The sequence below is a fragment of the Klebsiella sp. 18074 genome (assembly GCF_902705905.1).
GTDB lineage: Bacteria > Pseudomonadota > Gammaproteobacteria > Enterobacterales > Enterobacteriaceae > Klebsiella > Klebsiella terrigena.
Genome location: NZ_CACSIS010000015.1, coordinates 1 through 57,671 on the forward strand (window position 1 = coordinate 1; position 57,671 = coordinate 57,671).

The following is a 57,671-nucleotide window of genomic DNA, read 5'->3' on the forward strand; positions in this document are numbered from 1 at the left end:
GAATCTACTCATGGTTAAATCCTTATCAGTTATGGGGATAACAGATTCGGATTTTCCCATGAGTAGCATTACTGGCAGAGCCAACTTTTTGCTGACCACCTCCATAGGAGGTGGTGTTCATTCAGGTATAAAAAAAGCCTGCTCAGGAAGCTGAGCAGGCTTTTGCTTTCTTAACGCTTAGGCGTGCTAGCCGCCGAACGTGGACTGTACCGCGGAATAGCCAATATTTACCGGCATTCCGGAACGACGTAGCATGGCCTCGCTGGCCCGGTTCGTCTCAACGCCCTCGCCCTGCACAAAGGCCTGGATCCCCGTCGTCATGGGCAGCGGTACCTTTCTGTCCGATTCGTATTCCGCGCGGTTGCGCGAGAGCGGCTCGTGAACCTCCAGCCAGCGGCTGCCGTCCGGCTCAAGGCTATATTTCACCGGCCGATCGATAATCTGCACCCGCGTTCCCACCGGAACGCTGTCGAAGAGATACTTGATGTCATCGTTACGCAAACGGATGCATCCCTGGCTTACGCGCAGCCCGATACCAAAGTTCGCATTAGTGCCATGAATAGCGTACAGCCTGCCGATATAGATAGCATACAGCCCCATCGGGTTTTCCGGGCCGGCAGGCACGAATGCCGGCAGACTTTCCCCTCTTTTGGCATATTCGCGGCGGGTGTTGGCCGTCGGCGTCCAGGTTGGCGCCTCCTGCTTACGCTCCACCGCGGTCACCCAGTTGCGCGGCGTTTCACGGCCCGCCTCGCCGATGCCTATCGGCAGAACCTCAACCGAGGTCCCCTCCGGCGGATAGTAGTAAAGGCGCATTTCTGCGACGTTAACCACAATCCCCTCGCGCACCGTATCGGGCAGAATAAGCTGCTGCGGGACGATCAGCGTCGAACCCGACTTCGGTAAGTAGACATCCACCCCGGGGTTGGCTTCGAGCATATTGCTCAGCCCTTGCCCGTACTGCGCGGCAAACGCCTCCAGCGGGAGCGTATTACCGTCCGGGACGATGATGGTTTGCGCACTACCCACAAGGCGGCTTCCTTCCGGCGGCAACGGGTAGCTAACGGCCAGAACGCTCTGGCTTGACAGGATAAATAACAGAGAACAAAGCAGTTTCACACGCCGCACCATTTCCCTTCCTCAGTCGCGACAATCGTGAATGAATTATAGCTTTATTATTGAAATCTTATATACCAGCTCACGGCGGTGGGCCGCGTTCCCCTGTCCACTGCCGGTACGCCGTTAGATTTGGTAATCGATCGCCGTCTCTTCCGGCTCCATCGCCTGGCGTTTAATTTCATCCAGCGACAGCCCGGCGTTACACAGCTCGATAAAGCGCCAGACGTAGTTACGCTGCAGCTGCCCGCGCTTTAGGCCTAGCCAGACGGTATTGGCATCGAACAGGTGCCGGGTTTCGAGACGCGTGAAGGTGTCGGACTCTCTGGCGTCACCCGACTGCTCGGCGACCAGCCCAACCCCCAGGCCCAGTTCAACGTAGGTTTTAATGACGTCGGAATCCTGGGCGCTGAGCACGATATCCGGCATCAGCCCTTTGCGATTGAAGGCCTCGTCGATACGCGAACGTCCGGTAATACCCTGACGATAGGTGATAAGCGGCCAGCGAGAAATGGCCTCCAGGGTGAGCGGATTCACCTGGACCAAGGGATGATCTTTTGGTACCAGCAGGCTGTGGTGCCAGCGGAACCAGGGGAAGGCGACCAGCGTCGGATCGTTACTCAACCGCTCGCTGGCGATGCCGATATCGGCGCCGCCGTTATGCAGCAGGGCTTCGATTTCCTGCGGCGTCCCCTGCACCAGCTCCAGGCGAACGTCGGCAAACAGCTCGCGAAACGCTTTAATCACCGGCGGCAGGCTATAGCGCGCCTGGGTATGCGTCGTGGCGATGGTCAATACGCCCGAGGCGTCGTTGGTAAACAGGTCCGCAAGACGGCGGACGTTGCTGGCTTCATTAAGAATGCGTTCGGCAATCGAGAGCAGCGCTTTACCCGGTTCCGTCATCCCCAGCAGACGCTTGCCGCGTCGAATAAAGATTTCGATCCCCAGCTCTTCTTCGAGTTCACGAATATGACGGCTGACGCCCGATTGCGATGTGTAGAGCATATTGGCGACTTCCGTCAGGTTGTAGTCCTGACGGGCCGCTTCACGAATTATTTTTAGCTGCTGGAAATTCACCCTTTCCTCCGGGCTATCAGACATAACATATGCTCTATTGTTAAAGTCTGTTGTCCCTGCTAACAAATAATAAAAACCAGCAACTTATACCATTCTGGAATATACGTTAACTTACCAGCAGCAGCTCACGGTTCTCCAGCGAAGGGCGGCTCACCAGCGACAGTAAAATTTCCTTCACCGCCTGCGCCTGCGGCGACAGGCTGCCCTTGGCAGACATATTCAGCGATAGCGAGAGGCTCATTGACGGCGTGCTGATACGCGCCATCCAGCCGTTGGCGGCGCTACACAGCGAGCGAGCTGCGGATTCCGGCAGCACGGTGGCCCCCATTCCGCTGGCGATTGCCGCGGTTAAGGTGGTAATCGACTCGATCTCGCCGATGATTTTTGCCGACAGACGACGCAGCGTGAAGGCCTCGGTCACCCTCGCCCGCACCGCGCTGTAATCGCGGGGCAGGAACAGATTCATCTCGGCGACCGCCGTCAGGTCAACGCTTTGCCCCGGACAGTCTCGGGTACCGACCAGGTACAGGTCCTCTTTCAGCAGCGGCTGGCTGATGATGCCGGCAACCGGCGACCGCTCGTACAGTACCGCCATATCCAGCTGACCGCTGAGCAGCTTATCGTTAAGGATAGTCCCGCTGCTCTCCTGCAGATACACCATCACTTCAGGAAGCTCGTTACGGACCGTTTGCAGCAGCGGCATCGTAATGGCGGACGCCGCCGTTCCCGGCGCAAGCCCGATAGAAACCTGGCCGCTGAGGATATGGCCCACGTTATTGACCGCCAGCTGCGCCTGCTCGCACTGGCGCAGAATGGTCCGGGCGTGGGTATAAAGGATTTTCCCTGCTTCCGTCGGCGTGACGCCTCGCTTAGTGCGAATCAGCAGCTGCTGGTCCAGTTCACCTTCCAGGGTCGCAACCTGCTGACTCAGCGCGGGCTGTGCGATATGCAGGACTTCGGCTGCCTGAGTCAGACTGCCAATATCGACGATTTTCACAAAATACTTCAGTCGTCTTAAGTTCATTTTGCCTCCTGTAAGGAACGCCAGTACCAACGCTGGCAGTTGAGATACAGTAGGTTTTGCAATTTACTTGCCAGTTTTATTATCCCCGGCGCAAAAGCCGCTGGACGCCGCGTAATAAGCGATTCCGATTGCTGCAGGGGATTTTTTTGCCCGGTAAGCGGATTACGATATGCCCCATAAGGGGTACATTTGCACCATCGCGGTGCGCAGCGGCGCAAAAGTGGGTGACCCTCGGCAGACTGCTGAAATTGTCAGCAGTCAAACCCATTACGATGATTCAGCCTTTGACAAGGGGGAGCGCCGCCGTTAATATGCGCCCCGTTCACACGATTCCTCTGTAGTTCAGTCGGTAGAACGGCGGACTGTTAATCCGTATGTCACTGGTTCGAGTCCAGTCAGAGGAGCCAAATTAAAGAAGCCCGCTTAAGGAAACTTAAGCGGGCTTTTTGCTTTTGTGAATGTTGGAAGGTCTGCGCAGAGCGAACTGCGTAGCGTGCCAATTATTCCTGATTCCATAATGGAAAAGCACATTAGGGTAAGATCCTTGAGATTGCTGACAAAGAAGGAAAAAACGTGGTTTTTCCTTCTTTGGAGATGAACAGCCGAAAATCAATGAATTGATTTTCCTTATTATTTTTTTACGAAATAGTGTGGTATCTGATTCGCTTTAGGTTTGTCATCAGTCAGAAAGCACCTTAGGGTAAGGTGCTTTCTGAGACATCCCATGAATCTTTAAATCCTTAATTATAATTCCTGAGGTTGGCACAGTACCGGACTCAGGGCTGATTCCTATACTTCCATAATGGGCGTCGAACGCAGATTTTTGTGCATGTACCACTTAACACACAGAATCATTATCAGTGACAATGCAGCAATGGCTGCTCCCGCTAAGACAACCGCCACGTATCCCCAGCCCGCAGCTATGACGCCGCCGCCCACGGCAGCCCCAGCTGCATTGCCTAGATTAAAAGCCCCAATGTTGACAGATGAAGCCAGATTCGGCGCATCAGCAGCGGCGGACATGACCTTCACCTGTAAGGCCGGGATCATCGCGAAACTGGTACATCCGCACAGGAAAATCAGTATCGCGGCGGGAATACTGTATGGCAACGCAAACGCGAGGAGCACCAGTACGCATGACAGCGAAGCTAAGGAGACTATCAGCGTTCCTTCGACGGACCGGTCGGAGAACTTACCACCAATCCAGTTTCCGGCACACATCCCTACACCATAGGTTGTCAGCATTACAGTGATGAATTGTGCGGACGCGCCATTTTCTGTCCGCAAAATGGGTGAGATGTAAGTTAATACCGTGAATTGCGCACTGGAAATCAGCGCCGTCAGCCCCATTGCTGCAAGCACCGGTCCGCGTTTGAGTACCGACAATTCTGCCAATGCGTTTCCCGTTTTTGATGGCGCAATGGCAGGCAATGTTGAGCGCAGTGCAACAATCGAGACGAGACCGACCACGACCATACTCCAGAATGTCGCCCGCCAGCTGAGGGTTTCACCCAACCAGGTCGCGGCCGGTACGCCCAACACATTCGCGATCGTAAGCCCCATAAACATCGCGGCCACCGCACCGGCTTGTCGTCCTGGCGGCATCAGACTCCCCGCCACAACGGCACCGACCCCGAAATATGTTCCCTGACACAACGAAGCAATCAGTCTTGCCATCAGCAACATGCCATAACCGGTCGCCAGCGCGGCAAGAAGGTTACCCAGAATATAAATGGTGATTAGGCCAATCAGTAAGCCGCGTCGCGGGAAGCGATTACTGGCTAACGTCACCAACGGAGCTCCCAGCGTGACACCCAGCGCATAGGCGGTAATTAACAGGCCGGCTGCCGGTATCGATACGCCCACTCCGTCGGCCATCAGTGGCAAAATACCCATGGGTGAAAATTCCGTCAAACCAATGGCAAACGATCCCATTGCTAACGCAAGAAGAGGAAGTGTAGATTTCATTTTTTTCTCAGGTAAATACTGTGCAATGCAGTAAAAGGCAGGCCCGGTTCTCCGAAAAACCCGCCAGATGAATGGAGTGATTGCAAAGATATCAAAGGTGAAGAAGGACGGTTCCCGTAGCCTGACGCGAAGTCAATCGCTGATACGCATCTTCAAACTGCTCAAGCGGATAAACACTGTCGATGGACGGCCGTAATAATCCCTGTTTGATAAACTCCTGTAAAACGTCAAGCACGCTGGCGACATCCTCATCCGTCTCAAGCCAGGCGTCATATCCCAATATCCGCTTTTCCTGAATGACGATATCGGCCACATCGACACTGGCTGTCGAACCGCCGACAAAACCAATCGAAACTACTGCACCACGCAAACGGACGGCGTGTAGCAGTTGTCCAAGCAGTTCGCCACCCACCGGATCAAAAGCACAATCTGCTCCCTGACCTTCTGTCATTGTCAGAACAGCGTCATAAAGGTCCTCAGATGACAAGTCGATCACCCGCTGCGCACCTGAATGTTTTGCCCGTTCCGCTTTAGCGGCGGTTGAAACGACCGCAATCGGGATCGCCCCCAGCGCAACCGACATCTGAATGAGAGCATGTCCGACGGAACCGGAAGCCCCTGAAATCAGGATTTTTTGCCCGCTCCGTACGTTACCAATCCGGGCCATAGCCTGATAGGCCGTCACATAGTTAATCGGCAACGCCGCGCCTTCATCTAAGTCAAAATCATCAGGCAATACGATGATGCGTTTATCTTCGACCAGCACCCACTGCTGTTGCATTCCATCCTCGGTGATACCCAGCTGCGCGCCACCATAGATGGCAACCCGGGTGCCGGGGGAAAAACGCTCACTTTGTTCAACAATGCCCGAACCATCATTGCTCAACACCAGAGGAGCTTTTGCCATGGCGACAATCCCTGAACGAACCTGATGCGATAATGGATTAACGGTGGCGGCATGCATTTTAACCAGCGTAAAACCTTTTTTTTCAACGGGTTTAGCCCTTTCTTCAAGGTGCATTTCCGGCAGCGGGCCGAAGTGAGTTGATACCAGTGCTTTCATTAAAGCCTCCAGAAAATGAGTGTAGAAATATTTTATTTGTTTAACATAGTGAGATAAATAGGGGTACGATTGACGCTTTGTTGCATGAGACGAACATATGGATCGCTTAACTGCTGCATCGGTATTACTGGAAACTGTTGCCAGAGGAAGTATCTCGGCTGCCGCCTCGCACCTTGAAATGTCGCGGGCAATGGCGACACGTTACATTCGTCTGATGGAGGAATGGGCCGGAGCCAGGTTGTTACACCGTACCACCCGCAGGTTGAGCCTTACGGCAGCAGGAGAAGAAATTTTGCCGGTGTGCAAACAGATACTGGCTCTGTCGGGCGATGTGAGCGCCTTTGGAAATCAGGCTGAGGATGTACCGAGGGGATTGCTAAGGTTGACGTCTTCGTCAATCTTCGCCGAGTACTGTTTGACGGATGTGCTGATGTCATTTCTCAGGCAATATCCTGCGGTTTCTGTCGATCTGCAAATTGCAGACCGCACATCGAATCTGGCGGAGGACGGAATAGACCTGGCCATTCGGGTGACCAAGCTCATCGATCCCGGTGTGATAGCACGCAAGCTAGGGGAGGTGCGATCGGTCGTATGTGCCAGCCCAGAGTACCTTGCAGCCCACGGTACACCAGGCGATGTGCGTGATCTCTGTGCGCACAACTGCCTGTCTTATGCCCATTATGGGCGCAGTACCTGGAGTTTCCGCACGCAGGAAGAAACTATCATTGTTCCGATATCCGGCAATTTCAGCTCTAATGAAGCTTCCGTTCTGGTTCGTGCAGCGCTGAGTGGGACGGGTATCGCCCTGCTCCCGCGATTTGCGGCTTCCCAGCTTATCTCTGCTGGAAAACTCATTCATCTTCTCCCTGAATATGAAGTAGAAACGCTGTGCGTATTTGCCGTGTATTTATCCCGCCGGCATATGCCAAGCGCTTTACGCGTACTCATTGAATTCCTTACCGACAATATGTCTTCCCTCCCGGCCATTGCCCCCACAAACAGGTGAATAATTTCAAGCCTGATGTGCGTTAAAAAGGGGCCTCAGCCCTGAGGGATCCCCATAAACTGGAGCTAATAAACCAGCACCATATTGCGGTAGATCCGTGTTAAATGGATAAGAACATCACTCAGTGATATTCGTCTTAAAATTAGCGGGGAGTGTCGCAGGACATTCTCCGCTAACGTCAGGAATGAGATTACCCTTCTCGATTTAATGCTGTTGGCCTGATACCTCAGGTGCAATCCTTTACTTTCTGCGTAGTAACCCAACAACCACAGAACTATCGTGCTCAGTGTCGCAAGCAGACTCAGGACCAAAATCCTCCCTTCAGTACAACTGTAGCTGGCCCAAAGACCAAATCCAAAGCGTTCACTTTTCTCATCACGAAAGTTTTGCTCTATCTGCATACGGCGACTGTATAACTTCATAATTTCACGAGGCTTAAACTCGGCGGTACTGCTGAACAGCAACCAGGGCTCTTTCGCTGCTGAGCGACCACAGTGAACCTGCTTGCTCCTGCGTATACGGCAGCGGGCTCGTTTATGCTTCCGTCCTTTCGGTTTTGTCTTCTGAAGATAAAAATGGCCGTCATATCAAGCATAAGCGGCCTGTGAAAGTGTTCCGGGTCTTAACCAGGCATCGCCTTTACATGCCAGTCTGAGCTGGGTGTTACCGCGAATGCGATCAACGAAATCCCATCCCAGTGATTTTATATGCCTGAACCAGGCATTTTTGAATCCGGCGTCAGTAATGATAATGACTTTTTTATCCGGGCTTATTGTTCTGGCGAGTGCGTTCAGGAACGCCTTTTGAACGTCACTGTTATTCTGTTTGCTCGACGGAGCAATATGGCTCAGCAAAGGAATAGAACGACCATCACAAATCAGACTTGCGCGGAGCACATGGTATTCCTGGGAAGGATAGCCGCTCCAGTCAACGGCAATAACGCACAATGACAACCTGTTGGTCAGCATTGAAATAATTTTGTTGAAAATCATGGGAACATCTTGCTGAAGAGATTCGTTGCCCAGCAGACGGTCAACGCGTTTAATTTTGTTTTTAACCTGGGCCGCACCGGGGAGAAAGCGGCCAATGCTGGTTAAGGTGAGGGATGCGCCGGTAACCAGGGCTGTCGTTGCATCTATCAGGGCATTCTGGCGGTATTTGTGAAATGACCCCAGAGCATCTCTGAAAAAGTCCTGGCATAAGCGGCGGACAGGCATAGCAATGATCCTGTTGAATTTGTTGAAAAATCAGTAGATCACATTAGGCTATGCCTGTCGCATTTATCCTTCTTTTTTTTGGGGATTCCTCAGGGCCGAAGCCCCTTATGGTTCAATAAATAGCGGCATAAATACGCGCGGGGAAGCTGGCCATCGGGGCTCTTGGTGGCACCGCCGTCAGGTAGGCATCTTTTCCGGCAACGGCCTCTAAATTGGTCATGTCTTCTGCGATAACAATCCCGTGCTTCAGCAAAATATCATGGACCGGGATCGTATCGTTTTTATTAAAATTGTCGACCAGCAAGGCATCAATGCCAACCAGTGCAGCCTGATTGCTGACTAACCAATTTGCCGCTTCTGTGGTCATATAAGGCGGGTTTTTACTGTATTCCGCTGTACCAAAGACTTTGCTTTTGCCCGTGTTCAGCAACACCGCTTTACCTTTTACATTCAGGTTGCGGAATGCGGACACGTCAAAAACATCACTGCCGGGCGCCAGTTTCACGACGATCACCGGGAGATTGACCAGCTTTTCAAGCGGATAATCAGAAATCTTCATGCCTTTCTCATCTGCATGATACGGCGAGTCAATATAGGTTGCAGAGATGCCCAGAAATTTAATCCCGTCAATCAATGCGCCATTTGCATAGCGCGGCGCCGTTTTATAGATCTCCACATCACTTAACCCCGGATAAGTTTGCATTCCTGTTTCAAGAGGATGATTAAGATCAACATACTTTTCCGGTGTAGGAAGCGTTACAGCCATTGCTGACTGGCAAAATAGCAATGCTGATAAAGCGATAATGACCTTATTAGAAAAGTGTATTTTCATGGATAACTTCCTTAAATTTCACGTGGCAGACGTGTAGCAGTCTTCTTTTTGAAAAATTTGAGTAAATCAACTTCTGAGAAAATAACGGAGAAAATAATTATCACTGTCGCAATCAGATCGGTGGGTTTAACCGCATCACCAAAAAACAATGCAGAACAGGCCATCGAGGCGACAGGCGTTAATGCAACACACATGCCCGCAGACGCGGCAGAAATATGACCAATACCTTTAAAAAATAACATATACGCCAGCGCCCAGACGAACACGCCGTAATACAGCAAGACCCCCGCCTGACCACGCGTAATGCTGAGCAAAGAAAATGACTGACTTTCATGAACAGCCATCGGCAAGCTAAATACCGCACCTGCGAGGCAGACACCCGCCGCCATCGTTAAAGGCTTAAGTGAGGTACTGACTTTGTTCGCCAAAATAATATTGACAGCATTGGAAAGCGTAGATAAGGACAGAAACACTAATCCGGTTAATGTATTATTACTGCTTCCCTGACTGCCAGGCAGTGTCATCACTACCACGCTGATAATGGCGAGAATGACGGAAATACTGGCGTTTAATTTCAATTTTTCTTTAAAGAAAAGCACCGAAATCACCAGGACAACCGCAGGCGTTGCACTGGTTATCACTGAGGCTGAAATCGCCGTTGTTGTCGGTAGCCCGTATAACAAAAACACGGTGTAAAGGACGGCGCCAAGCAGCGCTAACACGCTGATAATCAGGCTATCTTTCAGGCCGACATTGAACCAGTTAGTCTTTTCTCTGAACAGGGTAAATGGCAGAAGAAATATAAATCCTATGGCGAAACTGATGCAGGTGAACGTCCAGGTGGGAATAGAATCCATTGCTTCTTTCGCAACAGGATAGCTTGAACCAACAAGTATAAAGCACATTATGACCGACAGCAGTCCGGATATTTTTGTGTACATGTCAAAGCCTTTTAGCAATAAGTGTCACTGAGATTTTTATAAAGCCCAGCGAACTGACTTATAATTAAAGAAGTATCAGGTGAATGCGATAAATATGCATTTAATACAATGCAACAATTGTGCCACATTAATAACCACTGAAATCAAGACCTGACTTAAAATAATTAAAAAGAATTCACCGCCATAGTGCATGGGTACATTTATTTTGGTGCAATTGAAATTATTAAATATGAATAAAATTTAACAAAAGATAACACCACGCACTTCGAGCGGGAATAAATAAGCGTATTTGAAGGGGTTTTTAGAGGATGTTTATAATTTCAAAAGGAGGCTTGCACCTCCTCTTGAAATATTAACTTATTCAGATCTTAATAAAGGAAGTGATGCCAGCATGGCTTTCATATTAATGGCATCCCAGGGTAAGTGCTCCGCTATTCCGAGACCTACAATTTTTGTTAATTTATCCACCTGGTTAATCAATGCCAAAACTTCGAATATTTCAAGCTGGCCGGTGCCAATACCATCAAAATCATGCTCACCCGCTGCCGGATTAGCAAAAAGCACCGAACGGAAATTTTTATAATTCAACACATCCAGATCAAAATGAATGGCGAGACAGGTGATCCCTTCACGCTTAATCCACTCGCTCACAGCATTAGCCTCGTTTTTCACATCTTGTGGGGAGCAGGTATTAATTCCCTTTTCAGCGATAAACTGTTTTTCATAATCATTTGGCTGATTAAGGCCAGCGATCATGATTTTGTTTGCCGCTACAGGGTGAGTCACCGGCGCCGTCAAATCTGCATCGCCGTATCCCATCAGGGCACCAAGCACATGTGCGTGCGAATGGCTGAATTGCGCAGGCGTCATGACATCTGGATGGGCATCGATCCACAACACGCCAAGGCTGTCATTGTACTTCTGTGCCAGATAAGCAAAGGGCGCCAGATCGACTAAGCAATCTCCACCAAGAACAACAACTTTCTCTGGTGAATACGCCTGCAACGCCGCCTGAGCCGCTTTCAGCTGGCTCACCACCTGCGTGCGGCCCATGATGCCGTTTTCATTAACCAGCGGCGTTTCCGACGGAGTGACAGGGATCCTGACAACCGGACATTGGCTCGCGGGTGCCAGCCATTCCAGCAGCTCAGCACCGAACTGATAGGCCGGGTTATTCCCACCCTGCCACTGTGGCATCACCAGACGTATCATTTTTGTTGTGCTCATCAGAATCTTCCCTCCTCTCCGTCAATATTTTGAAATCTGCCTGCAATCATCACAGCATAGAAATACAGTGAATGAACGATCATTCAGTAACGCTACAGGAGTTCATTTCGCTTGTCCAGCCATGTTCGGCAGATGGCCCGTTGAAAATAGACAATTCAGGTTTTTTACGATACTTTGCTTTATTGGCGTTTATCTGGTTGATATTGATATGAATGATGATAAGAACTCTACCTACCACCGTTTAATTGTTGCAGCGTCAGAGTGTTTCTCAGAGAAAGGATTCAATGCGACAAGTATTGGAGAAATTGCGCGCAAGGCAAAAGTCAGCCAGGGTGCGATGTATACCTATTTCAAAGGGAAGTCAGAGCTTATTTCTGCCATTGTTTTAGAAGAAAAGAATACGGCGTTGAATAACTACACGTTCTCCGTTATTACGCCCCCCTTTGACCATCTTTTAGATTTAGTCACCTCTTGTATTAATGAAGTGGGATATCCTGCCGATCACCGGTTATGGGTTGAAATCATTGCTGAAGCTGCCCGTAACCCGATGGTAAAAGAAACCTTTATTGCCACCGATTGCATCATGCGTGATGGGATTAAAACGATTATTACCCGGGGTATCCAGGCAGGCGATTTCTCTGCAGAGCTGAATCTGGAGGCTACATCTATTGCTATATTTGCGCTTATTGACGGTCTGATATCCCGCAGAGCCATTAATCCCGAATTTAATCTGGGGAATGACTTACCTGCTTTCCCTTCACTTCTGAAGCACATTATTGGTTATCAGAAATAAAAATTTAATGAAATTTTTGGTGTTTATTTCCCCACCCCGCCATCCACATTTGGTATAATTATTTCCTATGCAAATGATATCACCTTGTTTAATATATTTATGAAAATCTCCAGTAAACGCTTATTCCTTCTTGTCCTGAATGCCTCAGTAAATGTCATATTTCAGGATGAGTATATTTAATTGTCATGTTGTTCCCTTGATAGCAAGTAACGAACCTATTGGGCCTATTTATGCAACAAAGTGAAACCATTGCAGTATTTTTCGGTCAAGTGTTCAACGTGTTGATTATGTTGTAAGATCTGCCTTTTGACAGAGTGTATCGAATGGCAAAAGTTGATGTGAAGTGCCCATTTTGTGAACAGACTGAATCCGTTAAAAAACACGGACTGGGAAAAGCCGGCCATCAGCGTTATCGGTGCCAAATGTGCTGTCGAACTTTCCAGCTCAATTACGCTTATCGCGCCTGTCACCCGGGTATGAAAGAGCAAATCGTTGACCTTGCTATGAACAATTCAGGTATCCGCGATACCGCACGGGCGTTGCATATCAGTATCAATGCTGTTGTGCGCACCTTAAAAAACTCTCGCCACGATGTGTAACTACGCTGCCACTGGACAACCTGCCAATCCAGCTCATCTACGAAGTTAATGAAATGTGGTCATTTGTAGGCAACAAGAAGCAGCAGCGCTGATTGTGGTATACATGGGAACCTCGTCTCAAACGTATTGTCGCCCATGTTTTTGGCCGCCGAAGCAAAAAGATTTTGCGTAAGTTATTGAAGCTGTTAGTGGGTTTTAACGTTGCCTTCTGGTGCACAGATAACTTCAGCGCTTATGACATGCTGCCGAATGAAAAGCACATCACAGGTAAGCTTTATACACAACGGATTGAGCGTGAAAACTTGAATCTTCGCAACCGATTAAAACGGCTAAATCGTAAGACTCCTGGATACTCAAAATCAATAGAAATGCATGACAAAATTATCGGTAGATTCATCGAGCGTGAGTATTACCTGCAATGACCAAATCTACAGCGCTTCCAGCTGGATTCCAGCGCACCGGTTATTATCAACTCGATACAGACAAAGTCATTACCGTTATTTACTAACCATGTCATTATTATCGTCTCAACCGATTTAATACCGATGAGAGATGTTGATAATAAAATTCTTATTTCAGCAATAAAACTGAGGACTATGACAAAAGATCGCTAAAAATGAATGGTTCGTTTTAGCGGGCTGCTAACAGTCTCCCTGCCTGACGTCAGGCGGCTCAAACCCGCCTCATGGCTTCATCACGATGCGGCCCAGCGGTTTTGCAGTCTCGGCGAATTCGTGAGCCTCGGCAGCGTTGACCAGGGGGAATACGCGGTCGATGACAACCCTGATGCGCCCTGCAGCGACGGCCTGCAGCATGTCGTCCACGCTTGAGCGAACTGCGGGCCTTGCAAAAAGAGGTCCCATAAATACCCCCATGAGCGTCTGGTTAGACTGCATTGGCGGCCACAGGTCGACGGTCAGGCTGCCGCCACCCGCATTACCGACGAAGACCAGACGTCCTTCCGCAGCAAGTGCAGAAAGTGAAGCAGACAGCGTCGTCCCCACGGGATCGATGACGAGGTCAACACCGGTGCCGCGGGTGAACTGTCGGACGCTGTCCGCCACGTTATTCCTGGTGCGATCCACGACATGGTCGGCACCCAGTTCAAGCAGCCGGCTCCTGCGCTGCGTTCCGCTTGCCACGGCGATGACCGTCGCGCCTGCCTGTGAGGCAAGCTGAACGGCGGCGAGACCCACGCCGCCGGCTGCCGCCTGAATAAGGACGGTTTCTCCGTGGCGAAGCATGCCCCGCGTGAAAAGGCAGTGATGCGCGGTGCCAAAAGAGATCGGTAGCACCGCCGCTTCTGCCGTCTCCACTCCATCGGGTATCCGCCACGTTCGTTCCGTGGGCACGGCCCAAAGCTCCGCATGCGACCCCTGCATGTTAAAAGCGGCGACCCGGTCCCCAACCGTACTGCTACGGACGTTCGATCCGACAGCGACAATCGTGCCCGCGGCCGCGTAGCCAACGACCCATGAAGGATGAGGCGGCGGCGTTGAACGGCGGTTGATCAGATCCCCTCCTTCAATCGAGATAGCCTCGACAGAAATCAGGACCTCGTCAGGTCCTGCGACCGGATCGGGGATATCGACATATTTCAGGACGCCGGGAGCGCCTTCCGCATCATAAACCGCTGCTTTCACAAGTATACCTCCGTCTCTCTGACCGCTCGGCAGTCACCACCGCCGCTCGCTGCCGCACGGCTCCGTAACGCTTACGGCAGCCTGGCAATCACTTTAATCTCAAACTGGAATCCATAAAGCCACGTCACGCCGATCCCGGTCAACGTCGGGTAAGGCGCCTCCCCCCAATATTCTGGCAGGACGCTCCAGATAGCGTCGAGGTTCGACTCGGGATTGACGACGAAGAGGGTGACGTCAACCACGTCATCAAACGTGCAGCCCGCCGCCGCGAGTACGGCATTAAGATTATCAAATGCCAGCCTGACCTGCGCTTGTAGATCGTGCTCAGGCGACCCATCCTCGCGGCTACCTACCTGCCCCGAAACGAACAGGAAACCGTTGGATTTGATGGCTGGCGAATAGCGATTGCGCTCATAGAGCGCCTGCCGACCGATGGGAAAAACTGCTTCGCGTGCCGTCATGTTTGTACCTTTGCAATGGGGCGAAATCTGCCCGCTGAACATAAAGACACTTTACAGGAGCCAGATCGGGCGGATAAACAGGCGACTTTGTCCATCATTGTTTGTAAAATCCAAACAATCGCTGAAAAGAGAGGATAAGGAATGGATCGTTTCGATGCGATGCGCGCCTTTGCTCGCGTGGTGGAGGCAGGTAGCTTCACAAAGGCTGCCCAAACGCTGCATATGAGTAAAACCACGGTGACGCAGCTCATTCAGCAGCTGGAAGCGCGCCTGCGCGTCAGGTTGCTCCATCGCACCACCCGCAGGCTCGGGGTCACTCCCGATGGCGCGGTTTACTACCAACGCGTCATCCGCCTGCTGGCGGACATGGAAGATGCTGAAAACAGCCTATCCAGCGCGGCGATTACGCCCAGGGGACGGCTACGGGTCGATGTGCCCAGTCCGCTGGCCCGCCTCGTCCTGGTGCCGGCGCTACCGGCTTTCCACGCCCGCTACCCCGATATCCAGTTCGACATGGGCGTGAGCGACCGGGTGGTGGATCTGATCGGCGACAACGTGGATTGCGTCCTGCGCGGGGGCGAAATCAACGACCAGTCCCTGATCGCACGCCACGTCGGCGATTTGCCAATCGGCGTGTACGTTGCGCCGAGCTACGTGGAACGCCTTGGCGCCCCTGCGCACCCGCGAGAGCTGGAAAACAGCGACCATCGCATAGTGGGATTTCTGTCTTCGCGCACCGGTAAGATTGACCCTTTGGTACTGCGCAGTGAGAGTGAACGTATTGAAATTACGGGCAGCTATGTACTTGCCGTGGATGATGGTAATGCTTACCTCGAGGCCGGGTTATCCGGCCTGGGCGTGATTGCGCTGCCAATCTATATGGCGGCAGCACATCAGGCTGTTGGCGCTTTAATTCCGTTATTTGAACAATGGCGTATCAGCCCTATGCCCCTGCACCTGGCGTTTCCGCCGAACCGCCATGTCAACGCCAAACTGCGAGTTTTTATTGACTGGATCGTTGAATTGATGCCGCAGCATGCCCCGTATTCCAGCGATAAGTAGCGACATCCGCCAGCGAGGGATAAGGCGACGCAACAAATACTTTTATTCATTGCGACCGTCTGTCACCCCACGGGATAACGCCCTCAGCGATGCCGAGATCAATAGCAGGATGGATCGGGCGTCCGCGTTCATACCGGGATGACATAATCCGCTGACGCCTCAAGGTTCTCGAGAATCAACGCTACGCTGGAAGGGGGCGACCGGACGGCCTGCCCCCTTAAGCTGAAAGGTGCGTTTTAACCCTGCTTTCCGCCCGTCAGGACGTACGCCATTTCCGGGTTAACGGTTTTTCGATTTCGACAATCAGGAACATCACAAATCCGATGATAAAGGTGATCACCCAGTAGCGGAACGGCAGCGCGGCGGTACCAAACAGCATCTGCATAAACGGCGCGTAGATGATCAGCAGCTGCAGCACCAGCAGAACGCCGCTGACGATCCAGATGCCTCTGTTGGCCAGTAATCCTTTGCTCAGAGAGAAACCGTCGGCGACGCGGCAGTTGAGCATATAGAACCACTGGGCGGTGACCAGCGTTTGCAGCAGGACGGTACGTATGAATTCCGGCGAGTAGCCGCGCGGCTGGAGCCAGGCTTCCAGTACGAAGGCGCTCACGGCGATCATCGAGCCGACGAAAATAACCCTCCAGATAGCGAAACCGTCCATAACGTGCAGCTTAGGATCGCGCGGCGGACGCTTCATGATGTTCTTTTCGCCGGCCTCAAACGCCAGGCCAAACGACAGCGTGGCCGAGGTCGCCATGTTCATCCACAAGATCAGCACCGGGGTCAGCGGAATTAAATTCCCCGCCAGCAGGGCAATAATAATGAGCAGCCCCTGCGCCAGGTTAGTCGGCATAATAAAGAGGATGGTTTTCTTCAGGTTATCGTACACCCGCCGCCCTTCCCTGACTGCGCTGGCGATGGTGGCGAAGTTATCATCGGTAAGCACCATATCGGCCGCTTCCTTGGTCACTTCGGTTCCCTTGATGCCCATGGCGATGCCAACGTCGGCCTGCTTCAGCGCCGGGGCATCATTCACCCCGTCGCCGGTCATCCCGACCACCTCTTTTTTACTCTGCAGCGCCTGCACCAGGCGGAATTTATCCTCCGGGCTGGTACGGGCGAAAATATCAAACTTCTGCGCGGCTTCGCTGAGCTGCTGGTCGTCCATCACCTCCAGTTCGCGCCCGGTAATGGCGGTGCCGGCGTTGCCGATGCCCAGCATTTGCCCGATGCTCATCGCCGTTTGCGGGTGATCGCCGGTGATCATCTTCACGCGGATCCCCGCCTGCAAGCAGTCGCCGATCGCCGTAATGGCTTCCGGACGCGGCGGATCCATCATTCCGGCAATACCGAGGAGAATCACCCCCTGCTGCAAATCCTGGTGGGTCAGCTCGGTCTGACCGCTGGCCGCAGGCTTCCACGCCGCCGCCACCATGCGCAGCCCTTCCCGCGCGTACTCTTCAATTTTTGCCTCCCAGTACGGCTGATCGAGCGGCTGCAGGCCGCTATCGGTCTGCTGCTGCTGGCAGAGCCGGAACAGCACGTCCGGGGCGCCGGTAATTAAGATCATCTCCTCGTCGCCGATGCGGTAGAGCGTCGACATATATTTATACTGCGAGTCGAAAGGAATTTTGCTCCGCAGCTCGGTCGCCACCGCCGGTAGCGCGACCTTCGCCGCCAGCACCTTCAGCGCCCCTTCCGTCGGGCCGCCGGTAATTTTCCATAATCCGCTTTCATCCTTGATGAGCTGGCTGTCGTTACATAAATCAATGGTCCGCAGATAGCGCTCGAGCAGCGTGCCCGGCGCCACCACCACCGGCCCGGAATCATCTACCGGATGGATATTACCGACCGGCTCATAGCTATCCCCTTCGACCCGGTAAATGGTGTCCGCGGTAATGACGGCTTTGACCGTCATCTCGTTCATGGTCAGCGTCCCGGTTTTATCCGAGCAAATCACGGTCATCGCACCCAGGGTCTCAACGGTGGGCAGCTTGCGGATAATCGCCTTCTGCCGGGCCATGGTCTGCACGCCCAGAGAGAGAATAATCGAGATAATCGCCGGCAGCCCTTCCGGTACCGACGCCACCGCGAGGCTGATCAGCGAGAGCATCAGCTCCGAAACCGGCATATCGCGGAACAGCAAGCTGAAGACAAACAGCGCGGCCATCATTACCAGAATGATGATAAAAATGGCTTTCCCGAGCTTGTCCATCTGCACCAGCAGCGGCGTGCGGTGCTTTTCAATATCCGCCATCATCTGGTTAATATGGCCCAGCTCGGTATCACCGCCGGTCGCCACCACCAGGCCTTTACCGCCGCCGGAGCTCACCGTGGTACCCGAGAACAGCAGGTTCGTGCGGTCGCCGAGAGGAAGCTCGCCGCTCAGCGCCTCGGTGCTTTTCTCAACCACCGTTGATTCACCGGTGAGAATCGCCTCCTCCACGCGCAGGTTGTGGGCTTCGATAACCCGCAGGTCGGCAGGAATACGATCGCCCGCGCGGATCACCACAATATCGCCCGGCACCAGCCCGGTGGTCGGAATCGTTTCATGGTTCCCCTGGCGGATCACCACCGCTTCGCTGGACAGCATATTGCGAATGCTCTGCAGCGATTTTTCGGCGTTACTTTCCTGAATATGGCCAATCAGGGCGTTGATCACCGCGACGCCCAGAATCACCAGGGTATCGACCCAGTGGCCCATGACCGCGGTCAGCAGCGCCGCCGCCAGCAGGACGTAAATCAGAACATCGTTGAAGTGGGCCAGGAAGCGCAGCCAGGCGGGTTTGCCCGGCTTTTGCGGTAACGCGTTCTCGCCGAACTGCTGGAGCCGCGATGCCGCTTCCGCGCTGCTAATCCCCTCGGGGGAGCTGTTGGTGCTGGACAGGGTTTCATCGACGGAGAGCTTGTAGAACGGGCCGCCCGGTTTGTCTGTACTCATAGTTATCTCCTCACTCCTGTAACGGAAATCAGAACAGCATCAGGCCGCCCTTAACGCACAACAAAAACCGGAACGTGAGCATAACGAACGATACTGGCCGCCTCGGAACCCAGCAGATGGGTCTGAATATTGGGGTTGCGCGAGCCAATGATCACCACATCCACCTGCAGCTCGTCGGCCAGCTTCGTCACTTCGTCACGAACATTGCCGCTGCGAACGTGAATATCAACGTCGCCTTCCGCCAGACCCGATTTTTTGACGAGCTCAGCAAGTTTTTCCTGAGAATTTTTAACAAGATAGTCCTCCATTTTTCGCGCATCGGAAATAAATCCCCGCGTCAATGCCGGGGAAAATAGAGGATTTACGTGCACCAGGTGAATTTTCCCGGCAGAGCTTTGTGCGAGGAATTGAGCATGGGATAGCGCCTTGTCGGCAAGGCCAATTTCAAAGACATCAACCGGGACCAGAATATTTTTATACATACACACAATCCTTTTATTACCAATAGAATAGATCGCGAATAGCTCCCAACGAGAGGCGTTGAGGGAAAAATCTCAGGAACAAAGCTGGCACAGAAGTCGGTATAATTAAACGTAGCACAGGACGGTTAACATGATTAAACCACCAATTAATATATTGAAAAATATCACGGAGATAGCCCCCCTCAGATAATTCGGCTAAAAACGCCGCCAAATCGTCGACATAAGGGCAATTTTTACTCTTTTTAACATTTCCGCTTTTCTACGACTATGCTCATAGTTAGGAGCCTTCGCGCTCCTGAAAACCACTCAGTAATTAGGTAGATAAGAATCTACTTACAATATAACCAGTACTAAAGGAGGAACGATGTTTGGCTATAGTCTGTTTCGCCTGAGCCTGTTTATCGCCCTGGCAATAATTGCCTGCACGGCTACAGGATTATTCACCTATGTCGTCGTTTCTGCCCTGGCTGAATAAGTCCGGCGCTTGTCACTAATATGTAAAATAAATCTTTTAGCTCTGAGGGGAATACAGTGAACCGTTATTTTTCTCTCATTCCTGTTGTTATTTTAATAACAACAGCTTGCGACCAGAAAGCGCCGCAGGTTACGCCGCTGCCGCGGATGGTGAAAGCCGCTGAGGTGACCGCGGTGGGTGATTCACAGCAGCGTATTTTCCCCGCGCGCATCGAGTCCGGGGACTCTACGGACCTCTCTTTTAAACGCGGCGGCCAGGTTGAATCGCTCGACGTTCGCCAGGGCGCGAATATTACGCAAGGGCAGGTCCTCGCCCGGCTCAACGCGCGCGAAGCCCAGCAGCGCGTCAATGAACGACAAACCGCCGCCACGCTTGCGCAGCGGCAGTTCGATCGCTTCCAGACCCTCGCCGGCCGCCAGGCTATTTCGCAGGCGGAAATGGACGTTCAGCGCGCCAGCCGCGACTCGGCTAACGCCGCGCTGAAAATTGCCCGCGAAGAGCTCGGCCAGATGACGCTCAGCGCGCCCTTTAGCGGGGTAGCGGCCAGCGTGCCGGTGCGCAATCATCAGGTCGTCACCGCCGGGCAAACCGTGGTGACCCTGACGCGCACCGATCTGCTCGACGTGGTCTTCAGCATCCCGGAAAACCTCTTTAGCGCCTTTGATATTCGCAACGCCCAGTATCGCCCGATCGTCAGAATCAACTCTCTGCCGGACCGCCAGTTCACCGCGCAGTACAAAGAGCATTCCGGCAGCAGCGACAATAGCAGCCTCACCTGGCAGGTGATCCTGACCATGCCGCGCCCGGCCGATTTCCCAACGGTCGGCGGCGTCAGCGGAACCGTGACGGTAAACCTGGCAAACCTCCCGGCCAACGCCGGCCGCGAAGCGCTGGTGGTGCCGGTTGAGGCGGTCTTCAATCCCGATAATCATCAGCGCAACGAGCCGCACGTGTGGGTGATTAAAGGCGATGGTGAGCAGCTGCATCTTGAGGATCGCAAAGTGAGCGTCGGGCAGGTGACAACCCAGGGGGTAGTCATTACCGACGGGCTCAGCGCCGGCGAGCGCGTAGTGGCCGCTGGCGTAAGCGAACTGCATGCGCAGCAGCCGGTTCGAATCTGGACGCGTGAACGAGGCCTTTAATGGATATATCCCGCCAGTTTATCAATAATCCCGTCCGCGTCTGGCTGACCATTCTGCTGCTGGGCGTGGGCGGTATTTTCGCCCTGCTCAATATCGGCCGTCTGGAAGATCCGGCGTTTACGATTAAAACCGCCGTGGTCATTACCCACTATCCAGGCGCGTCGGCTCAGCAGGTCGAGGAGGAGGTCACCCTGCCGCTGGAAAATGCCCTGCAGCAGTTGCCCTACCTGGATAACGTCAGCTCCATCTCCTCCAATGGGCTGTCGCAGATTACCGTAAATATCGCCTCGAACTATCACTCCAGCGAGCTGCCGCAGATATGGGACGAGCTGCGTCGCCGGGTGGGAGACGCGGCCCGGCTCTTCCCGCCCGGCGTGGTCGCCCCCTTCGTCAACGATGATTTCGGCGACGTGTTTGGCTTTTTCTTTGCCATTTCCGGCGACAGTTTTACCAATCCGGAGCTGGTTCGCTATGCCGAACAGCTGCGCCGGGAGCTGGTGCTGGTGCCCGGCGTCGGCAAGGTCGCCATCGGCGGCGCGATCCCGCAGCAAATTAATATTGATATCTCGCTGCCCAAAATGGCGGCCCGCGGCATTACGCTGAACCAGCTTTCCGCCATTCTCAGCCGCCTGAACGTCGTTTCCAGCGCCGGGGAGATCAAATCCGGCAGCGAGTCCATTCGCCTGCATCCGACCGGGGAATTTGAGAATCTCGACGAGCTGGGCGATCTGCCCATCAACCCCCACGGCACCGGGGCGACGACCCGGCTGCGGGATATTGCCACCCTCTCGCGCGGGCTAAGCGAATCGCCGTCCAGCATCTACCACGCCAACGGTCGCCAGGCGGTGACGATGGGGGTTTCGTTCATCCCCGGCGTCAACGTCATCGACGTTGGCCACGCGCTGGAGGCGCGGCTTGAGCAAATGTCGGCGGAAAAACCTGCCGGGATTAAAATCGATCTGTTCTACGATCAGGCGGCCGAAGTCGGCCAGTCGGTTAGCGGCTTTATCACCAACTTCCTAATGGCGCTGGCCATTGTCGTCGGCGTACTGCTGATCTTTATGGGCGTGCGCAGCGGCATTATTATCGCGTTCTCGCTGGCGCTTAACGTGCTGGGTACGCTGCTGATTATGTATCTATGGGGCATTGAGCTGCAGCGGATTTCGCTGGGCGCGCTGATTATCGCCCTCAGCATGCTGGTCGATAACGCCATCGTCATCGTCGAAGGGGTGCTGATTGCCCGCCAGCAGGGATCGACGCTGCTGACCGCCGTCAACTACGTTATCCGCCGATCCGCCCTGCCCCTGCTGGGGGCGACCGTGATCGCGATCCTCGCCTTCGCGCCTATCGGCCTGTCGCAGGACTCGACGGGGGAATACTGTAAATCGCTGTTCCAGGTGCTGTTAATTTCCCTGATGCTCAGCTGGTTCTCGGCGCTCACCATCACCCCGGTGCTAATCAAATGGTGGCTGTTTAAAGGCGCGGCATCCCCGGCGCCGGCCGCCGAGGCCGATCCCTACCGCGGGCGCTTTTACCGCAGCTATCAGCAGATCCTTAACGCCCTGCTGATGCGCAAAACCATCACCCTCGTGCTGATGGCGGCGCTGCTGAGCGGCGCTATCTGGGGATTCGGTTCGGTGCGGCAGAACTTTTTCCCTTCATCAAACACGCCGATCTTCTTCGTTGACCTGTGGCTGCCCTACGGTACCGATATTGCGGCAACCGAAAAAATGGCCAGCGATATCGAAACGACGATTAACGGCCAGCCCGGGGTCGTCACCACCATCGCTACCGTCGGCCAGGGCAGCATGCGCTTTATCCTCACCTACAGCGGCCAGCGGCAGTACAGCAACTACGCGCAGATTATGGTTCGCATGGACGATCGGCGCAGCATCGACGCCCTCACGCGCCACGTTGACGCCTATATTGCGCGCAACTATCCGCAGGTCAACGCCAGCAGCAAGCGGGTGATGTTCGGTCCGTCCGGCGACAGCGCGATCGAGGTGCGGATCAAAGGCCCCGATCCCGACAGATTACGGCTGATAGCCAGCCAGGTGAGCACCATCCTCACCGCGGATCCGGCCGTCGGCAGCGTGCGTAATGACTGGCAGAACCGCAGTAAAACGATCCGACCGCAGTACTCGACCACCCTCGGGCGCGAACTGGGGGTGGATAAACAGGATATCGACAGCGCGCTGCAGATGAACTTCACCGGCAGCCGCGTCGGGCTGTACCGCGAAGGCGCCGATCTGCTGCCGGTGGTGGTCCGCCCGCCAGCTGCCGAGCGTCAGGATGCTAACCATCTCAATAACGTGCTGGTGTGGAGCCAGAGCCGGCAGCAGTACATCCCGCTGAGCAACGTGGTCAACGGCTTTAACCTTGAATGGGAAGATCCGTTGATTCTGCGCCGCGACCGCAGCCGCGTACTGACGGTGATGACCGACCCCGACCCTCTGAGCAACCAAACCTCGGGGGATATTCTGGCGCGGGTGCAGCCGCAGATTAACGCGCTCAGCCTGCCGCACGGCTACAGCATTGAGTGGGGAGGCGATGCCGAGAACTCCAGCGAAGCGCAGCAGGGGCTCTTCACCACCCTGCCGCTAGGCTATCTGGTGATGTTTGTCATCACTGTGCTGATGTTCAGCTCGCTGAAAAATGCGGTTGCCATCTGGCTGACCGTGCCGCTGGCGCTTATCGGCGTGACGCCGGGCTTTTTAATTACCGGCATACCTTTCGGCTTTATGGCGCTGATCGGTTTACTCAGCCTGAGCGGAATGCTTATCCGCAACGGCATCGTGCTAGTGGAAGAGATTGAACAGCAGAAACAGGAAAAACCGCAGCACCAGGCAATTATCTATGCCGCAACCTCGCGCTTACGCCCTATACTGCTCACGGCCTTCACCACCGTGCTCGGGCTGGCGCCGCTGCTGCTGGACGTATTCTTCCAGAGCATGGCGGTTGTTATCATGTTTGGGCTGGGTTTTGCGACCATCCTGACGCTACTGGTTCTTCCGGTTATTTACGCCTGTTTCCACCCTAAGGATATGCAGCAAGCGCAATGAATACCACCGGGTTAAATATTATTAAAACGCTGGGATGCATGACGGCGGTAACGTTCTTTACCATCTATAACACCTGGGATCTGTATGATTATGATTATCACTGGATCCTCGGCTTTCTGACGTTTGTCTCGACCATCGCCACCCCGCTATTCTTTGTGGTGGCGGGCTATCTCGACGCCCAGTCCCGGCACAGCGCGCGCTGGCAGATGGGTAAAATTAAAAGCGTGGTGATCGTCTTCCTTTTCTGGATGACGATTTACTACCTCTTTGAGCCCTACCAGCGCGGCTATCTGATTCAGCCGTGGTTTGTCTTCACCTTTATTGTGATCTATACCTTCCACCCGCTGGTCGAGTGGCTAAGCCTGCGCAGAAGGATCTTTTTTAGCGCGGTGTTTGCCCTGCTGCTGTTCTCCTACGGCTACGATCTGCTGGCGGCACTCTATCCCGACGTTCATGCGCTAAGCCTGGCGCCGCAGTACCGCCTGTGGACCTGGCTGTTGTTCTATTTAACCGGCCAGCTGTTTAACGATCCCATGGTCGCGAACTGGCTGACTCGCGATAAACTGGTAAAAGCCGCGATGTGTGCCATACCGTTTATTTATCTTTTCACCTGGTTTTACGAGCGCCATTTCTTTTTCGCCCTGTTTAAGGCCGACAGAAATGCGTTCCTGCTCACCGGTTCGCAAATTTATATTCTGGTGGTGGCGCTGGTTATTGCGGCCAACGGCGTTCGTTTTCGTAAAAACAGCGAGTTTAAAGAAAGTATTCTGGCGGCAATCAGCAAAACGATGACCGGGGTCTATATCCTCCACTACTCAGTTTTTCATCTCCTGAGCTCCCTTATCCCGATCGGTTCGCTGAGCACAAAATTAATGCTGATTGCTCTGACGTTTGTCGCCTCGGTATTGATTTCAATGCTGGTGCTCTCAAACCCGGTCGCCAAAAAGGTGATCACCCTTTAAGCCTTGCGGCCCGGCCTGGCGCCGGGTTTAAAAACCGTAGCGCAGCCAGGCAAAGAGGACGTTACCGTTATTATAGGTGCCGGGAATATAGGTAAACTGCACGCTAAGCTGCTGATAGCTTGCGGAAAACAGCGGCAGGATAATCGGTAGCGGCACGTAATTAGCGAAATCATCGCGGGCGGTAATCCCGGCGGTCACCCCGAGCCCGAGGCGGAAATCGCGGGCGCTATCCAGATACCAGCCCTTCTCCCAGCCGTAGCCGATGATGGGCTGCCACTCGTTATGCGAATCCTTAAACATCATGGCGTACAGCGAGCTCCAGTCGCCGTCATCGTGGTAGCGAGAGAAGCCGAAGCCGCCGCCCCAGGGCATCTCGTTGTAGTTATCCGTTTTCTCTTTATCGTAGGTTAAGCGGTTGTGCCAGCTGAGAAACGGCAGATACAGATCGTAGTTTTGCGGCTCATTCCAGGTTTGCGAAACATCATTTTTTAACCAGTCCCACCAGCCGCTGATGCGCTGCTCGCCGTAAACGCCTTTTTCAGCCCGCGCCGCAGAGGCAAAAATAATCAGGGCTGCCAATACTATCAGCCGACAACGTGGCATAGGCTTTTCCTTATAGATAATTTCCACTGGGTATTCGTTCTGGGAATAATAAACGCGCTTTGCAGATGTCGCGGCGGCATTTTACCGGTAATACGTGCGCCTTATGATCAGTATATATAACAACCGGCAGAACGGTTGCCAATAGCGGCAAAGCGTATCATTTCGCGGCAGCGGGGATTATCATGATGCTAATGAATGATTTTGCAGGCGGTACTCGAAAAATAAATGGACGTCATAAGCATTATTATGTCGGCGGGGAAATCCTCGGTTAACGTCGCGCTTTATACCCTGCTACCGATTATGGTAGTAATGCTGATCATCATGAAATACCTGGAAGTACGCGGGGTGCTCGACGTTATCGTCCGCTGGGTGGCGCCGCTGCTCAAGCCGTTTGGTTTAACCGGGATGAGCGCGTTTGCCCTGATCCAGATGAATTTCGTCAGCTTTGCCGCCCCGCTGGCGACCCTGTCGATTATGGATAAACGCGGCGTCTCTGACCGGCAGATGGCCGCGACTCTGGCCATGGTCTTTGCTATGGGTCAAGGCAACGTCTTCTACCCCCTCGCGCCTTTCGGCCTGCACTGGATGGCCTCGATAATCATTTCGATTGTTGGCGGGCTGTGCGCGGCTGCGGCAACCTGGTACTTCACCGGCCGGCGGCTGTCGACCATCGAAAACGCCCGCGCGGAGGTGCTGCCCAACGCCGAGCAAAATAGCCAGGGGATCATTTCCGTTATCAACAGCGCCGGCTCCGACGCGATTCGTCTGGCCCTCGGCGCCGTGCCGATGCTGATCCTGTCGCTCACCATCGTCGGGCTGGTGCAGGCTGCCGGGCTGATTGATATGCTGCAGCGCCTGCTGATGCCGCTGCTGCTGTGGCTGCATATCCCGGAAAACTTCGTCCTGCCGGCGCTGGTCAAATGCGTGGCCGGCGGCACGGCCTACTTTGGCGTGATCTCTGAATTGCTTCAGCAGGGCAAGGTCACCGCCAGCCAGATTAACGCCTCCGCCGGGCTGCTGATTCAAACCTTCGATCTGCCGGGAATCGGCATTTTTCTTGGCGTTAGCTCGCGCTTTGTCCGCCTGTTCCGCTTTGTCGCGCCTGGCGCCATGGTTGGCATCGCGGTTCGCACCCTGATGCACGTCTCGCTATTTTGAGGCCTCAACCCGCGCCTCAGGCTGCAGGCAGGCCCGCATATCAGGCTGGAAGCCGCAGCCGATGCGCTGGTCAATGCGCGCCATCATAAACGGGAAGAACGGGTTGGAGGTCACACGCATCAGCGTATCCAGCCCGACGCTGAGGCTGGAGGTCTCTCCCCGGAGCGAAATCGTACCAATGCTGATGCCATAACGACTCTTCTCCTTAGGCTCGCGGCCGTACAGGGAGTCGTTCAGCGGGAACGGCACCGCCACGTGCGAGAGCGAATACATATCCTGCGGCCACGCCAGGTTCAGCGGCGTCACCCGCTCCTCTTTTTCTCCTGCCGGCGTGGTGCGTGCCACCGTCTCATAGGTGGTGGGCGAGGCGTTGGTAATCACCGTGGTGCTATATTGCCGCGGCGCCGGCGGCAGCAGCGCGCTGACCGCAGAGTAGAGCGCGGGGCGAAACAGCGCCCGCAGGTTGGCGGCCTGGTTGATATCAAAAATCACCAGCTCGCTGCCGTTTTGCGGCAGGTAGCGATACAGCGAATCAACCACCGCCCGGGTACTCACCGTGGAGTCCATGACCGACTGGAAGGTCAGCACCGGCGGCAGCGCGGCAAGCCGCTGGCTGCGGGAGGCCTGGACTATCTGCTCCTGCAGCGCCTGGGTTAACAGCCACGACTGGCGGGCCGCCTTCACCGGAAACGAGTTGTATTTGTAAGGATTAAACTCCGGCACCACGTTCAGCCATGCCGCCCGAGCAAAGGCCGGAAACACCGCCGGCAGCCCCGTCAGCCCGGCAAAACGGGCAAATGCCGTCACCCCGATCATCGGCGACAGCAGGACTATCTGCTGCGGCTCGGGCAGGGCGTTATCATCCAGCGCGTCGAGCGCATACTTCAGCGCCAGCGCGCCGCCGTTGGAGTAGCCGATCACGTGCAGCGGTACCTGCGCCCCGCCCAGCCGCGTCGCTTCGCGTACCGCCAGGCGCGTTGTCGCCATCCACGCCTGCCAGTCAACGGCGGTCAGCGATCCCGGCGCGGTGCCGTGCCCCGGCAGCCTCGGCACCACCGCCACGAATCCCTGCTGCTGATAGGCTTTTGCCAGATAGCGCACGCTGTACGGTGAGTCCGTCAGCCCGTGCAGCAGCACCGCGGTACCGCGCGGCTTTCCCTCCGGCAGCAGCACGAAGGAGCGGTTCCAGTTAGGCTGAAACTTCTCCGGGTAGACCTCGCTTTGGGCATAAAAACGGTTGAGCGGCGTTTTTTCATTATCTGGAAGCGCATCCGTCAGTTGGGTTTTCATTTGCTGAAAAATAGCCCCCTCCCGCGCCAGATATCCGCCGAAGGTGGTGCGATCAATCTCAGCCGCCGACATTTCATCGGCGGACCAGGTATGCCACGAATGCAGCGCAGGCCCGCGCTGGGTTTCATAAATACGTCCGGCAAAAAAAACGCTAATCACGATAAGCAGGCCCACGGCGATTTTTTTCACCAGCGAGGCGACTTTTAAACCAGCTTTATTCAGGTGTCGGGTAAAGCGCATCATTGCCATATCGCTGTCCATTTTCTTTGCTATATATGACGACCGTTTGCGCATTGGCGCATTGGTGTTTGTGTGATTAAAGCCTGCGAGACGCTTTTTAAACATAGACTAAACCGAAAGGCTATTCTTATTGTCAGAAGCGGAGCAAAAGACAATTATCGCCGGGAATATAACAAGCCAGGGAAAAAGAGATGGAGTGGTGGGTAAAAAAGGTCTGCAGCGAAACGACCCGCGTGGTTTTACAAAGCGGCCAACTGCTGATCATTGCCGAGATTGAACCCTGCCGCGGCGGCTTAAAAATCGGCGATAAGCTCACGCCGCTGGCGAACGCCCGCTATCGTATCAACGGCGATCCCGCGGTGACCCTGAAGGTGCAAAAGGCGACGCACTTCAGCGCCGAGCGCTGGGCCGATAGCGCGCATTCCGAGGCCGAATAGCCGCCAGTAATAATCACCAACTGTTTCAATTTGCAGTATTTTCATCGCTCAGCCGGTGAAATTCCCCTTCGCTCTTTTCGGTCTGTGACATACTATCGAACACGTCAGCAGACCTGAAACAAGGAGCGAATGATGAACCACAAGGCCGCCAGTCTGACCCCGGAACAAGCGCTGAGTCAGCTAGAAACGCAGTATGAGCAGTCGGTCAATGCGCTACGTAAAGCCATTGGCGAGTACATCAACCACAACGTGCTCCCTGACGAGAGCGTCCGTGCCCAGGGGCTGTTTGTTTATCCGCTGCTGTCCGTTTCCTGGGATGGCGCCGATCACAAGGCCCTCAAAACCCGCGCCTGGGGCCGCTTCACCCACGCCGGCTGCTACAGCACCACGATTACCAATCCTAAGCTCTTTCGCACCTACCTCCTCGAACAGCTGACCCTGCTGTATGAGGATTACGGCGCGCACATTAGCGTTGGGCTTTCGCAGCATGAAATTCCCTACCCTTACGTGATCGACGGTTCCGCACTGACCCTCGATCGCTCGATGAGCGCGGGCCTGACCCGCCATTTCCCGACCACCGAGCTATCGCAGATTGGCGATGAAACCGCCGACGGGATATTCCACCCAACCGAAAACCACCCGCTTTCCCACTTCGATGCCCGACGCGTCGATTTCTCTCTCGCCCGCCTGCGCCACTACACCGGCACGCCGGTCGATCATTTCCAGCCGTACGTCCTGTTCACCAACTACACCCGCTACGTGGACGAGTTCGTGCGCTGGGGCTGCAGCCAGATCCTCGATCCCGACAGTCCCTATATCGCGCTCTCCTGCGCCGGCGGGATCTGGATCACCGCGGATACCGAAGCACCGGAGCAGGCCGTGTCCGACCTGGCATGGAAAAAGCACCAGATGCCCGCCTGGCACCTGATCACCAAAGATGGTCAGGGGATCACCTTGATTAACATCGGCGTTGGCCCCTCTAACGCCAAGAATATCTGCGATCATCTGGCGGTGCTGCGCCCGGACGTGTGGCTGATGATTGGCCACTGCGGCGGCCTGCGCGAAAGCCAGACCATCGGCGACTACGTGCTGGCGCACGCCTATCTGCGCGACGACCACGTGCTCGATGCGGTGCTGCCGCCGGATATCCCAATTCCCAGCATTGCCGAGGTCCAGCGCGCGCTGTACGACGCCACCAAGCAGATCAGCGGCATGCCTGGAGAAGAGGTTAAGCAGCGGCTGCGCACCGGGACGGTAGTCACCACCGACGATCGCAACTGGGAGCTGCGCTATTCCGCCTCGGCGCTGCGCTTCAACCTCAGCCGCGCCGTCGCGATTGATATGGAAAGCGCGACTATCGCCGCTCAGGGCTACCGCTTCCGCGTCCCTTACGGCACGCTGCTGTGCGTCTCTGATAAACCGCTGCACGGTGAGATAAAGCTCCCCGGCCAGGCCAACCGTTTTTATGAAGGGGCTATTTCAGAGCATTTGCAGATTGGCATTAAGGCCATCGACCTCCTGCGGGCCGAAGGCGATCATATGCATTCGCGCAAGCTGCGCACCTTCAACGAACCGCCTTTCCGCTAGCTTTCCTTCCCCGTACTCCCCTGGGCGCAACCCGGCGCCCAGGGGCTCTAATGCCCAGAAACGCCCGCGGGGCGACCCTCCCTCTGATAGCCGCGCGCCACCTCCCAACGCCGAAAGGTTATCTCTTCATCACCGCCCTTTATCATTATGATAATAATTATCGCCGTGCAGGTGATAATCACCCGGCAACGGCGGCTGCAGTCTCTCCCGCAGGCCGCGTCGTTTCGCCAATAAGTTCGATCGGCATCACAGTTGGCAACCCCGAAAACGCCATTCCTTTGAGCTGGCATACCTATTGCTACTTCTCGCCCGATAGGCAAAAAACGTCTTTACGACCGTTATGCCGCGCAACAGACATCCCCGCAGCTGCGGCAGTGCGACCTACGGTGACACCATCCGTCGGGCGTCGTTCGTATAAGGGACAGGACCCTGGAAACGGAGAAAAATATGACCACTACGCTGGTTGGCAATGAAGTCGCGCGCGTTGATGGCCTGGCCAAAGTGAGCGGCAAGGCTATTTACGGCGATGATATTAAAATGGCAAATATGCTGTACGGCGTTTGTCGTTTTGTCGATATTCCTGCAGGACGCATTGACTCGCTCGACTTATCTGAGGCGAGGAACGTTCCTGGCGTGGTACGTATTGCCACGTGGGAGGATATTCCCGGCGAGAAGAGCCTTGGCGTTATCATTCCCGACTATCCGCCCATCATTCGCAATGAAATTGCTTATCGCGGTGATGTCATTGCGGTCGTCGCCGCCGAAACCTATGAAGCGGCGTGCCTTGCCGCGGAAAAGATCGCCATAACCTATACGCCATGGCAGCCCATCGTGTCGCCAGAAGAGGCCATGAAACCCGGAGCGCGCTTAATTCATAGCGAACTCGACAGCAATATTATTAATCACCACCACACCGTCAAAGGCGATATCGACAGCGGCTTTGCCGCCTCTACGCATATTTTTGAACGCGAGTACGAGGTGGGGTTTCAGGAGCATGGCTATATAGAACCTGAATCCATCACGGCCTGGATCGATAGCAACGAGCAGGTGATGACCATTAGCGGCTCGATTCAGAACGCCCACCGGATACGCGGTATCGTGGCAAAATACCTCGCCCTTCCGCAGTCGCGGGTCAACGTTAAACGCTCGATACTGGGCGGGTCGTTTGGCGGCAAGGACGATATTATCGACAATATTGCCTGCCGGGCCGCCCTGCTGGCGCATCTTACCTCCCGCCCGGTCAAGATCTCCTACAATCGGGAACAGTCGATGCGGGAGAGCTATAAACGCCATCCCTATAAGATGAAGTACAAGATTGGCCTCGATGATGAGGCCCGCATTCAGGCGATTAAGGTCGATATTATCGCCGATGGCGGCAGCTACTCCGGGCAGACCATGTTCGTAACCTGGCGCAGTTCCGTGCAGGCCGCCGGGCCTTACAACATTCCCAACGTGCGGGTCGACGTGACGGGGGTCTATACCAACAATAACTACACTTCCGCCTATCGCGGCTACGGCGCTCCGCAGGTGATTTTTGCCAATGAATCGCTGATGGACGAGGTCGCCGAAGCGATGGGCCTCTCCCCGGTCGAGCTGCGCCTGCGCAATATTCTCCGCCAGGGCGATACCAGCATGGCCGGGCAGGTGTTTGATAATCATACGGTCTCCGCACAGGAAGTCCTCGAGAAAGCCATGGCGAAAGCGGAGTTCGTCGCCAGGCGTGAGCACTATCGCAAGCTCAACGCCGAGGGCGGGCCGGTGCGCTACGGTATCGGCCTGGCGCTCAGCCACCGCGGGTGCTCCCTCGGCGCGGAGGGCCTGGACGCCTCATCGGCGCTGATGCAGGTGAACGCCGATGGCAGCATCAACATTTCAACCTCCGTCTCTGAAAACGGCCAGGGTTTGCAAACCACCATGTCGCTGATTACCGCGGAAGCCTTCGGCATCGGACTGGATCGCGTGATGTTCTCTGAGCCTGACACCTCGATGATCGCCGACGGCGGCTCTACCGTCGCCTCCCGCGGCACGCTGATGGGCGGTCAGGCGATCCTGAGCGCCGCCAATAAAATCAAGAAACGGATGGCCAACGCCGTCAGCCAGCGGCTTGGGGCCGCCGGTATAGACGACCTGGTGTGGCAGGAGGGGAAAGTCTTCAATCGGCACCAGCCGCAAACTACCCTGACCTTTCAGGAAGTTGTCGATTTGACCCGGGCGACGGGCGCCAACCTCTCCTCCTACGGCTGGCACGTGGCGCCGGCTATCCACTGGGATGAGGAAAAAGGCTGCGGCAGCCCCTATTTCACCTGGGTCTATGGCTGCCAGATCGCCGATATTGCGCTGGATACCCGCACCGGCAAGATTGCCATCAATAACGTCGTCGCCGCCCACGATGTGGGTAAGGTGATAAACCCCGTCGGCTTTGCCGGTCAGGTCTACGGCGGCGTGCTGCAGGGGATGGTGGGATACGGCATGCTGGAGGATTTTAATACCGAAAACGGGACCGTGAAATCCGAGAATTTTGACACCTATTTGCTGCCCACCATCCAGGATATGCCCCATATCGATATTATCGCCGTCGAAAACCACGACCGCGCCGGGCCTCTAGGCGCCAAGGTCATCGGCGAGCCGGTCCTTGAGCTGGGAGCGGCGGCGCTTAACAACGCGGTCAGCTTCGCCCTGGAGAAACGGAACCGTCAGCTTCCCCTGACCCTCGAGCGCGTGCGCCTCGGCTATAACCTGAAAAAACCCGAGCGCCAGAGCGAACTCATGGCGGAGGGAGCGGAGCATAAGCAGGTTTTGCGCCTGAATACGCTGCGGATGGCGACGCCGAAAAATCTGGACGAGGCGCTGCAGATGCTGGCGCGTGAAAATAGCCAGCCCATCGCCGGCGGGACCGATGTTCTGGTACAGGCGCGGTTGAAAACCGACGAGGTCGAGCTGGTCAATATTGCGGGGCTTCAGGAGCTCAGGCAGATAGAAGAGCTTAACGGCGAGCTGATTATCGGCTCAGGGGTCTGCTTTAGCGATTTGGTCAGGCATCCGCTGATTAAGGCGCGCTACCCTCTGCTGGTCACGGCCTGCAAAACTATCGGCTCTCTCCAGCTGCGCAACCAGGCGACCGTCGGCGGGAATATCGTTAACGCCGCGCCCTGCGCCGACTCGGTTCCTCCATTGATTATTTATGACGCCAGGCTGGAGCTGCGCAGCGCCAGCGGCGCGCGGCAGATAGCGCTCAGCGACTTTATCGTCGGCGGCTACCGCACGGCGCTGAAGCAAGGTGAAATCGTCACCAAAGTCATATTACCCGCCCCGCCCGCGCCGCTATCACAGCAGCGCTATTTACAGCTGGGACGCCGCAACGCGCTGAATATCACCCGCCAAAGCCTGACGGGCCTGTTCACCTTTTCTGGCGATGGCACGCTGGCGCTCTGCCGCCTGGTGGATGGCGCTCTGCTCAGCAAACCCCAGCGGCTGACGGAGGTTGAGGCCTGCCTGACGGGGTTTGTCCTCGACGAGAAGAGAATTGAGGATGCGGTCCAGGCGCTGAACAAAATCATGCATGAGGCGATAGGCGGACGCTGGTCGGCCCCTTACAAAATACCGGTATTTGAAGATATGTTCCGGCAAATGATGCAGGAAACGCTGGCAGAGCAGAAGGTGGCAAAAAAATGAACCGAATTGAGCTGAAGGTTAATGGCATTCGCATCAGTCGCGAAGTGGACGATAACACCCGCCTGCTGGATTTCCTGCGGGAGGATCTGCGGCTAACCGGCACCAAGGAGGGCTGCTCCGTCGGCGAGTGCGGGGCCTGCACGGTGATTATGAACGAAAAGTCGGTCTGCTCGTGCCTCCTGCTGGCCGCCCAGTGCCACGGCGCGGAAATCACCACGATTGAGGCCCTGCAGCATGACGCCGTCGGGAAAAAGCTGCAAAACGCATTCGTGCGCCACGGCGGCGTCCAGTGCGGCTTCTGTACGCCGGGGGTACTGATGAGCACGAAGGCCCTGTTAGATCAAAACCCTCAACCTTCCGATAGCGAAATCTGCGAGGCGCTGGAGGGTAACCTCTGCCGCTGCACCGGCTATCAGCCGATTATCACCTCGATAAAAGCGATTCTGAAGGCTTGAGTTTGCGCCGCCCCGGACGAGCTGATATCCGGGGCGCCGAGAGTGGCGGAGGACGTATGCCTGTTAAAGAGTGTTTGATTCTGGCGGCGGGAATGTCAACCAGAATGGGGACCTGGAAAATGATGCTGCCATGGAGAGAGGGGACCGTCCTCGACGGCGCCATCGCCAATGCGCTCTCATTCTGCGATCGGGTTATCCTGGTGACCGGATTCAGGGGGTCCGAGTTGCATCAGCGCTACGCGCACCATCCAGATATTGAGCTGGTTCATAACGCGAGATATCAGGAGGGGATGTTTTCATCCATCCAGGCGGGCGTAAAGCACATTAAAGCACGCCATTTTTTTATCGCTCTCGGCGATATGCCGGCAGCCGGCGCTGGCGTCTATGCGACCCTGTGGCAGCAGCGCAAAGAGACGTGCCTTATCCCCGAGTATCAGCAAGGCCGGGGTCATCCGGTACTGCTGCCATTTTCAATTATTGAAAAAATAGTCGCTGCCGGCGCCGACGATAGCCTCAAAACGGTTGTGCATCAGTTTGGTAGCCAAACGGTCGACGTAGCAGAAAATGGCATTCATTGGGACGTTGATACCCCGCAGCAATATCAGCAGCTGCTCTCCCGCTGCCGGGCCAGCGGCGAGCCGCCGGAGAGGTACACCCCGCCGGCGCCCGCGTCACCGAGGGGCTGAACGCGATATAGTTGTCGCGCCTACACCAGACCGGCTTCGGCGCCCTGCTCCCAGGCCGTGAGCATCCGCATAATGGCCAGCGAGTCTTCGGCTCTCGCCGCCGGTCGCGCCACTTCCCGCGCCCCCTGCGCCAGCGCGCTGCCGACCGCCAGCACCTGATAGTCAAACGCGTCACCCGCCGCGGCGATATCGATATAGCGGGTTTCGCCCTCGTAGGGAGTGACGACGATGCGGTTGCCGCCGGCTTCCGGGAGCCAGGGGTTACTCTCAATTCGCAGCGAACCGACGCTGCCCTGGATGCTGAAATCCCAGAACATGCCGTAATCTTCCGTACAGTGCAGGGAGGCCACCGCCCCATCGGCCCAGCTTAGGATTGCAGTGGCCTCGGCGAGATTGCCGTCAGCGCCGCGGCGGCCCATCGCCACCAGACGGTAATCGTCCACCGCGTCGCCGAGGCGGTGCTGCATCACCAAATGCGCTAATGAAGCCGGATAGCAGCCGAGGTTGTAAATCGCTCCCCGGCTATCCGGATTAACCAGATGGGCAATGCTGGCGCCGTAGCGGGCCGTCAGCGAACGAACTTGCCCCAGCTCTTCGCCGTTCAGGATATCGATCAACGCGGCAATCAGCGGATGGTGCAGGTACATCAGGCCCTCCATAAAGAAGACCTTATTCTCCCGTACCGCCGCCAGCGCCGCTTCGCTTCGCGGCATATCCACCGACAGCGATTTCTCACACAAGATGGCCTTTCCCGCCCGGGCTGCCTGCATCACGAAATCATGATGGATATGGTTTGGCAGGGCGATATAGACCACGTCAACCTCAGGATCGGTGATAAGCCGGGCGTAGTCGTTAAACAGGCGCTGCGGCGCGTACTTTTCGCCAAATGAGGCCAGCCCTGCGGCAGAGCGCCCCGCCGCCGCATAGAGCCGGTGCCCGGGCGCGCGGGCGATGGCCTCGGCCATCACGCCGGAAATAAAGCTGGTACCCAGAATGCCCCAGTTAATCATGGCCATGCTCCCCACCGGCGCGCGCCGGCAACGTGGTTTCGAAAACCCGAACCAGGCTGACCCACCCGGCGTCGATAAACGCCTGGGTATGCGGCAGGGTAAAGTGGCGCTGATGGGCCGCCGGATCCTCATAGCGCTCCCAGAGAATAAACCAACCTCGACTCGCTTGAGGTGACGCTATCGGCCGGGCAGATCGCCAGGCTCAGCGAGGCCTCAAAGCCGAAGCTCAACTTCCCGGCTGAAAACAACGCCACCCTGGCGCCGACGCTCGCTTTCGCCGGCCTGACCGTGGATGGTAAAACGATCTCTCCTTGCACCCTTCACGCCTCCTGAGAGACGGCGATCCTGGCACGGCACGCGCGGCTCCCCGCCGCGCGGACGGAGAGGCTAATCCAGGTCACGGTGGCATTGATGGATAATGTCAGACAACGCGCTTTGCACCTGCCCGTCTCTTTTGTCATAGAAGAAATTGACCAGCGTCTTTTTGCCCGATTTACCCATGTCGATATTCGCCACCGCATCGTGGTCTCGCAGAAGGTTGTATCTTTTATCACCGCTGGGCAGCGGATCGTCTTGCTCAAGATAAAACTGGTGGCGGAGTGACTGATACTGCAGACATCCTTGGGTGCGTTCTACGCTGGCGGAGAAATATTCCTCTTTCAGTTCGGTATTTTTGACCTTATCGATAAAGCCCGAACATCCTGACAGCATGGCCATAATGGCGGGCAGATAAATGATTTTAAACATCAGCTTTCTCTGCGGGTTAAAAAGGGGAATGCGACGCTATTGTCCGCGACTCCCCCTCAACCAGCCATCAACAATAACCGCTAAGGCTCTGTGGAGAAAAATGGGTTACGCGCCGCCGCGCAGCATGGTGCAGAAGGCGCAGTGGCAGCCGGGAACCGGCGTCGCGCTGCAGGTTCCCAGTATTGAGGTCTGAAAGCCGGCGGCGTTGTGGCTGTAGAAGTTGCTGACGATGCTCTCTTCCGCCGTTTTCAACTGGGCGGAGCTAACCTCGACAGAAGCCGTGCTTTTAGCCTGGAAGGCCCAGGCGGCCGGGGAACTCACGGCAACGGTTAAAAGTACCAGGCGATAAATTTTCATTTCAGAAACGCGTCCCGAGCCAGTAATTGATGCGAAAACCCTACCACAGCGCCCGTTCGGTGCCAGCGCTATCTTGCACAATAAATACATTGTTACAATATAACATCCACCTTTACTCGGGTCGCAGACTATCCAGGAGGGAGCGCTTTGTTTATATTGCGGATGTTATCACATAACACCATCGGTTCTTCGTCTCAGCGGTGACTCCAGCAGATCGTTTGCCCGGGTTGCGTCGGGCAGGGACGGATCAACTGGAGAGTCTATGGCGCAGCCCCCCTCACCCGAGAATCGCCCTCGGGCCGCTTCGCGAAGCCGACGTTTGCTTATCGCGCAGGCCATTCTGTACTGCCTTCTCGCTGTCGCTGGCGCGATTTATCTGTTCCTGGCGCTGTTTTCCGTCACGGGGTTCTGGCTTCCCGTAACGCGCCTGGTGCTCGCCGCGGTGCTGATCGCGCTGGCGTTTGTCGAAAACGCGCTACGCTGCGAAGGCGGCGGGAGGCAGGCCCCGCCGTCCGCCGGGAGCCCGGAGGACGAGCCGACGCTTCTGCGCCGACTGCTGCCGGAAAGCGTGCAGGCCTGGCTTCGCCATTTTCATCAGCATCTGGCCACCACCCTGATCGCCGCTGCGCTCGCCAGCGCCTTTGCCATCGCCAATATCGCGGACGCCAGGCCCGTTGAGCTGGCCGACGCCCCGCGGCCGATCGCCGTCGGCGTGTTTATTCTGCTCTGCTTTACGCTACTGCTGCTCGAACGCATGCTCAGCTTCCGCCCCCTTCGCGGCTGGCCTCATCGGCAGCAGTACGTGGGGTTCGCTCGCCTTATGCTCAGCCTCTTTCTGCTGCTTACCCTCTCCCTGCTGGCGGCGATGGCGTTCCCCGCCCCCGCGCTGTGGGGCATTAAGCTGGCGAGCCTGACGATCCTGCTGGTGGCGCTGGAGTATGCGCTGCGCGCCCTGACCGCGATGGCTTCTCCCCCTGCGCCGGACTCCGCTCCCCGCTTTCTGACCCGCAGCCTGCTGGCCGCGCAGTATCAGTGGCCGCCGCGGCCGCTGCTGCATGCCCTGGACGCATTTCAGCAGCGCTTTGGCGTCGATCTGCGTCAGATCCACGCCTTTCGTCTGATGGGCCGCCGGCTTGTACCGGTGACCCTGGGCATCGCGGCGCTGGGCTGGCTGTTCAGCGGGCTAACGGAGGTGGGGCTGCATCAGCGCGGGATATACGAGCGTTTTGGCCGGCCGATCGCCGTGCTGCCTCCCGGCCTGCACGCCGGACTGCCGTGGCCCTTTGGCCGGGTGGTCGCCGTTGAGAACGGCGCGGTGCATGAACTCCAGCTCAGCGATATCACCGAGGCAGCGCAGCCGGATCGCCAGCCCGACGACGCCGCAGAAGGCCTGGCTCCGCAGAGCAGCTGGCGGCTATGGGATAGCAGCCACGCCACGGACCAGTCCCAGGTCATCGCCAGCGCCGCCATGGACAAGCAGAACTTCCAGATCGTGAATATGGATATCCGCGTGATCTGGCGCATTGGCCTTAGCGATCGCGATGCGCTTAACAGCCAGTATCAGACCGAAGACCTGGCGGAGATGATTCGCAGCCTCGCCCGGCAGATTCTGGTAACCCAGTTTGCCAGCAAGCAGCTCGATGAACTGCTTGACGAGCAGCGGGCAACGCTGGCTACCGAGCTCAGCCAGCAAATCCAGCAGCGTCTTAACGCCCTCCATACCGGCGTGGAGCTGCTGTTCACCCGCATAGAGGCCATTCATCCTCCCGCCGGGGCCGCTAATGCCTATCACGGAGTGCAGGCCGCGCAGATTGCGGCAAATGCGCTGATCGCCCGCGAACAGGGCTATGCGGAGAAGGTCAGCCGCGAGGCGCAGCGTAACGCCCTGACCGGCCTGAATAACGCCGAGGCCTCCGCCGCCGAAAACCTGTCGCAGGCCCGGGCCGCCGCGGTGACCTTCTCCGCCGAACGGCAGGCGTGGCAGCAGGCCGGCGAGGCGTTTATTACCGAGCGACGCTATCACATACTGAGCCAGGCGCTGGCCCATACGCCGCTGCTGATCCTCGATAATCATCTCCAGGGAAGCAGCGAACCGGTACTCGATCTCCGCCAGTATCCCGCTTTATCCGACAGTACCGCCCCACAGAAGGCCAGCACACCATGAAGATCCGCGCGATAGCCGCCACCCACGTCCCCCCGAACGCCGTTAAGCGGCAGATCGCTCCGCCCGCCCCGCTGCGCCGCAGGCGCGGTATTCGCCTCGCCGTGGCGGCATTTTTGGTCACCCTGGCGGTGCTAACCGCCTGCCTGCTGGAGGTCCGCGCCGGAAGCGCCACCGTGGTGACCCGCTTTGGCGATCCGGTGCGCGTCCTGCTCGCGCCCGGACTGGCGTGGCGGCTGCCGGCGCCGTTTGAAACGCCGCTCGACGTCGATCTGCGCATTCGCTCCACCTCCAGCGGACTGCAGGACGTGGGCACCCGCGACGGCCTGCGGGTGCTGGTGCAGGCCTGGGTTATCTGGAAGGTCAAACCCGATAACGATAACGTGCTGCGCTTTATCCGAGCCGTGCAGAACCAGCCGGATGAGGCCGCCCGCCAAATCCGCACCTTTGTCGGCTCCGCGCTGGAGACCACCGCCAGCAGCTACGCGCTGTCGGACATCGTTAACGTCGATGCTAAAAAGGTCAAAATAGCCCAGTTGGAGAGCCAGCTGCAGTCGCAGCTTCAGGCCCAGCTGCTGAAAAGCTACGGCATTGAGCTGATCCAGACCGGGATCGAGCGCCTGACCCTGCCGGCCGTCACCCTGAACGCCACGGTGGACCGCATGCGCGCCGAGCGCGAAACTATCGCCACCGAACGCACCGCCGAAGGCAAACGTCAGGCGGCGGAAATCCACTCCCGGGCGGATCGCGATGCGCGCATTCTGCAGGCCGATGCCGCGGTGAAAGCGGCAGCCATCAGCGCCGACGCCCAGCGCGACGCGGCCAGCATCTACGGCAAGGCGCGGGCCAGCGACCCGCAGCTGTACGACCTGCTGCGTTCGCTGGATACGCTCAGCACGATTGTTAACGCCAGCACCCGCCTGGTGCTGCGTACCGACGCGGAGCCGTTCCGCACCCTGGTGCAGGGCCCCACGCCGTTGACCGGGACGCCGCAGCCATGACCTCAGCATCGCCGGGCTCAACGCCCTGGGGACAGTCGTACCGCATCGCCTTCTTTACGCTGTACGGCGCGGCGATCCTCGCCGCCTGCGCGTGGCTGTTCTCCTGTATCCATTCGGTGGCCCCCGACAGCCGGGCGGTGGTCTTTCAGTTTGGCAGGCCTCACCGCGTGGCGAACGCAGGGCTGCTGTTTGCCTGGCCGCATCCCGTCAACAGCATTGAGCTGGTGCCGGCCGCCGAACGCATTCTCGAACGAGACGTGGCGGTGCTGCGCCGCGACCAGCAGCTGGAGCAGATCAACAACTGGGAGCGCGACGGCGATGCCGGCGCCGGAGCAGGCTATCTTTTAACCGGCGACGAAGGCGTGGTCCAGCTGGATGTCCGCGTATTCTGGCGGGTCAGCGACCCTGTCCGCTTCACGCTACAGAGTGCGCATATCGCGCCGCTGATCGATCGCCTGACCGAACGCGCCGCCGCGGTCGTCTGCATGGAGCGCGGCCTCGACGCGATTCTGGTTGCCAGACCGGAGAGCCCGCAGAGCGACCGTCACTCGGCGGAGGAGCGCATTCGCCTGCGCAGCGACTTCAGGCACAACATGACGCAAAGCCTGGCGCAGATGGCCGCCGGCGGCAACGATCCGGGCATCGTCATTGAGCGCGTCGATATCGTTTCATCGCTGCCGGCTAACGCGGTGGCGGCCTTCAACGCCGTGCTCACCGCCAGCCAGCAGGCCGATAAAGAGATAGCCAGCGCGCGCACCGCAGCCACGCTGCTGAGCCAGCAGGCGCAACAGCAGGCGGATCGCACCATCCAGCAGGCAGAAGCCGGCCGCCAGGAGACCCTGGCGAAGGCCAGCGTTGATACACGGACTATCCTGCAGCTGGCGCAAACCCGGCACGACGGCAGCGATGGCGGACTGCTGCTGCGCCTGTGGCGCGACGCGGTCAGCCGTATTCTGTCGCAGGCCGGCCAGGTTATTACCGTCGCCCCCGGAGACGACAGCCGCCTGATCCTCCAGGGCCTTCCCCCCCAGCCGGCCACCCCGCCGGTCAGCGAGAAATCACCATGAGCCAGTCGTGCAGCCACGGACATATTCACTTCAGCAATCATCTCCAGACCCCGGCGGAGCAGCGGCGGATGGCGCGTCGGCTGACGCTGGCGATGATAACCATCGGGCTGCTGTTGCTCAGCCTACTCTGGCGCGCCGTGGCGCCGGATCAGCCGGCGATCGGCGATATTCTGGCCGGCGTGGCCTGGCTGCTGGTTGCCGTGCCGGTATTTCGCGCCGGCTGGCACAGCCTGCTGCATCCGGATCTCCACGGGGTGACCGACCTGCTGATCGTGCTGGCGATGCTGGGCGCGTGGGCGCTGGGCGATCTGATGACCGCCGCGCTGCTGCCGGTGATCATGATTTTTGGCCATATTCTGGAAGAGCGCAGCGTCATGGGAACCCGCCAGGCCATCGCCGGGCTGAGCAAGCTGGCGCATAGCCGGGCGAGACGTCTGCGCCAGGACGGATCGCAGGAAAATATCGGCAGCCAGCAGTTGCGCCCCGGCGACGTGGTTGAGGTTCGTCCTGGCGATCAAATTCCCGCCGATGGGCAGATCCTCTCCGGTAACGCCAGCCTCGACGTGGCGTCCATTACCGGTGAATCGGTCCCGGCGGAGGTCTGCCCCGGAATGTCGGTTTTCGGCGGAACGCTGAACCTCAACGGCCTGCTGCGCGTCGAGATTACCCATACGGGCGAGCACTCCACCCTCGGGAAGGTGCTGGCGCTGATGCAGGACGCCGAGCAGGCAAAACCGCCCATCACCCGAATGCTGGAACGCTACGCCGGACACTATCTAATCCTCGTGCTGCTGATCGCCGCGACGACCTGGTTTTTGACCTACGACAGTCAGGCGATGCTGGCGGTGCTGGTCGCGGCCTGCCCCTGCGCCCTGGTGCTCTCCGCCCCGGCCACGTCGATGGCGGGGATCGCGGTGGCTGCCCGGCACGGCATCCTGATCCGCAACGCGGCCTTTCTTGAGGAGCTGGCAGACGTTGATGCGGTCATTATTGATAAAACCGGCACCCTGACCCAGGGGCGGCTGCGGCTGGTTGACGTGGTTCCGGCAACCTCACGCCCGCGCGAGTCTCTGCTGCGGCTGGCCTCGGCGCTGGGCGCCGCGAGTAACCACCCGGTGAGCCGGGCGATGGTTGGCGCCCTTCCTGCAGATGATGAAGAGATGACGCTGCGCGACGTGGAGGAGATTCAGGGGCTGGGAGTCGTCGCCACCACCGCTGCTGGCCGGGCTTTGCTGGGGCGAAAAGAGCTATTTGACCGCTATCGGATCGCGGTCGCCCCGCTCCCCGACCACGACGGCCCGACGGTCGGTCTCGCGGAAGGCGGCGTTTTTCTCGGCTGGCTGCTGCTCGATGATACGATCCGCCCCGAAGCGCCGGAGGCCATCGGGATGCTGCAAAACCTCGGCATCGGCCGCTTCCTGCTGCTGACAGGCGATCGTCTGGCCGTCGCGCAGCGCGTGGCCCAACGGACCGGCATCGACGAGCTGGCGGCCGAAGTACTGCCGGCCGAAAAGCTGCAGCAGGTGCAGCGGGCCGTCAGTGAAGGATGGCGCCCAATGGTGGTTGGCGACGGGATCAACGATGCGCTGGCGCTCAAGGCCGGCGCCGTCGGTATTGCTATGGGCAGCAACGGCGCCGATATCGCGCTGGCGTCCGCCGACGTGGTGCTGACCGGCAGCGACTTACGCCGTCTGCCGCTGGCGGTAAGGCTCAGCCGCCAGTGCCGCGCCACCCTGCGGGTCAACGTCTTTATCGGCCTTGGCTGGACGATTTTAATCGTAATTGCCGCGGCGATGGGGCTGCTCGGCGCAGCGGGAGCCCTGGTGGCGGCGATATTGCACAATCTCAGCACCCTGCTGGTGCTGCTGAATACCGGGAGGCTGCTGCAGTTCGATGCCCGGCGCGGGAAAGATGAGCGCGCGGGTCGCGAACCGCGAAGGTAGAACAGATGCCCCGCCGTCCGGACCGTTTGAGACCGGACGCGGGCAAGCGGGAAATCCCGCACGAAGAGCAATTTGCCCCGTGAATCGACAGCGCTGCAAACGACAAAAAGCCTGCTTAGTTTCCTAAGCAGGCTTCTTTAATATGGCTCCTCTGACTGGACTCGAACCAGTGACATACGGATTAACAGTCCGCCGTTCTACCGACTGAACTACAGAGGAATCGTGTGAACGGGGCGAATATTAACGGCGACGCCCGGCCTTGTCAAAGGCTGTTTCGCACATTTCAAACCGTTTGCCGATTTATTCTCCACTTTGGGCGAAATTTGTCGTTCCGCCCAGAAAATGGTTAGGTTTCGCGCACCTGGCTTTTGCTTCGAGGATATTTCCACAGCCAGCGCCCGCTGACCATCCGGCAGTAAAACAGCGCGCCGCGTACCGCCCAGTCGAGCACCATCCCCAGCCACACGCCAATCACGCCCATGCCGAGCACGATGCCCAGCGTATAGCCCGCTACGACGCGGCAGCCCCACATCCCCAGCATCGACACCCACATGGTGTAGCGCACGTCGCGAGCGCCTTTAAACGCGCACGGCAGGGTCCAGGACATCGCCCAAATCGGCATAAAGAAGGCGTTCAGCCACAGCAGCTCTTTAACCACCACTTTGACATCCTCTTCGCTGGTATAGAACGAGGCGATCAGGTTAGCAAACGGCGCGGTTCCCCACGCAATTACCGTCAGGATGATGGTCGATAGCCAGAATACATGCCACGCCTGGCGCTCCGCCTGCCCAATCTGGCCTTTTCCCAGCCGGGTGCCGGTAATGATGGTCGACGCGGAGCCCAGCGCGTTTCCCGGCAGATTAATCAGCGCGGCGAAGGAGAAGGCGATAAAGTTGCCGGCAATGACGTTGGTTCCCATGCCGGCGACGAACATCTGTGTCAACAGCTTGCCGCCGTTGAACAGCACCGATTCGATGCTCGCCGGGATGCCAATGCCCATCACTTCCCAGATAATGGCAAAGTTAAGCGGTTTGAAATAGCTCTTCAGCGAGATGCGCAGCGCGGGGTTAAAGCCGACGGCCAATACCCACACGATCGCCACCGCTCCGATGTAACGGGCGATGGTCAGCCCCAAACCTGCGCCGACGAAGCCGAGCCCCGGCCACGAGAAAACGCCGTAAATCAGGATGCTGCTGATAATAATGTTGATGATGTTCATCCCGCCGTTAATCAATAGCGGAATTTTGGTATTGCCTGCCCCGCGCAGCGCGCCGCTGCCGATCAGCGCAATCGCCGCCGCCGGGTAGCTCAGCACCGTCAGCTCCAGATAGGTTAGGGCCATATCCTTAACCTGGGGCGAGGCGTCGCCGGCGACAATATTGATAATTTCTTTGCCGAAGGCGTGTATCACCACCGCCAGCAAAATGGAGAATAGCGTCATAATTGCCAGCGACTGCCGCGCGGCCGCGCGCGCGCGTCGTGGATCGCGCTTGCCGAGGCTAAAGGCAACCACCACCGTCGTACCGAGATCGATGGCGGCAAAGAACGACATGATCACCATATTAAAGCTGTCGGCCAGCCCAACCCCGGCCATCGCCTCTTTACCCAACCAGCTCACCAGGAACGTACTGACTACGCCCATCAGCAAAACGCAGCTATTTTCCAGCAAGATGGGGACCGCCAGCGGGCTGATTTCACGCCAGTAGAGTACGCGATAACTCTTACGTTTTTTGAACCAGGATGTTCGTTCTACGACCCTGCGTACTGCGGATGTGACGTTCAAAGGAGACCTTAGTGAGAAAAGTTGAAACTACATTTCAAATGATGATAGAGAAATGCTAATCCTGCAAAGCATTTTTCCTTCTAAATTGTCGGTAATTACAACAAATTGTTGATAGAAGCGGCGGTTGGCCGACAGGGGCAGAATAGATGTTTGACAAAAATTTTTTCGCCGCTAAGATACGACCCCACACGATTCCTCTGTAGTTCAGTCGGTAGAACGGCGGACTGTTAATCCGTATGTCACTGGTTCGAGTCCAGTCAGAGGAGCCATATTGAAGAAGCCCGCTTAAGGAAACTTAAGCGGGCTTCTTGTTTTTACATTAATCCTGAACGCTGGCGTAGCGCAGGTTATCCTTTGGCAAAATTCGCCTGAATACGCTGTTGCAGGTAATCTTCAGCGCTGATGGCCGGGTATTTCGCCTGCGGCCCCAATATTTCAATGTCCTTGTTTGCCTGACAGAAAAACGCCAGGCTGTAGCGTGCTCCCTGATACTCACCTGGCAACGGATTTCTCACCCGATGGAAATTTGACGGCAGCTGGTCGTCACTCCAGCGCATCAGCATGTCGCCAATATTACAGGTGATCACGTCCTCACGCGGTTCGATGCTGGTCCACTGCTGGCTTTCGCGATCTTTGCCGGGGCAAACCTGTAATCCTCCCTGACCGGGACGCTGGAAAAGCAGCGTCAGACAGTCAAAATCCGTATGCGCCCCGGCACGCCACATCCCCTGCTCCGACTGCACGGTGGCATAGTAGTGCAGCATACGCAGCGTACTCTGATAGCTTTTCTGTTGCGGATCGTGCGCCTTTTCGAAAAAGTGCTCAGGAAACCCTAACCGAAGGGCAAAACATGAAAGCAACTTCATGCCCAGTTGCCAGCATTGCGATTCGAAATTTAGCATCGTGCGTTTAAACGCCGGTAGCTCATGTTCAGCGGGCCATAGCGGGTCCATCAGCGGACGGGTTATCTGATAGGATTCTTTCTGATCCGGCGTTTGGGTCGACGGGCGCACCTGGGATTTATTTTCCCACCCGGCGTTGCGCGACAGCGGGTAGCGGGCTTTGATCTCCCCCGGCAGCGCGAAAAAGGCTTCCGTCATGCTGAATGCCTGCCGGATGTCGTCCAGCGCGATACCGTGATGACTCACCTGAAAGAAGCCGATTTCCACTGCTGCCCGCCACAGTTCGTCGGCAATCTCGTCTTTACGGTTGGCGAAATCCGACAGATCAATACAGCGAACCTCACGGGCAAAAGTCTCTTCGCCCATTGCGCCCATCGTCGCCTCTTTTTCCAGTTCCTGTAATGCATAGCTTTGCGTTTGAGTTGATTGCGCCACTGTTTTTATCCTTCTTAATCAAAAGAGTTAGCCTACTGCGCGCTGTTGCAGAGTGCGCACCGCCGATATTGCCTGATGGCGCATTGCGTCCAGATCGAGGCCGGGGATCGCATCGTTTTCGACGATAACGCGACCATTGATCATCAGCGCCCTGAGCGAAGCCCGCCCACCGCAAGCCACCGGGCCAATCGCCATGTCGTGCAGGCCGAAATAGCGAGGGTCGTCCAGCCGGTAAATCGCGATATCTGCCAGCATGCCCACCTGCACGGTGCCACTTTTTTGCAGGCCAAGGATCTGTGCGCCACCAGCGCTGCCCCATCGCACAACGTCTTCAATCGTTGCCGCATCGCCGCCGCCCTCAAAGCTTCCGCCTTCATAACGCGGCTTCGCCTGCATGCCTTTTCTGGCACGCTGCAAAAGCCAGGCGGCGTGCGCCTCACTTTGCATGTCGGCGGCCTCGTTCGAGGCTGCGCCGTCAACGCCCAGAGAGATGGGGACACCCGCCTGTTCCAGTGCCAGCAAATCCGCAATGCCGCTGCCCAGCCGTCCATTACTTTGAGGACAGTGCGCAATGCCGGTACGCGTCTGCCCCAGCATCGCTATCTCCTGCGGCAGCAGTTTCACCAGATGCGCAAACCACACGTCATCCCCCAACCAGTCGTGCTCGGCGCAAAACTGCACCGGAGTCATATTAAATTTGGCGCGCGCTGCATCGAGATAATCCACCGTTTCAGACAGGTGGCTGTGCAGCCGGATACCTAAATTTCGTGCCAGTTTCGCCATTTCGCGCAGCTGCGGGCCAGGTGCCGAATGCAGCAGCGTGGTCGGGGCCATCACCACGCGGCGCAACGACGTCGGCTCCGGGCAGTGATAGCGGCTGACAAGGCGCTCCATATCCGCCATGTAATGATCAAAACTCTCCGGGCGCAGCGCCTGCGGCAAATCCTGCTCAATCGTCCGCCCCTGCGTAGCGCCACCGCGGCACAGCACTATGCGCATCCCCAGCGCCTTGCCCTCATCGAACAGGATCTCCGAGGTGTCAAACGGCATATCCGGCCAGTAGAGATAGTTGTGATCGGCCACCGTGGCGCAGCCCGAACGCAACAACTCTGTTAAACCGATTCGCACCGCCAAACGAAAAGTCGGCTCGTCGAAGGTGGCACGAAAACGATAAGGCGTGGCGCTTAACCACGCAGTCAGGCTTTTATTCAGCCCCTGAGGTTCTCCTTTAAGCAACGACTGAAACAGGTGATGGTGAGTATTGACCCAGGCCGGATAGACCACACAGTCACGTGCGTCGAGCAACCGCTCATCCGCCAGTGCCGTCAGGGAGCCAATGGCCTCGATCACGCCATCGCGGACGCGAATATCTGTCCCGGCGTGGCGCGCCGCACTCCCCGCTAATCCGGTCAGGATCGCGTGCGCGTTTTTAATCAGCAATGATTGAGATGACATTGCAACGCTCCTCAAGGTTTAACCTGCATGTGCTCAACAAACTCCGTGGTATAAGCCTGTTTCCAGTCGGTATCTGCCTTTAACAGTTTGGCGTTGACCATGAAATCACGGGTTTTCTGCCAGCGGTTTTGCGTCATGGTGCCCCAGCCTTGCGTTGCCGCATCGCCACCGTCAATCAGGTGATGCTCTTTGATTTGCTGAACGCCCCAGGCCAGCAGATCATCGGTCATTTTCGGATTATCCTTTTTAATTAGCGCGTTACCTGACGACGGGTCCTGCAGATAGCTGACCCAACCCTCCATTGACGCACGTACGAATTTCGCCATCGCTTCTTTACGGCTGCTGACAAGATCCGGACGCGTGATCAAAATCCCGCCATAAGGGGGATATCCGTGTTCCGAGAAGAGGAAGAAATTAGATTTCACCCCGGCCTTCTGCGCCTGAAAAACCTCCGAGCTGACATAGGCTTGCTGCGCAACATTATCGTCGGCAACAAAGGGCTGAATGTTAAAGGTATAGGGGCGAACCTGTGAGTCGCTGAGCTGGTAGCGCGCCTTAAGCCACGGCCACCAGGTCGATTGCCCTGAGCTGGACACCAGAATGGTTTTGTCCTTCAAACCGTCGAGGGAAGTGACGGAAGCGTGCGTCAGCAGACCCTGCGGGTCGAACTGGAACGGAGCCGCGATGGCTTTGGCCTGAAAACCCCGCTGTACTGATTCGAGCAACTGGAGGTCGTAGCCGATTATCACATCGGCGCGTTTTGACAACAGCAGCTGCATGCCGTTGATCTGCGGGCCACCGGACTGAATGCTGACATCCAGCCCGTAGCGTTTGTAAATGCCTGTCGCCAGCGCCTGATAATACCCGCCCTGCTCCGCCTGAGCATACCAGGACGTCAGCAATACGAGTTTCTCATCAGCGTGAGCCGGCAGTGAAAACAGGCCAGGAACCAGCGCGCTCAGCACGCAGCAAGATAGGGGAATGCGGGATATTAACTTCATTACTCCTCTCCTAATCATCGCCGGAGGGAGAACGAGCAGACGCAGCTCAGCCCCCTGACCGGCTCAAAATGAACCGCGAAATAGTTGCTGAGCAATGTCCCGCGCAGTTATCTGCACTGACCGCTTCTACTCATTTTTTACTATACAAAAAGGATGCCAACTCCGCGGGTGCACTCTCTATGCGCCTTCTCAGGGGAGCGGATTTCATCGGCCTGCAACTTTTGATTCATCTCGGAGCGTGCTGCACCAAATAAGTGCGTATTAACGTGGGTCCTGGCCGGGCATTTGAATCTGGCTAAAGAGCATTTCCAGTTGTTTAAGCATCATCGAAGCCGCCAGGGAAAGCTGTCTTGCCGGAGCCACGCACAGCGACAGCGTGAAGGTTTTTAATTGCGGATCGGTCAGCGGAATAAACTGCAATTCGTCGTTTTGTACCTCATCCATGATATCGAGCCAGCACAGAATACCGATGCCAATTTTCTCTTTAATCAGGGAGCGGATCATATGAATGTTATTTGAAACGGCGACCTCATTAATCATGTCCCCGTTGATATTCATCAGCGCCTGAACTGGCTCGGCAAGCATCAGCGGCGCAGAAGGCAGGATGAACGGATATTCCATGCACTGATTAAAACGGACACCGCTTTTGTCCCCAAGCGGATGCCCTTTCGGCACCACGACGCCGAGTTCAATTTCGGCAAAGGCCCGCACCTGCAGCTCTTTGGAGCTTTGCGGGTTCAGCATAAGCCCGAAGTCAGCATCGCCCGACATCAGCGCCTGCTGAATATCGACGTTGTTCATCGTTGTCAGGGTGAATGAAATGTTCGGGTAGTCGAGATGCACCTTTCTGAGCATCGCCGAGAAAAAATGCCGGTTGATAGCGTCGATGGTGGCGATCCTCACATGCCCTCTGCGCAGCCCCCGCAGGTCGTCAAGCTGTTCGCAAACGCGGGAAAAATCTTTTTTCCAGTTGTTGGCGGCATGTAACAAAAGCTCACCAGCAGCCGTCAGCCGCAGCCCGGTGGGATGTCGTTCAAACAGGGGCATCGCCAGCTCGTTTTCAACCCGCAGTATCTGCCGGTCAATTGACGAAGCGGCGACATGCAGGGTTTCGGAGGCCTTGCGAAACGAGCCCTGGCGGGCAACCTCAGTGAAGTACAGCAAAAACCGGGAGAATGCGAACATTGTGTAGTGCTCTCTTTTATGCAACGGGACGTGCGAATCAAAGCGCTGGACGCAACAGTTTTATAACAATAACGTAGCTTTCATTGCAACGGGAACAATCGTTTCATCGCTTTAAAAGCAAAATTTTCGCCTCCTTCTTACTATAGCGGCGGATTGTGCGGCGAACGGGTTGAACTTTCCCTTTAATGAATGGCTTATCAAATTAAATACGGTAAATGACAATGAAAGATGCCGGAGTAATTCCTGTCACAATAAAAACGGTCGATATAAATGGTGAAGGAAATATTTCATTGCAGCTTGTTGCGCAGCACAAGAGGTTATTACCGGCTTATTCCCCCGGCGCCCATATTGATGTTTTCATTCCTGAGATCGGGGCCCGACAATATTCTCTTTGTACCGAAAGCAGCAGCCGGGAATATTATGAAATTTGCGTAAAACTGGCGGAAAAGTCCGCCGGCGGTTCGCACTTCATTCACCATCATTTCCGCCCTGGCGATAACCTGACCATCTCGGCACCGCGCAACCATTTCCCATTGCCCGATGCGGGACGATATCTGCTGTTTGCCGGGGGTATCGGCATCACCCCGTTGCTAACCATGGCGGAGTACATAGCTGAGCAACAGATTGAATTTGAAATGCATTACTACATTTCAGACACGGCACAAACGGCGTTTATATCACGCCTGAACACGCCCGCACTGGCCGGTCATGTTTTTTTGCATTGCAGCGCGGCAAACGATTCTCTGCGCGACAAAACGCCCCCAAGCCTGCGTCAGGCCGATCGGAATACCCGCGTGATGGCCTGCGGCCCGGACGGATTTATTCAGCGTTTGCAGGACATTATGCAGGAACACCACTGGCCAGCCGAAAATTTATCTTTTGAGCGTTTTAGCAACGCCAATATGAATAATGACACCGACGGGCAGGAATTCTATATTCAGCTTAATTCTACCGGCAAACGTTATTTAGTCAGCCCGCGCCAAACCATTGCCGAAGTTTTATTAAGCGCCCGGGTCGATATTATGCTGTCGTGCGAACAGGGTATTTGCGGCTCCTGTATCACCGACGTGATCGACGGGATCCCTGACCACCGGGATTGCGTGCTGACTGACGAAGAGAAAGCCGCGAACACACAAATTACGCTGTGCTGTTCGCGATCCAAAAGCCCCGTACTGGTCCTTGACCTGTAATGCCAACGCGGAGTCTCAAGATGAGTATCTCAATCCCCACATCACCGCTTAATGGCATTGCTAACGTGCGCCTCCCCGCGTGGCTGCTTCCCGGCGACTGGCCCGTGCAGGCGGGGGAACCGGTGACGGCCGATTTGCGCTTTGACGCAGGGAAAATTACGTCACTGATGCCCAGCCAGCCGCAGCAGGATCACTTGTGGAATGCCCACGGCGCACTGGCGCTTCCGGGGCTGATTGAACCTCACGCACATCTCGATAAAACCTTCACTATTGGCCGCAGCCGACCGTCCAAACCGGGTCTGCTGGCCGCCATTGAAACAATGCATCAGGACCGCCAGCACTGGACGGCGGCAGACCTTCATCAGCGCGCAAAGCAAGGGCTGACGTGGGCCGCCGCTCACGGCGTAACGCATTTGCGCACCCACATTGACTGGTTCGACATCCTCCCGCCCATGGCCTGGTTCGAGCTGGCAAATATCAGGCAGCCGGGCGTCACCCTGGAACGCGTCGCTCTGGTCCCGCTGAGTTTTTTTGCCGACGCAGAGGCCGCTGACCGCATCGCGCGCGCGGTGGCGCAAAGCGGCAAAGACTGCCTGCTGGGGGGCTTTATCCACTCCTCAAATTGGGACCCGGCGGCCATGACCCATCTGCTGCGCAGCGCCGCCCTCTGGCAGCTGAATCTGGACCTGCACATTGACGAAGAGCTTTCTGACGTGGCGCACGGCCTGACCTGGCTGGCGCGTTATTTGTCGGAGAATGAATTTAGCGGCCACATCAGCTGCAGCCACGGCTGCGCGCTATCCTCCGGCAGTGAGCAACAGGCGCACGAGGTGCTGAGTTTACTGGCGGCACAGCGCGTCACGCTGATTGCGATGCCGATGACCAACCTGCTGTTGCAAGATGCCGTGACAAACCGTACGCCACGCCAGCGTGGCATCACGCTGTTGAAAGAAGCGCAGGCGGCGGGCATTCCGGTGCTGCTGGGCTGCGACAACGTGCAGGATGCTTTTTGCCCGGCAGGCAGCTACGACCCGCTGGATACGCTGATCTGCGCCCTGTTCTCACTTCAGCTGGAAAACGTCTTTGACCAGCAATCGCGTCTTATCTGTGATGTGGCGGCACTGACCGGTGACGTCGCCGCAAATCGTCCGCTGGCTGTTGGCACCGAGGCCAGTTTGATCCTCTTCCCAGGCAGCGACAGTCTGACCTGGCCTTTAAACAGCGCGGCCCGTCTGGTTATCCACCACGGCAGGCTGACCCACCAGCGCACGTGGAATCAGGAGTGACCCCATGAGTCTTGAAGCAGGAGCGGGCAAACCGCTCGCCAATTATGCCGCCTGGCGTCGCGCCGGTGATTTTGTCTTTCTCTCCGGCATGATTCCCGTCAATCCGCAGAGCGCGACGATCGTGCGGGGTTTTCAGGATATCCCCGACCCTGCACGCCGGTTACTGGGCGAAACCGGCGAATTCTCAACCGATGCCAAACAGGGGCCGGTTCTGGCACAAAGCTGGTATGTGCTCGAAAGTATCCGCCTCACGATTGAAGAAGCCGGAGGGCAAATGAGCGATGTGATCAAGCTGGTGCAGTACTTCCGCAATCTCGATCACTTTCCTTACTACAGCCGGGTCAGAAAACTTTTTTACCCCGATCTGCCACCGGTTTCTACCGTCGTGCAGGTCAGTGAAATGCTGCCCAGCGCCGAGGTGCTGATTGAAGTTGAAGCGACGGCCTGGTTACCGCAATCCCGCCTAACCCAATAATGTCCGACCACGAGGCACAGCATGATTAACGGCTACATTCCCGCAGAGCGGTTTCTCCCCTTCCTGAGCTGGACAGCGATTGCAGCCCTGCCAGACAAAGCCAATACCGTGATCGTATTGCCAACCGGCGCAATCGAACAGCACGGGCCGCATCTGCCGTGTTCGGTTGATAGCGTGATTTCCTCGGGGGTGGCGGGTTATGCGCTGGCACGGCTGCCGAAGGCGATCCCGGCCTACGCCATCCCGCCGGTAACCTACGGCAAATCAGATGAGCATCTGAATTTCCCCGGCACGCTGACCTTAACCGGTGACACGCTGCTGCAAACGATTTTAGAAATTGCCGAATCTCTGTACCGCGCCGGATTCCGTAAATTGCTGATGATCAACGGTCATGGCGGGCAGCCGCAGGTGTTGCAAATGGCATCACGGGAAATGCGCCTGCGCCACGGCGACATGATTATGATCCCTCACGACGTGTTTCGCGTGCCCAACGTTGAAAACGAGTTTCTGAGCGCGCAGGAACAGAAGATGGCGATGCACGCAGGTCACAGCGAAACGGCGGTGATGCTGGCGCTGGCCCCTGAATGCGTCCACATCGAACGCGCGGTCGCCAATTACCCCCCGGAGTTCCCTTGTCCCACGCTGTCGTCAGGTCGCCCGGCGGCGGCGTGGGCTTCCTATGATTTTGGCCCGAGTGGCGTCATTGGCGACCCGACCGGCGCTACCGCCGAACAGGGGCACGCGATCCTCGATTCGCTGGCGGCAAGCTGGGCACAGGCGATTACCGAAATCCATCATATGGAATGGAAAGTACGCAGCGAGCCAACCTGGGGGAAACACCACTGGAACGGTTTTGTGCAAACCACTTTTACTCCTCCTCCGTCTTCTTTTGTTTCTAAATAAAGGAACCCTTGCGATGAAAATACGGCGTACATCTTCTTATATCCTCCTTGCCCTGCTGCTGGCCGGGGTTTCCACCGCCAGCATGGCGGAAGAGAAATTCACATTCATCACTAACTGGTACGCTCAGGCGGAGCACGGGGGTTTTTACGACGCGCAGGCCAAAGGTTTGTATAAAGCGGCGGGGCTGGATGTCAACATCAAGATGGGTGGTCCGCAGGTGAACGTCATGCAGCTGATGGCCGCCGGGCAGGCTGACTGTACGCTTGGCGACAACGGCCAGGCGCTGGAAACCTGGCAGGCAGGCGTTCATGCGGTCACGGTGGCGACCGTGTTCCAGCATTCACCTACCGTCTTCATCAGCCATGACAAGGTGGATAAAGCGCAGGAGCTGAAAGATAAAACTTTCCTGCTGGCCACGGAGGCTTACACCTCCTTCTGGCCGTGGGCGAAGAGCGAGCTGGGGCTGTCCGTCGCGAAGATTCGCCCTTACACCTTCAGCGTGCAGCCCTTCCTGGCAGACAATAATCTGGTGCAGCAGGGCTATGTCACTTCCGAACCGTTCTCGGTCGAAAAAGGTGGCAAACCTTTCTACGTCTACATGCTCAGCGACTGGGGCTATCCGCCTTACGGCAACTCAATTATCTGTATGGCCGATACGGTTAAAAAACGCCCGGCCGCAGTCGCCGCCTTCGTAAAAGCCTCTATGCAGGGCTGGAAAGAATATTTGCAGGACCCGACCGCAGGCAACGTGCTGATCGCCAAGGCTAACCCGCGCATGGGTGCCGATCAGATTGCCTTTGGTATCGCGCAGATGAAGAAGTATGAGCTTGTCACCGGCGGCGATGCGCAAACCGGCGGTATCGGCATCATTACTGAACCCCGGCTGAAAAAGACCTGGGAGATGCTGGTGAAAAACAAGCTGATTGACGCGGATAAAGTGCCGTTTGAGCAGACCTATACCCTCGAGATGATCAAAAACGCGAAGGTTATGCCATGAATTCAGCCCCTAAACTGACCATGATGAGCGATGTTCGCTCACCTCTCCCCTCGCCGATACCGGCTATTGAGGTGCTGTCGGCGGAGAAAATTTACAGCAACGGCACGCGTGCGCTTTTGCCAGTCAATCTCACGATTAATCAGGGGGAATTTGTGACGCTGCTCGGCCCGTCGGGCTGTGGCAAAAGTACGCTATTAAAGATGGTCGCCGGCCTGGTTGAACCCAGTGACGGCAAGCTGGTGCTGTGGCGGCGCGACAGCCGTGAAAAAGTGCAGGTGCCGCTTTCTTTTGTGTTTCAGGAGGCCACGCTGATGCCGTGGAGCAACGTGCAGAACAACGTACGTTTACCGCTGGATCTGGCGGGTGTGCCTCGTGCCGAAGCCAACACCCGCGTCAGTGAAGCGCTGGAGCTGGTGGGACTGGAGAAATTTGCCAACGTATTGCCGCGCGAACTCTCGGGCGGCATGCAGATGCGCGTGTCGATTGCCCGCGGGCTGGTGACGCGCCCGAAACTGCTGCTGATGGATGAACCCTTTGGCGCACTCGATGAAATAACCCGTAATAAGCTCGACAGCGACCTGCTGCGCCTGTGGCGTGAACAGGGGCTGACGGTGGTGTTCGTCACCCACTCTATCCACGAGGCCGTGTTTTTGTCGCAGCGGGTGATCATGATGGCCGCGCGGCCAGGCCGGGTGGTGGAAGATATCGCCATCTCCGAACCGTTCCCGCGCAGCGAAGATTTTCGCGTCAGTCCGGCTTTTTCACGGTATGCGAAGCAATTGCAGGACAGCCTGCTGCAAGCCAGCCAATCGGGTATGGAGTAAAAATATGCACACACAAAAATCCTCTCCGTGGATCAACAACCCCACGTTTCGCAAAGTGCTTTACCCGGCAGTCGTAGCAGTCATCATGGTTTTGCTGTGGCAGGGCTGGGTGAGCTATTTCAAAATCCCTCAGTTTCTGGTGCCTTCACCGGGGGTGACGCTGCAAAGCCTGTGGACCAATCTGGGTTCGCTGACGATGTCGCTGCTGTTTACGCTGAAAATCACCCTGATCTCATTTTTACTCTCGATCATCATCGGCGCAGCGGTGGCATTTGTGCTGGTGCAAAATCGGTTTGTTGAAACCGCACTGTTTCCCTACATCGTGTTCCTGCAGGTGACACCGATTGTGGCCATCGCACCGCTGATTATTATTTGGGTCAAAGACACCACGCTGTCGCTGGTGGTGTGTTCGACGCTGATGGCGGTATTTCCGATTATTTCCAATACCACGCAGGGGCTGCGCAGCGTATCGCCGGGTCTGCTGAGCTATTTCCAGCTCAACCACGCCAGCCGTTTGCAGATACTGATCCGTTTACGCATTCCTTCCGCCCTGCCTTATTTTTTTGGTGCGCTGCGGATTTCCAGCGGCCTGTCGCTGATCGGTGCCGTCGTTGCCGAATTTGTTGCAGGCGCTGGCGGCAATAACACCGGCCTGGCCTATCAGATTTTGCAGGCAGGATACCAGCTGGACATCCCGCTGATGTTTGCAGCCCTGCTGTTAATTTCCCTCACCGGCATCGCGCTGTTTGGCGTGATGTCATGGATTTCAAGGCGCGTTCTCAGCGCCTGGCATGAAAGCGAAGCCGTGCAATCTCATTAACCTCACTCATGATTAGGCAGGAAGAAGATGGACAGTGAACAACGTAAACATGCGCTTGCCCTGATACAGCAGGCGCTGCCCGATCTAGACTGGACTTTGCAGGCGGCAAAGGTCAAACGCCTTTCACGCGATTTTCACTGGTTCAGCCCGGTGCTAAAACAACGGCTCGAAGACAAACAGGCCGATGCCGTGGTCAGGCCACGTAACGAAGAAGAGCTGATTTTACTGGTTAAAGCCTGCGTTCAACACCAGCTGCCGCTGATTTTGCGGGGCGGCGCGACCGGCAACTATGGTCAGATGGTGCCCCTGGAGGGCGGGATGTTGGTCGATATGACCGGACTCAATCAGATATGCGAACTGGGTGACGGCGTGGTTCGTGCTCAGGCGGGTATCCGGCTGGCCGAGATCGAGGCAGTCACGCGCCCTGCGGGCTGGGAGCTACGCTGCATGCCGTCAACTTATCGGCTTGCCAGCCTCGGCGGCCTTTACGGCGGCGGCTTTGGCGGCATTGGCTCAATCAACTACGGCCCGCTGGGCGCGCCAGGTAATGTGCTTAGCGTAAAAGTGATGACGATGGAGGCCGAGCCGCGCATTCTGCAGATTCCTGCCCCGCAGGCGCTACTGCTGCACCATGCCTACGGTAGCAATGGGATCATTCTTGAGGTAGAGCTGGCACTGGCACCGCTTCACCGGTGGATAGAGCGGCTGGACGTGTTTGATGATTTCACCGACGCGCTGGATTATGCCAACGCCTTTGCCCGCTCTCCGGGGCTGGTAAAACGCCAGTTGGCGCTGCTCGCCGCGCCGATCCCGAGTTATTTCAGTCACCTAAACGTGCACTATCAGGCAAATCAGCATGCCGTCATCAGCGTTATTGCGCAGGAAAGTGAGGGATTCTGTGCCGG

At 56.6% G+C, this 57,671-nt stretch carries 48 protein-coding genes, 3 tRNA genes and 2 pseudogenes (1 of these 53 running past the window's edge); 28 read left to right on the forward strand and 25 right to left on the reverse strand.

Annotated elements, in window-relative coordinates; all coding sequences use genetic code 11:
* Positions 1-186 precede the first annotated feature (186 nt).
* The 3 genes from ldtA to nac all read right to left on the reverse strand — a co-directional run bounded on the left by ldtA (position 187) and on the right by nac (position 3,217).
* A complete protein-coding gene (gene ldtA, locus GVK32_RS15815) occupies positions 187-1,128 on the reverse strand; it encodes a L,D-transpeptidase (RefSeq protein ID WP_370461166.1) in 942 nt (313 codons plus the stop codon).
* Between the two features lie 114 nt (positions 1,129-1,242).
* Positions 1,243-2,193 carry an HTH-type transcriptional regulator Cbl gene (cbl, locus tag GVK32_RS15820; RefSeq protein ID WP_041146296.1) on the reverse strand — a complete coding sequence of 317 codons (951 nt, stop codon included), beginning with the start codon at positions 2,191-2,193 and terminating at the stop codon, positions 1,243-1,245.
* A gap of 106 nt (positions 2,194-2,299) precedes the next feature.
* Positions 2,300-3,217 (reverse strand): nitrogen assimilation transcriptional regulator NAC, encoded by a 918-nt coding sequence (gene nac / locus GVK32_RS15825; protein ID WP_045859342.1) that lies wholly within the window; start codon positions 3,215-3,217, stop codon positions 2,300-2,302.
* Positions 3,218-3,548: 331 nt separating this feature from the next.
* On the opposite strand from nac, the gene GVK32_RS15830 reads away from it, so the two are divergent.
* A tRNA-Asn gene (locus GVK32_RS15830) sits at positions 3,549-3,624 on the forward strand.
* Positions 3,625-4,006: 382 nt separating this feature from the next.
* Here GVK32_RS15830 and GVK32_RS15835 read toward each other — a convergent pair.
* On the reverse strand, positions 4,007-5,185 hold the full coding sequence (locus tag GVK32_RS15835; RefSeq protein WP_159870435.1) for an MFS transporter: 1,179 nt from the start codon (positions 5,183-5,185) through the stop codon (positions 4,007-4,009).
* A 91-nt stretch (positions 5,186-5,276) separates the two neighbouring features.
* Positions 5,277-6,248, reverse strand: a complete 972-nt coding sequence (locus GVK32_RS15840) for a zinc-binding alcohol dehydrogenase family protein (protein WP_159870432.1) — start codon at positions 6,246-6,248, stop codon at positions 5,277-5,279.
* A 97-nt stretch (positions 6,249-6,345) separates the two neighbouring features.
* On the opposite strand from GVK32_RS15840, the gene GVK32_RS15845 reads away from it, so the two are divergent.
* Positions 6,346-7,254, forward strand: a complete 909-nt coding sequence (locus GVK32_RS15845) for a LysR family transcriptional regulator (RefSeq protein WP_159870429.1) — start codon at positions 6,346-6,348, stop codon at positions 7,252-7,254.
* A gap of 65 nt (positions 7,255-7,319) precedes the next feature.
* Here GVK32_RS15845 and GVK32_RS15850 read toward each other — a convergent pair.
* From GVK32_RS15850 to GVK32_RS15865, 4 genes and pseudogenes are all read right to left on the reverse strand, one after another.
* A pseudogene (locus GVK32_RS15850) lies at positions 7,320-8,471 on the reverse strand (IS4 family transposase).
* Positions 8,472-8,583: 112 nt separating this feature from the next.
* The gene (locus GVK32_RS15855; RefSeq protein WP_227697855.1) at positions 8,584-9,303 is read right to left on the reverse strand and encodes a cyclase family protein; all 720 of its coding nucleotides are present in this window, start codon (positions 9,301-9,303) and stop codon (positions 8,584-8,586) included.
* 11 nt (positions 9,304-9,314) lie between these two features.
* Positions 9,315-10,244 (reverse strand): DMT family transporter, encoded by a 930-nt coding sequence (locus tag GVK32_RS15860; protein WP_159870426.1) that lies wholly within the window; start codon positions 10,242-10,244, stop codon positions 9,315-9,317.
* A gap of 357 nt (positions 10,245-10,601) precedes the next feature.
* The gene (locus tag GVK32_RS15865) at positions 10,602-11,471 is read right to left on the reverse strand and encodes an arginase family protein (protein WP_227697856.1); all 870 of its coding nucleotides are present in this window, start codon (positions 11,469-11,471) and stop codon (positions 10,602-10,604) included.
* 208 nt (positions 11,472-11,679) lie between these two features.
* Here GVK32_RS15865 and GVK32_RS15870 point away from each other — a divergent pair, with 208 nt between their 5' ends.
* Together GVK32_RS15870 and GVK32_RS15875 are read left to right on the forward strand one after the other, a co-directional pair.
* On the forward strand, positions 11,680-12,264 hold the full coding sequence (locus GVK32_RS15870; RefSeq protein WP_159870450.1) for a TetR/AcrR family transcriptional regulator: 585 nt from the start codon (positions 11,680-11,682) through the stop codon (positions 12,262-12,264).
* Positions 12,265-12,587: 323 nt separating this feature from the next.
* Positions 12,588-13,285 (forward strand): annotated as a pseudogene (locus GVK32_RS15875) (IS1 family transposase).
* A 261-nt stretch (positions 13,286-13,546) separates the two neighbouring features.
* Here the strand turns inward: GVK32_RS15875 and GVK32_RS15880 are convergent.
* Entirely contained in the window at positions 13,547-14,506 is a 960-nt protein-coding gene (locus GVK32_RS15880; RefSeq protein WP_159870423.1) for a zinc-binding alcohol dehydrogenase family protein, read from the reverse strand.
* 71 nt (positions 14,507-14,577) lie between these two features.
* Complete coding sequence (locus GVK32_RS15885; RefSeq protein ID WP_159870420.1) at positions 14,578-14,967, reverse strand: RidA family protein; 390 nt, start codon at positions 14,965-14,967, stop codon at positions 14,578-14,580.
* A gap of 141 nt (positions 14,968-15,108) precedes the next feature.
* Between GVK32_RS15885 and GVK32_RS15890 the strand changes: the two genes are divergently transcribed.
* On the forward strand, positions 15,109-16,029 hold the full coding sequence (locus tag GVK32_RS15890) for a LysR family transcriptional regulator (protein ID WP_159870417.1): 921 nt from the start codon (positions 15,109-15,111) through the stop codon (positions 16,027-16,029).
* Between the two features lie 256 nt (positions 16,030-16,285).
* Here GVK32_RS15890 and GVK32_RS15895 read toward each other — a convergent pair whose 3' ends face one another.
* Positions 16,286-18,973, reverse strand: a complete 2,688-nt coding sequence (locus tag GVK32_RS15895; RefSeq protein ID WP_132512075.1) for a cation-transporting P-type ATPase — start codon at positions 18,971-18,973, stop codon at positions 16,286-16,288.
* 50 nt (positions 18,974-19,023) lie between these two features.
* Positions 19,024-19,455, reverse strand: coding sequence for a universal stress protein (locus tag GVK32_RS15900; protein ID WP_159870414.1), 432 nt, complete (start codon positions 19,453-19,455; stop codon positions 19,024-19,026).
* A 531-nt stretch (positions 19,456-19,986) separates the two neighbouring features.
* Between GVK32_RS15900 and GVK32_RS15905 the strand changes: the two genes are divergently transcribed.
* Genes GVK32_RS15905 through GVK32_RS15915 form a run of 3 tightly spaced genes read left to right on the forward strand, consistent with a single transcriptional unit; the run spans position 19,987 to position 25,096 of the window.
* A complete protein-coding gene (locus GVK32_RS15905; protein ID WP_159870411.1) occupies positions 19,987-21,072 on the forward strand; it encodes an efflux RND transporter periplasmic adaptor subunit in 1,086 nt (361 codons plus the stop codon).
* A complete protein-coding gene (locus GVK32_RS15910) occupies positions 21,072-24,134 on the forward strand; it encodes an efflux RND transporter permease subunit (RefSeq protein ID WP_159870408.1) in 3,063 nt (1,020 codons plus the stop codon). The genes GVK32_RS15905 and GVK32_RS15910 overlap by 1 nt, the downstream gene beginning before the upstream one ends.
* Positions 24,131-25,096 carry an acyltransferase gene (locus GVK32_RS15915; protein WP_159870405.1) on the forward strand — a complete coding sequence of 322 codons (966 nt, stop codon included), beginning with the start codon at positions 24,131-24,133 and terminating at the stop codon, positions 25,094-25,096. The genes GVK32_RS15910 and GVK32_RS15915 overlap by 4 nt, the downstream gene beginning before the upstream one ends.
* 27 nt (positions 25,097-25,123) lie before the next feature.
* Here GVK32_RS15915 and pagP read toward each other — a convergent pair whose 3' ends face one another.
* Entirely contained in the window at positions 25,124-25,699 is a 576-nt protein-coding gene (gene pagP / locus GVK32_RS15920) for a lipid IV(A) palmitoyltransferase PagP (RefSeq protein ID WP_159870402.1), read from the reverse strand.
* A 225-nt stretch (positions 25,700-25,924) separates the two neighbouring features.
* Between pagP and GVK32_RS15925 the strand changes: the two genes are divergently transcribed.
* Positions 25,925-26,857 carry a nucleoside recognition domain-containing protein gene (locus GVK32_RS15925; RefSeq protein WP_159870399.1) on the forward strand — a complete coding sequence of 311 codons (933 nt, stop codon included), beginning with the start codon at positions 25,925-25,927 and terminating at the stop codon, positions 26,855-26,857.
* Here the strand turns inward: GVK32_RS15925 and GVK32_RS15930 are convergent.
* On the reverse strand, positions 26,849-28,396 hold the full coding sequence (locus GVK32_RS15930) for a carboxylesterase (protein ID WP_159870396.1): 1,548 nt from the start codon (positions 28,394-28,396) through the stop codon (positions 26,849-26,851). The genes GVK32_RS15925 and GVK32_RS15930 overlap by 9 nt on opposite strands.
* Positions 28,397-28,578: 182 nt before the next feature.
* Here GVK32_RS15930 and GVK32_RS15935 point away from each other — a divergent pair, with 182 nt between their 5' ends.
* The 5 genes from GVK32_RS15935 (at position 28,579) to GVK32_RS15955 (ending at position 35,224) form a co-directional block, all read left to right on the forward strand.
* Positions 28,579-28,824 carry a histidine kinase gene (locus GVK32_RS15935; protein ID WP_159870393.1) on the forward strand — a complete coding sequence of 82 codons (246 nt, stop codon included), beginning with the start codon at positions 28,579-28,581 and terminating at the stop codon, positions 28,822-28,824.
* Positions 28,825-28,956: 132 nt separating this feature from the next.
* On the forward strand, positions 28,957-30,411 hold the full coding sequence (locus GVK32_RS15940; RefSeq protein WP_123709178.1) for an AMP nucleosidase: 1,455 nt from the start codon (positions 28,957-28,959) through the stop codon (positions 30,409-30,411).
* Between the two features lie 447 nt (positions 30,412-30,858).
* Positions 30,859-34,083, forward strand: a complete 3,225-nt coding sequence (locus tag GVK32_RS15945) for a molybdopterin cofactor-binding domain-containing protein (RefSeq protein ID WP_159870391.1) — start codon at positions 30,859-30,861, stop codon at positions 34,081-34,083.
* Entirely contained in the window at positions 34,080-34,538 is a 459-nt protein-coding gene (locus tag GVK32_RS15950; RefSeq protein ID WP_041146320.1) for a (2Fe-2S)-binding protein, read from the forward strand. The genes GVK32_RS15945 and GVK32_RS15950 overlap by 4 nt, the downstream gene beginning before the upstream one ends.
* A gap of 56 nt (positions 34,539-34,594) precedes the next feature.
* Entirely contained in the window at positions 34,595-35,224 is a 630-nt protein-coding gene (locus GVK32_RS15955; protein ID WP_159870389.1) for an NTP transferase domain-containing protein, read from the forward strand.
* A 20-nt stretch (positions 35,225-35,244) separates the two neighbouring features.
* Here GVK32_RS15955 and GVK32_RS15960 read toward each other — a convergent pair whose 3' ends face one another.
* Positions 35,245-36,240 (reverse strand): Gfo/Idh/MocA family protein, encoded by a 996-nt coding sequence (locus GVK32_RS15960; protein WP_159870387.1) that lies wholly within the window; start codon positions 36,238-36,240, stop codon positions 35,245-35,247.
* A 165-nt stretch (positions 36,241-36,405) separates the two neighbouring features.
* Between GVK32_RS15960 and GVK32_RS15965 the strand changes: the two genes are divergently transcribed.
* Positions 36,406-36,567 (forward strand): hypothetical protein, encoded by a 162-nt coding sequence (locus GVK32_RS15965; RefSeq protein WP_200842898.1) that lies wholly within the window; start codon positions 36,406-36,408, stop codon positions 36,565-36,567.
* Between the two features lie 54 nt (positions 36,568-36,621).
* Here GVK32_RS15965 and GVK32_RS15970 read toward each other — a convergent pair whose 3' ends face one another.
* Complete coding sequence (locus GVK32_RS15970; protein ID WP_159870385.1) at positions 36,622-36,981, reverse strand: hypothetical protein; 360 nt, start codon at positions 36,979-36,981, stop codon at positions 36,622-36,624.
* Positions 36,982-37,086: 105 nt separating this feature from the next.
* Positions 37,087-37,338 carry a hypothetical protein gene (locus GVK32_RS15975; protein WP_159870383.1) on the reverse strand — a complete coding sequence of 84 codons (252 nt, stop codon included), beginning with the start codon at positions 37,336-37,338 and terminating at the stop codon, positions 37,087-37,089.
* A 262-nt stretch (positions 37,339-37,600) separates the two neighbouring features.
* Between GVK32_RS15975 and hflK the strand changes: the two genes are divergently transcribed.
* Genes hflK through GVK32_RS15995 form a run of 4 tightly spaced genes read left to right on the forward strand, consistent with a single transcriptional unit; the run spans position 37,601 to position 43,510 of the window.
* Positions 37,601-39,502, forward strand: coding sequence for a protease modulator HflK (gene hflK / locus GVK32_RS15980; RefSeq protein ID WP_159870381.1), 1,902 nt, complete (start codon positions 37,601-37,603; stop codon positions 39,500-39,502).
* Positions 39,499-40,500: an SPFH domain-containing protein gene (locus tag GVK32_RS15985; RefSeq protein ID WP_159870379.1), complete on the forward strand. Its 1,002-nt coding sequence runs from the start codon at positions 39,499-39,501 to the stop codon at positions 40,498-40,500. The genes hflK and GVK32_RS15985 overlap by 4 nt, the downstream gene beginning before the upstream one ends.
* Positions 40,497-41,567 (forward strand): SPFH domain-containing protein, encoded by a 1,071-nt coding sequence (locus GVK32_RS15990; RefSeq protein WP_159870377.1) that lies wholly within the window; start codon positions 40,497-40,499, stop codon positions 41,565-41,567. The genes GVK32_RS15985 and GVK32_RS15990 overlap by 4 nt, the downstream gene beginning before the upstream one ends.
* Positions 41,564-43,510: a cation-translocating P-type ATPase gene (locus GVK32_RS15995; RefSeq protein ID WP_159870374.1), complete on the forward strand. Its 1,947-nt coding sequence runs from the start codon at positions 41,564-41,566 to the stop codon at positions 43,508-43,510. Before GVK32_RS15990 ends, GVK32_RS15995 begins: the two co-directional genes overlap by 4 nt.
* A 143-nt stretch (positions 43,511-43,653) precedes the next feature.
* Here the strand turns inward: GVK32_RS15995 and GVK32_RS16000 are convergent.
* The 3 genes from GVK32_RS16000 to GVK32_RS29550 all read right to left on the reverse strand — a co-directional run bounded on the left by GVK32_RS16000 (position 43,654) and on the right by GVK32_RS29550 (position 45,481).
* Positions 43,654-43,729, reverse strand: a tRNA-Asn gene (locus tag GVK32_RS16000).
* 127 nt (positions 43,730-43,856) lie between these two features.
* Positions 43,857-45,293, reverse strand: a complete 1,437-nt coding sequence (locus tag GVK32_RS16005; protein WP_159870371.1) for an EmmdR/YeeO family multidrug/toxin efflux MATE transporter — start codon at positions 45,291-45,293, stop codon at positions 43,857-43,859.
* A gap of 95 nt (positions 45,294-45,388) precedes the next feature.
* Positions 45,389-45,481 carry a DUF5951 family protein gene (locus GVK32_RS29550; protein WP_367575711.1) on the reverse strand — a complete coding sequence of 31 codons (93 nt, stop codon included), beginning with the start codon at positions 45,479-45,481 and terminating at the stop codon, positions 45,389-45,391.
* A 5-nt stretch (positions 45,482-45,486) separates the two neighbouring features.
* Here GVK32_RS29550 and GVK32_RS16010 point away from each other — a divergent pair.
* Positions 45,487-45,562: transfer RNA gene (locus tag GVK32_RS16010), tRNA-Asn, on the forward strand.
* A 78-nt stretch (positions 45,563-45,640) separates the two neighbouring features.
* On the opposite strand, the gene GVK32_RS16015 is transcribed toward GVK32_RS16010, so the two are convergent.
* The 4 genes from GVK32_RS16015 to GVK32_RS16030 form a co-directional block, all read right to left on the reverse strand.
* Complete coding sequence (locus GVK32_RS16015; RefSeq protein WP_218645821.1) at positions 45,641-46,570, reverse strand: isopenicillin N synthase family oxygenase; 930 nt, start codon at positions 46,568-46,570, stop codon at positions 45,641-45,643.
* Positions 46,571-46,657: 87 nt separating this feature from the next.
* Positions 46,658-48,085 carry an amidohydrolase family protein gene (locus GVK32_RS16020; protein WP_143966772.1) on the reverse strand — a complete coding sequence of 476 codons (1,428 nt, stop codon included), beginning with the start codon at positions 48,083-48,085 and terminating at the stop codon, positions 46,658-46,660.
* Positions 48,086-48,096: 11 nt separating this feature from the next.
* Entirely contained in the window at positions 48,097-49,086 is a 990-nt protein-coding gene (locus tag GVK32_RS16025) for an ABC transporter substrate-binding protein (protein ID WP_041146327.1), read from the reverse strand.
* Between the two features lie 261 nt (positions 49,087-49,347).
* Positions 49,348-50,271: a LysR family transcriptional regulator gene (locus GVK32_RS16030; RefSeq protein ID WP_159870368.1), complete on the reverse strand. Its 924-nt coding sequence runs from the start codon at positions 50,269-50,271 to the stop codon at positions 49,348-49,350.
* A 215-nt stretch (positions 50,272-50,486) separates the two neighbouring features.
* Here GVK32_RS16030 and GVK32_RS16035 point away from each other — a divergent pair, with 215 nt between their 5' ends.
* From GVK32_RS16035 to GVK32_RS16070, 8 genes are all read left to right on the forward strand, one after another.
* A complete protein-coding gene (locus GVK32_RS16035) occupies positions 50,487-51,461 on the forward strand; it encodes a PDR/VanB family oxidoreductase (protein WP_159870365.1) in 975 nt (324 codons plus the stop codon).
* Between the two features lie 20 nt (positions 51,462-51,481).
* Positions 51,482-52,747, forward strand: coding sequence for an amidohydrolase family protein (locus tag GVK32_RS16040; RefSeq protein WP_159870362.1), 1,266 nt, complete (start codon positions 51,482-51,484; stop codon positions 52,745-52,747).
* Between the two features lie 4 nt (positions 52,748-52,751).
* A complete protein-coding gene (locus GVK32_RS16045; protein ID WP_115192300.1) occupies positions 52,752-53,222 on the forward strand; it encodes a RidA family protein in 471 nt (156 codons plus the stop codon).
* A gap of 21 nt (positions 53,223-53,243) precedes the next feature.
* Entirely contained in the window at positions 53,244-54,125 is an 882-nt protein-coding gene (locus tag GVK32_RS16050; RefSeq protein WP_041146332.1) for a creatininase family protein, read from the forward strand.
* Between the two features lie 82 nt (positions 54,126-54,207).
* On the forward strand, positions 54,208-55,122 hold the full coding sequence (locus GVK32_RS16055) for an ABC transporter substrate-binding protein (protein ID WP_370461164.1): 915 nt from the start codon (positions 54,208-54,210) through the stop codon (positions 55,120-55,122).
* Positions 55,119-55,946, forward strand: coding sequence for an ABC transporter ATP-binding protein (locus GVK32_RS16060; protein WP_159870356.1), 828 nt, complete (start codon positions 55,119-55,121; stop codon positions 55,944-55,946). The genes GVK32_RS16055 and GVK32_RS16060 overlap by 4 nt, the downstream gene beginning before the upstream one ends.
* A gap of 4 nt (positions 55,947-55,950) precedes the next feature.
* Positions 55,951-56,766 (forward strand): ABC transporter permease, encoded by an 816-nt coding sequence (locus GVK32_RS16065; protein ID WP_159870353.1) that lies wholly within the window; start codon positions 55,951-55,953, stop codon positions 56,764-56,766.
* A gap of 27 nt (positions 56,767-56,793) precedes the next feature.
* Positions 56,794-57,671 carry the 5' portion of an FAD-binding oxidoreductase gene (locus GVK32_RS16070; RefSeq protein ID WP_159870350.1) on the forward strand. Its footprint extends 526 nt past the window's final position, so only the first 878 of its 1,404 coding nucleotides appear in the window; the start codon lies at positions 56,794-56,796; its stop codon lies off the right edge, out of view.

Excerpts from the sequence above, each read along its gene's own strand:
- nac (WP_045859342.1), bottom strand. The coding sequence starts at position 3,217 with ATGAACTTAAGACGACTGAAGTATTTTGTGAAAATCGTCGATATTGGC.
- GVK32_RS15835 (WP_159870435.1), bottom strand. The coding sequence starts at position 5,185 with ATGAAATCTACACTTCCTCTTCTTGCGTTAGCAATGGGATCGTTTGCC.
- GVK32_RS15840 (WP_159870432.1), bottom strand. The coding sequence starts at position 6,248 with ATGAAAGCACTGGTATCAACTCACTTCGGCCCGCTGCCGGAAATGCAC.
- GVK32_RS15845 (WP_159870429.1), top strand. The coding sequence starts at position 6,346 with ATGGATCGCTTAACTGCTGCATCGGTATTACTGGAAACTGTTGCCAGA.
- GVK32_RS15855 (WP_227697855.1), bottom strand. The coding sequence starts at position 9,303 with ATGAAAATACACTTTTCTAATAAGGTCATTATCGCTTTATCAGCATTG.
- GVK32_RS15860 (WP_159870426.1), bottom strand. The coding sequence starts at position 10,244 with ATGTACACAAAAATATCCGGACTGCTGTCGGTCATAATGTGCTTTATA.
- GVK32_RS15865 (WP_227697856.1), bottom strand. The coding sequence starts at position 11,471 with ATGAGCACAACAAAAATGATACGTCTGGTGATGCCACAGTGGCAGGGT.
- GVK32_RS15870 (WP_159870450.1), top strand. The coding sequence starts at position 11,680 with ATGAATGATGATAAGAACTCTACCTACCACCGTTTAATTGTTGCAGCG.
- GVK32_RS15885 (WP_159870420.1), bottom strand. The coding sequence starts at position 14,967 with ATGACGGCACGCGAAGCAGTTTTTCCCATCGGTCGGCAGGCGCTCTAT.
- GVK32_RS15890 (WP_159870417.1), top strand. The coding sequence starts at position 15,109 with ATGGATCGTTTCGATGCGATGCGCGCCTTTGCTCGCGTGGTGGAGGCA.
- GVK32_RS15895 (WP_132512075.1), bottom strand. The coding sequence starts at position 18,973 with ATGAGTACAGACAAACCGGGCGGCCCGTTCTACAAGCTCTCCGTCGAT.
- GVK32_RS15900 (WP_159870414.1), bottom strand. The coding sequence starts at position 19,455 with ATGTATAAAAATATTCTGGTCCCGGTTGATGTCTTTGAAATTGGCCTT.
- GVK32_RS15910 (WP_159870408.1), top strand. The coding sequence starts at position 21,072 with ATGGATATATCCCGCCAGTTTATCAATAATCCCGTCCGCGTCTGGCTG.
- GVK32_RS15915 (WP_159870405.1), top strand. The coding sequence starts at position 24,131 with ATGAATACCACCGGGTTAAATATTATTAAAACGCTGGGATGCATGACG.
- pagP (WP_159870402.1), bottom strand. The coding sequence starts at position 25,699 with ATGCCACGTTGTCGGCTGATAGTATTGGCAGCCCTGATTATTTTTGCC.
- GVK32_RS15925 (WP_159870399.1), top strand. The coding sequence starts at position 25,925 with ATGGACGTCATAAGCATTATTATGTCGGCGGGGAAATCCTCGGTTAAC.
- GVK32_RS15930 (WP_159870396.1), bottom strand. The coding sequence starts at position 28,396 with ATGGCAATGATGCGCTTTACCCGACACCTGAATAAAGCTGGTTTAAAA.
- GVK32_RS15935 (WP_159870393.1), top strand. The coding sequence starts at position 28,579 with ATGGAGTGGTGGGTAAAAAAGGTCTGCAGCGAAACGACCCGCGTGGTT.
- GVK32_RS15940 (WP_123709178.1), top strand. The coding sequence starts at position 28,957 with ATGAACCACAAGGCCGCCAGTCTGACCCCGGAACAAGCGCTGAGTCAG.
- GVK32_RS15945 (WP_159870391.1), top strand. The coding sequence starts at position 30,859 with ATGACCACTACGCTGGTTGGCAATGAAGTCGCGCGCGTTGATGGCCTG.
- GVK32_RS15950 (WP_041146320.1), top strand. The coding sequence starts at position 34,080 with ATGAACCGAATTGAGCTGAAGGTTAATGGCATTCGCATCAGTCGCGAA.
- GVK32_RS15955 (WP_159870389.1), top strand. The coding sequence starts at position 34,595 with ATGCCTGTTAAAGAGTGTTTGATTCTGGCGGCGGGAATGTCAACCAGA.
- GVK32_RS15960 (WP_159870387.1), bottom strand. The coding sequence starts at position 36,240 with ATGGCCATGATTAACTGGGGCATTCTGGGTACCAGCTTTATTTCCGGC.
- GVK32_RS15970 (WP_159870385.1), bottom strand. The coding sequence starts at position 36,981 with ATGTTTAAAATCATTTATCTGCCCGCCATTATGGCCATGCTGTCAGGA.
- GVK32_RS15975 (WP_159870383.1), bottom strand. The coding sequence starts at position 37,338 with ATGAAAATTTATCGCCTGGTACTTTTAACCGTTGCCGTGAGTTCCCCG.
- hflK (WP_159870381.1), top strand. The coding sequence starts at position 37,601 with ATGGCGCAGCCCCCCTCACCCGAGAATCGCCCTCGGGCCGCTTCGCGA.
- GVK32_RS15985 (WP_159870379.1), top strand. The coding sequence starts at position 39,499 with ATGAAGATCCGCGCGATAGCCGCCACCCACGTCCCCCCGAACGCCGTT.
- GVK32_RS15990 (WP_159870377.1), top strand. The coding sequence starts at position 40,497 with ATGACCTCAGCATCGCCGGGCTCAACGCCCTGGGGACAGTCGTACCGC.
- GVK32_RS15995 (WP_159870374.1), top strand. The coding sequence starts at position 41,564 with ATGAGCCAGTCGTGCAGCCACGGACATATTCACTTCAGCAATCATCTC.
- GVK32_RS16015 (WP_218645821.1), bottom strand. The coding sequence starts at position 46,570 with ATGGGCGCAATGGGCGAAGAGACTTTTGCCCGTGAGGTTCGCTGTATT.
- GVK32_RS16020 (WP_143966772.1), bottom strand. The coding sequence starts at position 48,085 with ATGTCATCTCAATCATTGCTGATTAAAAACGCGCACGCGATCCTGACC.
- GVK32_RS16025 (WP_041146327.1), bottom strand. The coding sequence starts at position 49,086 with ATGAAGTTAATATCCCGCATTCCCCTATCTTGCTGCGTGCTGAGCGCG.
- GVK32_RS16030 (WP_159870368.1), bottom strand. The coding sequence starts at position 50,271 with ATGTTCGCATTCTCCCGGTTTTTGCTGTACTTCACTGAGGTTGCCCGC.
- GVK32_RS16035 (WP_159870365.1), top strand. The coding sequence starts at position 50,487 with ATGACAATGAAAGATGCCGGAGTAATTCCTGTCACAATAAAAACGGTC.
- GVK32_RS16040 (WP_159870362.1), top strand. The coding sequence starts at position 51,482 with ATGAGTATCTCAATCCCCACATCACCGCTTAATGGCATTGCTAACGTG.
- GVK32_RS16045 (WP_115192300.1), top strand. The coding sequence starts at position 52,752 with ATGAGTCTTGAAGCAGGAGCGGGCAAACCGCTCGCCAATTATGCCGCC.
- GVK32_RS16050 (WP_041146332.1), top strand. The coding sequence starts at position 53,244 with ATGATTAACGGCTACATTCCCGCAGAGCGGTTTCTCCCCTTCCTGAGC.
- GVK32_RS16055 (WP_370461164.1), top strand. The coding sequence starts at position 54,208 with ATGGCGGAAGAGAAATTCACATTCATCACTAACTGGTACGCTCAGGCG.
- GVK32_RS16060 (WP_159870356.1), top strand. The coding sequence starts at position 55,119 with ATGAATTCAGCCCCTAAACTGACCATGATGAGCGATGTTCGCTCACCT.
- GVK32_RS16065 (WP_159870353.1), top strand. The coding sequence starts at position 55,951 with ATGCACACACAAAAATCCTCTCCGTGGATCAACAACCCCACGTTTCGC.